At 66.3% G+C, this 55,079-nt stretch carries 56 protein-coding genes (1 of these 56 running past the window's edge); 7 read left to right on the top strand and 49 right to left on the bottom strand.

Features of this window, described 5'->3' with window-relative positions; translation table 11 throughout:
- The 3 genes from AC07XP_RS19785 to AC07XP_RS19775 form a co-directional block, all read right to left on the bottom strand.
- On the bottom strand, positions 1–1,337 hold the 5' portion of the coding sequence (locus AC07XP_RS19785; RefSeq protein WP_495265612.1) for a flippase. The gene continues 82 nt to the left of window position 1, outside the view; the window shows 1,337 of its 1,419 coding nt (coding positions 1–1,337); the start codon lies at positions 1,335–1,337; its stop codon lies beyond the left edge, outside the window.
- 106 nt (positions 1,338–1,443) lie between these two features.
- Positions 1,444–2,745, bottom strand: a complete 1,302-nt coding sequence (locus AC07XP_RS19780; RefSeq protein ID WP_495265611.1) for a nucleotide sugar dehydrogenase — start codon at positions 2,743–2,745, stop codon at positions 1,444–1,446.
- A gap of 145 nt (positions 2,746–2,890) precedes the next feature.
- A complete protein-coding gene (locus AC07XP_RS19775; protein WP_495265628.1) occupies positions 2,891–3,967 on the bottom strand; it encodes a polysaccharide biosynthesis/export family protein in 1,077 nt (358 codons plus the stop codon).
- A 756-nt stretch (positions 3,968–4,723) separates the two neighbouring features.
- Here AC07XP_RS19775 and mscL point away from each other — a divergent pair.
- Positions 4,724–5,155: a large conductance mechanosensitive channel protein MscL gene (mscL, locus tag AC07XP_RS19770; protein ID WP_062473649.1), complete on the top strand. Its 432-nt coding sequence runs from the start codon at positions 4,724–4,726 to the stop codon at positions 5,153–5,155.
- Between the two features lie 22 nt (positions 5,156–5,177).
- On the opposite strand, the gene pdxA is transcribed toward mscL, so the two are convergent.
- The 3 genes from pdxA to AC07XP_RS19755 are packed head-to-tail and all read right to left on the bottom strand — an operon-like array spanning position 5,178 to position 8,337.
- Complete coding sequence (gene pdxA / locus AC07XP_RS19765) at positions 5,178–6,218, bottom strand: 4-hydroxythreonine-4-phosphate dehydrogenase PdxA (protein ID WP_495265610.1); 1,041 nt, start codon at positions 6,216–6,218, stop codon at positions 5,178–5,180.
- A complete protein-coding gene (locus AC07XP_RS19760) occupies positions 6,215–6,988 on the bottom strand; it encodes a Nif3-like dinuclear metal center hexameric protein (protein WP_307584231.1) in 774 nt (257 codons plus the stop codon). Before AC07XP_RS19760 ends, pdxA begins: the two co-directional genes overlap by 4 nt.
- Positions 6,985–8,337, bottom strand: coding sequence for an MFS transporter (locus AC07XP_RS19755; protein WP_070059916.1), 1,353 nt, complete (start codon positions 8,335–8,337; stop codon positions 6,985–6,987). The genes AC07XP_RS19760 and AC07XP_RS19755 overlap by 4 nt, the downstream gene beginning before the upstream one ends.
- Before the next feature lie 291 nt (positions 8,338–8,628).
- On the opposite strand from AC07XP_RS19755, the gene AC07XP_RS19750 reads away from it, so the two are divergent.
- Positions 8,629–9,789, top strand: coding sequence for a S1C family serine protease (locus AC07XP_RS19750; RefSeq protein WP_307584233.1), 1,161 nt, complete (start codon positions 8,629–8,631; stop codon positions 9,787–9,789).
- A gap of 98 nt (positions 9,790–9,887) precedes the next feature.
- Here AC07XP_RS19750 and tatC read toward each other — a convergent pair whose 3' ends face one another.
- From tatC to AC07XP_RS19705, 9 genes are all read right to left on the bottom strand, one after another.
- The gene (tatC, locus tag AC07XP_RS19745; protein ID WP_495265609.1) at positions 9,888–10,703 is read right to left on the bottom strand and encodes a twin-arginine translocase subunit TatC; all 816 of its coding nucleotides are present in this window, start codon (positions 10,701–10,703) and stop codon (positions 9,888–9,890) included.
- A gap of 73 nt (positions 10,704–10,776) precedes the next feature.
- The gene (gene tatB / locus AC07XP_RS19740) at positions 10,777–11,238 is read right to left on the bottom strand and encodes a Sec-independent protein translocase protein TatB (protein WP_062471652.1); all 462 of its coding nucleotides are present in this window, start codon (positions 11,236–11,238) and stop codon (positions 10,777–10,779) included.
- A 19-nt stretch (positions 11,239–11,257) separates the two neighbouring features.
- Positions 11,258–11,506: a Sec-independent protein translocase subunit TatA gene (gene tatA / locus AC07XP_RS19735; RefSeq protein ID WP_070059921.1), complete on the bottom strand. Its 249-nt coding sequence runs from the start codon at positions 11,504–11,506 to the stop codon at positions 11,258–11,260.
- Positions 11,507–11,571: 65 nt separating this feature from the next.
- Positions 11,572–11,931, bottom strand: a complete 360-nt coding sequence (locus AC07XP_RS19730) for a histidine triad nucleotide-binding protein (RefSeq protein ID WP_070059922.1) — start codon at positions 11,929–11,931, stop codon at positions 11,572–11,574.
- Positions 11,921–12,310, bottom strand: a complete 390-nt coding sequence (locus AC07XP_RS19725) for a DUF4870 family protein (protein ID WP_056572726.1) — start codon at positions 12,308–12,310, stop codon at positions 11,921–11,923. Before AC07XP_RS19725 ends, AC07XP_RS19730 begins: the two co-directional genes overlap by 11 nt.
- 25 nt (positions 12,311–12,335) lie before the next feature.
- Positions 12,336–12,725, bottom strand: a complete 390-nt coding sequence (locus AC07XP_RS19720; RefSeq protein ID WP_095743772.1) for a phosphoribosyl-ATP diphosphatase — start codon at positions 12,723–12,725, stop codon at positions 12,336–12,338.
- Entirely contained in the window at positions 12,722–13,111 is a 390-nt protein-coding gene (gene hisI, locus AC07XP_RS19715) for a phosphoribosyl-AMP cyclohydrolase (protein ID WP_095743771.1), read from the bottom strand. The genes AC07XP_RS19720 and hisI overlap by 4 nt, the downstream gene beginning before the upstream one ends.
- 42 nt (positions 13,112–13,153) lie before the next feature.
- Complete coding sequence (gene hisF, locus AC07XP_RS19710; protein ID WP_095743770.1) at positions 13,154–13,939, bottom strand: imidazole glycerol phosphate synthase subunit HisF; 786 nt, start codon at positions 13,937–13,939, stop codon at positions 13,154–13,156.
- 22 nt (positions 13,940–13,961) lie between these two features.
- Positions 13,962–14,795 carry a D-hexose-6-phosphate mutarotase gene (locus AC07XP_RS19705; RefSeq protein WP_495265608.1) on the bottom strand — a complete coding sequence of 278 codons (834 nt, stop codon included), beginning with the start codon at positions 14,793–14,795 and terminating at the stop codon, positions 13,962–13,964.
- Between the two features lie 132 nt (positions 14,796–14,927).
- On the opposite strand from AC07XP_RS19705, the gene AC07XP_RS19700 reads away from it, so the two are divergent.
- Positions 14,928–16,235, top strand: a complete 1,308-nt coding sequence (locus tag AC07XP_RS19700) for a dicarboxylate/amino acid:cation symporter (RefSeq protein WP_070059926.1) — start codon at positions 14,928–14,930, stop codon at positions 16,233–16,235.
- A gap of 11 nt (positions 16,236–16,246) precedes the next feature.
- Entirely contained in the window at positions 16,247–17,161 is a 915-nt protein-coding gene (locus tag AC07XP_RS19695) for an amino acid ABC transporter substrate-binding protein (protein ID WP_492697831.1), read from the top strand.
- A gap of 16 nt (positions 17,162–17,177) precedes the next feature.
- Here the strand turns inward: AC07XP_RS19695 and AC07XP_RS19690 are convergent, their stop codons facing one another.
- The 13 genes from AC07XP_RS19690 to AC07XP_RS19630 all read right to left on the bottom strand — a co-directional run bounded on the left by AC07XP_RS19690 (position 17,178) and on the right by AC07XP_RS19630 (position 28,103).
- A complete protein-coding gene (locus AC07XP_RS19690) occupies positions 17,178–18,350 on the bottom strand; it encodes an AAA family ATPase (protein ID WP_495265607.1) in 1,173 nt (390 codons plus the stop codon).
- 20 nt (positions 18,351–18,370) lie between these two features.
- Positions 18,371–19,114 carry a 1-(5-phosphoribosyl)-5-[(5-phosphoribosylamino)methylideneamino]imidazole-4-carboxamide isomerase gene (hisA, locus tag AC07XP_RS19685; protein ID WP_062471681.1) on the bottom strand — a complete coding sequence of 248 codons (744 nt, stop codon included), beginning with the start codon at positions 19,112–19,114 and terminating at the stop codon, positions 18,371–18,373.
- A gap of 63 nt (positions 19,115–19,177) precedes the next feature.
- A complete protein-coding gene (hisH, locus tag AC07XP_RS19680) occupies positions 19,178–19,837 on the bottom strand; it encodes an imidazole glycerol phosphate synthase subunit HisH (protein ID WP_495265606.1) in 660 nt (219 codons plus the stop codon).
- 19 nt (positions 19,838–19,856) lie between these two features.
- On the bottom strand, positions 19,857–20,474 hold the full coding sequence (gene hisB / locus AC07XP_RS19675) for an imidazoleglycerol-phosphate dehydratase HisB (RefSeq protein WP_495265605.1): 618 nt from the start codon (positions 20,472–20,474) through the stop codon (positions 19,857–19,859).
- A complete protein-coding gene (gene hisC / locus AC07XP_RS19670; protein ID WP_495265604.1) occupies positions 20,471–21,574 on the bottom strand; it encodes a histidinol-phosphate transaminase in 1,104 nt (367 codons plus the stop codon). Before hisC ends, hisB begins: the two co-directional genes overlap by 4 nt.
- Positions 21,571–21,951, bottom strand: a complete 381-nt coding sequence (locus tag AC07XP_RS19665; RefSeq protein WP_070059929.1) for a hypothetical protein — start codon at positions 21,949–21,951, stop codon at positions 21,571–21,573. The genes hisC and AC07XP_RS19665 overlap by 4 nt, the downstream gene beginning before the upstream one ends.
- A gap of 12 nt (positions 21,952–21,963) precedes the next feature.
- The gene (locus AC07XP_RS19660; RefSeq protein ID WP_495265603.1) at positions 21,964–22,791 is read right to left on the bottom strand and encodes a hypothetical protein; all 828 of its coding nucleotides are present in this window, start codon (positions 22,789–22,791) and stop codon (positions 21,964–21,966) included.
- Between the two features lie 37 nt (positions 22,792–22,828).
- Positions 22,829–24,151 carry a histidinol dehydrogenase gene (hisD, locus tag AC07XP_RS19655; protein WP_307584240.1) on the bottom strand — a complete coding sequence of 441 codons (1,323 nt, stop codon included), beginning with the start codon at positions 24,149–24,151 and terminating at the stop codon, positions 22,829–22,831.
- An 11-nt stretch (positions 24,152–24,162) separates the two neighbouring features.
- Positions 24,163–24,804: an ATP phosphoribosyltransferase gene (gene hisG / locus AC07XP_RS19650; RefSeq protein ID WP_095949879.1), complete on the bottom strand. Its 642-nt coding sequence runs from the start codon at positions 24,802–24,804 to the stop codon at positions 24,163–24,165.
- Positions 24,801–26,090: a UDP-N-acetylglucosamine 1-carboxyvinyltransferase gene (gene murA, locus AC07XP_RS19645; protein WP_495265602.1), complete on the bottom strand. Its 1,290-nt coding sequence runs from the start codon at positions 26,088–26,090 to the stop codon at positions 24,801–24,803. Before murA ends, hisG begins: the two co-directional genes overlap by 4 nt.
- A 42-nt stretch (positions 26,091–26,132) precedes the next feature.
- On the bottom strand, positions 26,133–26,375 hold the full coding sequence (locus AC07XP_RS19640; protein ID WP_062471708.1) for a BolA family protein: 243 nt from the start codon (positions 26,373–26,375) through the stop codon (positions 26,133–26,135).
- A 19-nt stretch (positions 26,376–26,394) separates the two neighbouring features.
- Positions 26,395–27,159 carry an ABC transporter permease gene (locus tag AC07XP_RS19635; RefSeq protein ID WP_070059933.1) on the bottom strand — a complete coding sequence of 255 codons (765 nt, stop codon included), beginning with the start codon at positions 27,157–27,159 and terminating at the stop codon, positions 26,395–26,397.
- The gene (locus AC07XP_RS19630; protein WP_070059934.1) at positions 27,156–28,103 is read right to left on the bottom strand and encodes an ABC transporter ATP-binding protein; all 948 of its coding nucleotides are present in this window, start codon (positions 28,101–28,103) and stop codon (positions 27,156–27,158) included. The genes AC07XP_RS19635 and AC07XP_RS19630 overlap by 4 nt, the downstream gene beginning before the upstream one ends.
- Before the next feature lie 152 nt (positions 28,104–28,255).
- On the opposite strand from AC07XP_RS19630, the gene AC07XP_RS19625 reads away from it, so the two are divergent.
- On the top strand, positions 28,256–29,866 hold the full coding sequence (locus AC07XP_RS19625) for a serine hydrolase domain-containing protein (RefSeq protein WP_495265601.1): 1,611 nt from the start codon (positions 28,256–28,258) through the stop codon (positions 29,864–29,866).
- A 4-nt stretch (positions 29,867–29,870) separates the two neighbouring features.
- On the opposite strand, the gene AC07XP_RS19620 is transcribed toward AC07XP_RS19625, so the two are convergent.
- The 20 genes from AC07XP_RS19620 to AC07XP_RS19525 form a co-directional block, all read right to left on the bottom strand.
- Positions 29,871–30,146 carry an STAS domain-containing protein gene (locus AC07XP_RS19620; protein ID WP_062471718.1) on the bottom strand — a complete coding sequence of 92 codons (276 nt, stop codon included), beginning with the start codon at positions 30,144–30,146 and terminating at the stop codon, positions 29,871–29,873.
- Between the two features lie 12 nt (positions 30,147–30,158).
- Positions 30,159–30,821, bottom strand: coding sequence for an MlaC/ttg2D family ABC transporter substrate-binding protein (locus AC07XP_RS19615; protein WP_062471721.1), 663 nt, complete (start codon positions 30,819–30,821; stop codon positions 30,159–30,161).
- 166 nt (positions 30,822–30,987) lie between these two features.
- The gene (locus tag AC07XP_RS19610) at positions 30,988–31,737 is read right to left on the bottom strand and encodes an MlaA family lipoprotein (protein WP_070059937.1); all 750 of its coding nucleotides are present in this window, start codon (positions 31,735–31,737) and stop codon (positions 30,988–30,990) included.
- Positions 31,734–32,222, bottom strand: coding sequence for an outer membrane lipid asymmetry maintenance protein MlaD (gene mlaD, locus AC07XP_RS19605; RefSeq protein WP_062471729.1), 489 nt, complete (start codon positions 32,220–32,222; stop codon positions 31,734–31,736). Before mlaD ends, AC07XP_RS19610 begins: the two co-directional genes overlap by 4 nt.
- A gap of 41 nt (positions 32,223–32,263) precedes the next feature.
- Entirely contained in the window at positions 32,264–33,046 is a 783-nt protein-coding gene (gene mlaE, locus AC07XP_RS19600; RefSeq protein ID WP_062471733.1) for a lipid asymmetry maintenance ABC transporter permease subunit MlaE, read from the bottom strand.
- Positions 33,043–33,906, bottom strand: a complete 864-nt coding sequence (locus tag AC07XP_RS19595) for an ABC transporter ATP-binding protein (RefSeq protein WP_495265600.1) — start codon at positions 33,904–33,906, stop codon at positions 33,043–33,045. The genes mlaE and AC07XP_RS19595 overlap by 4 nt, the downstream gene beginning before the upstream one ends.
- A gap of 66 nt (positions 33,907–33,972) precedes the next feature.
- Positions 33,973–35,451, bottom strand: a complete 1,479-nt coding sequence (locus AC07XP_RS19590) for a glutamate synthase subunit beta (RefSeq protein WP_495265599.1) — start codon at positions 35,449–35,451, stop codon at positions 33,973–33,975.
- A gap of 35 nt (positions 35,452–35,486) precedes the next feature.
- The gene (locus tag AC07XP_RS19585; protein WP_095949872.1) at positions 35,487–40,232 is read right to left on the bottom strand and encodes a glutamate synthase-related protein; all 4,746 of its coding nucleotides are present in this window, start codon (positions 40,230–40,232) and stop codon (positions 35,487–35,489) included.
- A 178-nt stretch (positions 40,233–40,410) separates the two neighbouring features.
- On the bottom strand, positions 40,411–41,112 hold the full coding sequence (locus tag AC07XP_RS19580; RefSeq protein WP_070059940.1) for a transposase: 702 nt from the start codon (positions 41,110–41,112) through the stop codon (positions 40,411–40,413).
- 29 nt (positions 41,113–41,141) lie between these two features.
- Positions 41,142–42,023, bottom strand: a complete 882-nt coding sequence (locus AC07XP_RS19575; RefSeq protein ID WP_095747452.1) for a class I SAM-dependent methyltransferase — start codon at positions 42,021–42,023, stop codon at positions 41,142–41,144.
- A gap of 14 nt (positions 42,024–42,037) precedes the next feature.
- On the bottom strand, positions 42,038–42,613 hold the full coding sequence (locus AC07XP_RS19570; RefSeq protein ID WP_354347914.1) for a DUF1415 domain-containing protein: 576 nt from the start codon (positions 42,611–42,613) through the stop codon (positions 42,038–42,040).
- Positions 42,610–43,896: an MFS transporter gene (locus AC07XP_RS19565; RefSeq protein WP_495265598.1), complete on the bottom strand. Its 1,287-nt coding sequence runs from the start codon at positions 43,894–43,896 to the stop codon at positions 42,610–42,612. Before AC07XP_RS19565 ends, AC07XP_RS19570 begins: the two co-directional genes overlap by 4 nt.
- Positions 43,893–45,029: a deoxyguanosinetriphosphate triphosphohydrolase gene (locus AC07XP_RS19560; protein ID WP_495265597.1), complete on the bottom strand. Its 1,137-nt coding sequence runs from the start codon at positions 45,027–45,029 to the stop codon at positions 43,893–43,895. Before AC07XP_RS19560 ends, AC07XP_RS19565 begins: the two co-directional genes overlap by 4 nt.
- Positions 45,026–46,150, bottom strand: a complete 1,125-nt coding sequence (aroB, locus tag AC07XP_RS19555; protein ID WP_495265596.1) for a 3-dehydroquinate synthase — start codon at positions 46,148–46,150, stop codon at positions 45,026–45,028. The genes AC07XP_RS19560 and aroB overlap by 4 nt, the downstream gene beginning before the upstream one ends.
- 33 nt (positions 46,151–46,183) lie before the next feature.
- Complete coding sequence (locus AC07XP_RS19550) at positions 46,184–46,732, bottom strand: shikimate kinase (RefSeq protein ID WP_495265595.1); 549 nt, start codon at positions 46,730–46,732, stop codon at positions 46,184–46,186.
- Positions 46,733–46,755: 23 nt separating this feature from the next.
- A complete protein-coding gene (locus AC07XP_RS19545) occupies positions 46,756–48,903 on the bottom strand; it encodes a type IV pilus secretin PilQ (RefSeq protein WP_495265594.1) in 2,148 nt (715 codons plus the stop codon).
- The gene (locus AC07XP_RS19540; RefSeq protein WP_070059946.1) at positions 48,900–49,442 is read right to left on the bottom strand and encodes a pilus assembly protein PilP; all 543 of its coding nucleotides are present in this window, start codon (positions 49,440–49,442) and stop codon (positions 48,900–48,902) included. The genes AC07XP_RS19545 and AC07XP_RS19540 overlap by 4 nt, the downstream gene beginning before the upstream one ends.
- On the bottom strand, positions 49,439–50,119 hold the full coding sequence (locus AC07XP_RS19535; RefSeq protein WP_070059947.1) for a type IV pilus inner membrane component PilO: 681 nt from the start codon (positions 50,117–50,119) through the stop codon (positions 49,439–49,441). Before AC07XP_RS19535 ends, AC07XP_RS19540 begins: the two co-directional genes overlap by 4 nt.
- A gap of 6 nt (positions 50,120–50,125) precedes the next feature.
- Complete coding sequence (locus tag AC07XP_RS19530; protein ID WP_070059948.1) at positions 50,126–50,746, bottom strand: PilN domain-containing protein; 621 nt, start codon at positions 50,744–50,746, stop codon at positions 50,126–50,128.
- The gene (locus tag AC07XP_RS19525) at positions 50,743–51,822 is read right to left on the bottom strand and encodes a pilus assembly protein PilM (RefSeq protein WP_062471776.1); all 1,080 of its coding nucleotides are present in this window, start codon (positions 51,820–51,822) and stop codon (positions 50,743–50,745) included. Before AC07XP_RS19525 ends, AC07XP_RS19530 begins: the two co-directional genes overlap by 4 nt.
- A 251-nt stretch (positions 51,823–52,073) precedes the next feature.
- Between AC07XP_RS19525 and AC07XP_RS19520 the strand changes: the two genes are divergently transcribed.
- Positions 52,074–54,485, top strand: a complete 2,412-nt coding sequence (locus AC07XP_RS19520; RefSeq protein ID WP_169805026.1) for a penicillin-binding protein 1A — start codon at positions 52,074–52,076, stop codon at positions 54,483–54,485.
- A 22-nt stretch (positions 54,486–54,507) separates the two neighbouring features.
- Here the strand turns inward: AC07XP_RS19520 and cyaY are convergent, their stop codons facing one another.
- On the bottom strand, positions 54,508–54,840 hold the full coding sequence (cyaY, locus tag AC07XP_RS19515) for an iron donor protein CyaY (protein ID WP_495265593.1): 333 nt from the start codon (positions 54,838–54,840) through the stop codon (positions 54,508–54,510).
- 12 nt (positions 54,841–54,852) lie between these two features.
- Here cyaY and lptM point away from each other — a divergent pair.
- A partial coding sequence (gene lptM / locus AC07XP_RS19510; protein WP_495265592.1) for an LPS translocon maturation chaperone LptM occupies positions 54,853–55,079 on the top strand: 227 nt, incomplete at its 3' end.

The raw sequence follows: 55,079 nt of genomic DNA, 5'->3' as shown, positions 1-55,079 counted from the left end.
TCGGCAATTGTCGACTCGGGCTTGAAAATCGAATAGAGTGTCAGTCCAAGCAAAAAAGCAGATGCGGCAATTGCATTCAGTAAATTTCTTTTTTCAATGCCATGAAAAAAGAATAGCAAAATAGCATCCACGCAGCTTCGGAGAGTCCATGCGGCAGCGGCGCCAATTGCTCCAAAATGAATTGTCGCGAGGTACAAAATCAAACAATAAGGGATGACCTCTACCAAGTGGCACTTCGCTACTAAATCAGGACGCCCCGATGCTTGCAACGAAACGTATGGAATTCTTGCGAGAGAATTAAAAAACATCCCGAGCAAGATCACTTCCCCTATGCCGCTAGATTTTCTTGAGAACTCGAGGTTCATCCAGATTTTTAAAAAGGCATTGAAATTCAAAATCCCAAAAGCAAGCAATGGCAGCATTATCAAGATGAGTGCCGCGATAGCATTTTTTGCGTAGGCGTGACGATCCAAGGAATTAGCACCCGAGAGTCGTGGAAATAGTGCGGTTGTGAGACTTGTGGGGAATATGCTTACTCGGCTAGCCAAATTATATGGCACCGTATAGTACGTTACCGATTTTGCTCCAGCGATTGCACCGATTATAAATCGATCAAAAGTAGTTAATATTGGGCTAATTATCCCACTGACGGTAACCCATCCGCCAAAATTCAATAATTCTTTCGCAAGCGTTTTTTTGAATATTGGGCGCCTTGCGATTTGAAAATACTTATTGACCGAAGCTCCCAAGAGAATCAGTACAACGACCCGGCTCAGAACAGTGACCGGCATGATTACATTGAGCCTTGGAGAGATCGTGATTGCCGCGACCAATGGGAGCAACTGCAACAGAAAGCTGCCGGCAATGGAGATCTTATTGATTGCAATAAATTTTTCTCTACCCTGCAAACAGCCGATTTGAACACCCGAAATGGTCGCAATGGGGACGGCAATAGCCAACCAGGGAAGCACCCCTAAAATCTCACTCTTTAAGTCAACCGAGGTTACAAAGTAGTCACGAAAAAATACATATCCGGCCACCCAAGCAAGGGCTCCACCGATCAACCCAAAAAATCCGTTTATGGTTAGAGCTGTCCAATAGATTTCGCCTCTTTGGGAAAGATGTTGGTCGCCCGTTTTTGCGACTGCTGACGCTGTCGCCTGACTCAGGCCCAAGTCGAAAAATCCGAAGTACCCCAAAATTATCCACGCGATTGATACGACAGCAAATCGCTCTTCTCCAATCGTTTGAACGTACAGAGGCAACGTAAATAACGTGAGCAGCAAAGGAATTGCTGCCCCAATGAAATTTATGATGCTATTTTTTTTAATGCTCATCTAGCTTCGATTCGTTCGAATGCAGAAAACCACGCACTGATTTGATGAACTACTCTTTACCATTCGCACAAACTGCCTGATTTTATTTCGCCGCATCCTGATTTCTTCAAAGGCGAAAAACCGTAAAGCCTGCATCACGCGCCTCTTGCGGGTTGAAAAGACTTTTTACATCGATTAGTACTGGCAGCTCTCCCCTGCAAAATGTACGCAGCTCGTCTACTTTTGCGCTACGGTATTCGCGGTGACCAACCGCGACAACGAGAGCATCGACTGGGTTTTTTGCGTCAACATAACCAAGTTCAATGCCATATTCTCGGACAACCTCTCCTGCGTCCGCCCACTTATCAGCGACTGCAACCGAAGCGCCCCACGCTTGAAACTCGCGCACCATGTCTACGATCTTGCTATTACGAATATCGGGGCAGTTTTCCTTGAAAGTGATGCCTAGCACGCCGATGCGGCAACGCGGCACATCCATGCCGTTTTTCAGCATCAGCTTGATGGTGTTGCGAGCCACGTAGCGCGCCATGTTGTCGTTGATGCGGCGTCCCGCCAATATCACCTGCGGAAGGTAGCCGACCTGTTCCGCCTTGTGAGTGAGGTAATAGGGATCCACGCCAATGCAATGTCCCCCCACAAGGCCCGGGCGAAAGGGCAGGAAATTCCATTTGCTACCCGCGGCCTCGAGCACGTCTAGGGTGTCAATGCCCAGGCGCTCGAAAATCACGGACAGCTCATTGACCAGCGCGATGTTCAGATCTCGCTGCGTGTTCTCGATCACCTTCGCGGCCTCTGCCACCTTAATGCTGGCGGCTTTGTGTGTACCGGCGGTAATGATCTCGTTGTAGAGCGCGTCGACCACATCAGCCACCTCAGCCGTGCTGCCGCTGGTTATCTTCTTGATCTTGGTGAGGGTGTTGACCTTATCCCCTGGATTGATCCGCTCTGGGCTGTATCCGCAGAAGAAATCAACGTTGAATTTCTTGCCGCTGAATTTCTCCAGCACGGGCACGCACACTTCTTCTGTCGCACCTGGATAGACCGTCGATTCGAAGATGACGATCGCCCCTCTCGACATGACCTTGCCGACGGTTTCACTGGCCTTGACCAGCGGCGTCAGGTCGGGCCGATTCGCGTTATCGATCGGCGTAGGCACGGTCACGATGAAGACGGCACATTCACGCAAATCATCCACATGCGACGTGAATGCCAGCTGCGTTGCCGCCTTCAACTCCTCTCTAGTGCTTTCAAGCGTGTGATCGTGTCCGCTCTGTAATTCGGTGATGCGCTCTGCATTGATGTCGAAGCCGACCACTCGACGCCTCTTTCCAAATTCCACGGCGAGGGGAAGGCCCACGTAGCCGAGGCCGATGATCGCGATAGGTTGAGCTGATTGAATGACTTGCATGTTGTGTTGAAAACACTGGAGACAAAAAAATTGGCGACAGACCCAGACAAGAGCCATGCCGCCACACCGCATTCGCGGCCGTCGACTTCAAAGTAAGCTGACTCGCGCCGTGAACCTCAAGAACTCGGTTGGGCTCTTGGCAAGGCTAACGGTGCCTGATGTACATCTCGCTGGCGGTGTTAGCCACCGATGCGGAGGGCAGGATTAGACTGACCACACGGTTCCACTTGACCAGCGGGATCGGGTCGACATAGACAACGTCCTGCGGCTGCAACCGGAATTGACTCGCCAGCGCAAACGCAGCCGGGTTCTTGGCATTCAAGTGAAAAATGGCCGGCTTACCCGTTGCCCCTTGGCGGATGACATAGATTTGCCCGGGGTTGGACGTCGAGGCCATAGGGCCTCCAGCCTCTCCCAAAGCCTCGTTCAAGCTCAGCCGGCCATTGCTGCGCATGGGCAACGCCGCTGTTGCCATGATTTCCCCCATGACGAAGACCTTGGAATCCTCTCTGTGCGCCACACGGACGGTGTCGCCATTCTTCAGTGGGATGTTGTTTCCGTCATAGCCCGCTTCCCGCAGCCGAGTCATATCGATGGGGATTGATCGTCCATCCCGGACCAAGGTAATGGCAGACCGGTTGCCATCGGAAGTAATGCCGCCAGCTCGATTGATAGCTTCATTCAACGTCATAGGCACGTCGGTGAAGATTTGTGAACCAGGATTCCGCACTTCGCCTTCCACATAAGCACGGCGGCTTCTGAAAGACTGAATCCGCACCGTCACTTGTGGATCCCGGATATGCGGTGCGAGCAACTTGACAAACAACTCCGAAGCTTCGCTCTCACTCAAACCCGCAACCCGGACCCGGCCCTTGATGTACGGGAAGGATATTTCTCCGTTGGCATCAACGATGAAACCAGGCGCCACCTGAACGCCCGTAGGGTCTACCGACTGCGAAATCACAGCACCCGCATTGGGCAGCAACTCGGGGTGGTCATACACGATCACGCCCACAACGTCGCCCGACCCGATGGTGTAGCGAGCCCCCTTGCCAAACAGCGCTTGCACCTCAGGCGGCACCCCCTTCGGCGACACCTCCGCCAGCGTGCGCACCAGCGCCAGCGAGATCGGGGTGATTTCGCCTTCAGGCGCTTCATCGGGAAGGTAGCGGAACTGCGACGGCAACTCGCCGCCCGCTTCGTATGGCTCCACCGAACCCATGCCGGGCACCACGGCACAGCCCTGGAGCAACACCGCGCCGGCAAGCGCTACCCACGCGAGGGCTTTCGCATCTCTTCTCAATTCAGGTCCCTTGAAAGTCAGTCAGTCAGTCGTATCAACAACGAAGCGGCGAAAGAACGGCAATTCCCGAAGGCATGCGAGGCTCGCACATCCGCTCTCTTGTATCGCGCTTCTTTTTCAGACACTTGTGATCGCCGCCACTACGCGGCACCATTTATGTAAAAATTTGAACAGCTATAGTCGCGCTGAAACTGGCAAATTCAGGCAACAAGGGTGCAGAATTCATCGCGGGGTCACGCAAGAATCTGGCGCACCCAGGGCGAATGCGCTCTGACAGACAGAAGTCTTGAAGCTCGATTTCACGCGGCCGCTCCCCACTGCTCCCCTCTCATCGTACCAGTGCAGTGCACTGTCAATGGGGCTTTGCCTGCGTTCCAGGATGCTTCCGGAATGCCCGCACTGCGCCGTTTTGCCTTCTTTTCGAGAGCAAAACACGACGTATCCGGCCGGTTCTACCCATCCCGCGAAATTGGAAACAAGACGTTCCAAAGCGTAGTCGGCAAGGTTTAGCTACGGAGACTGGGTACCCTCCGTCCGTTCCAGGCAGGAGCCGCCAGCGGTCATGCCTCAGTTGCAGTCCAGCATCACCCGCCGCGCCGCCCGTCTTGGCCTCCCGCTTCCACAGGCATACTGGCACCCCTTTCAACAGCAGGTCTTCAGCACCCTTTCTGAATCATGAGCATCCTCAGTGAATTCAAGGAGTTTGCCGTCAAGGGCAACGTCATCGACCTCGCCGTCGGCGTGATCATCGGGGCGGCGTTCGGCAAGATCGTCGACTCGCTCGTGGCCGACATCATCATGCCGCTCGTGGGCATGGTGTTCGGGAAGCTCGACTTCTCGAACCTCTACGTGATCCTGGGCACGGTGCCGCCGGGCGTGACGAACACGCTGGCGGAGCTGAAGAAAGCCGGCGTGCCGGTGCTGGCGTATGGCAACTTCATCACGATTGCTGTCAATTTCGTGATCCTCGCCTTCATCATCTTCATCATGGTCAAGCAGATCAACAAGTTGCGCAAGACCGAAGAGGCCGCCCCGGCAGCGCCGGCCGCCACGCCGGAAGACATCACGCTGCTGCGCGAGATCCGCGACAGCCTGAAGCGCCCCTGAGCTTTTCTTTCTGGCCGCGCGCTCAGGCGCCGGCCAGCGTTCGCGCCATGCGCAGCGCCTCGACGAGGCTCGACGCATCGGCCACGCCCCGGCCCGCAATGTCGAACGCCGTGCCGTGATCCGGGCTGGTGCGCACCAGCGGCAGCCCGAGCGTCACGTTCACGCCCTTCTCCACCCCGAGGTACTTGACCGGGATCAGGCCCTGGTCGTGGTACATCGCGATCACCACGTCGAACTCGCCGCTGGACGGCACGCCGGCCTTGGCGCGCGCGCGCATGAAGACGGTGTCGGGCGCATGGGGCCCCTGGGCGTCGATGCCCTCGGCGCGTGCGGCTTCGATGGCCGGCGCGATGACGGTGCGCTCTTCCGAACCGAACAGGCCGCCCTCGCCCGCGTGCGGGTTGAGCCCGGCCACGCCGATGCGCGGCGGCCGCCCGAGGGCGTGGGTCAAGGCGCGATGGGTGATGCGCAGCGTGTCCAACACGCCGTCGAAGCGCACGGCCTCGATGGCGTCGCGCAGCGACATGTGGATGCTCACGAGCACGGTGCGCAGCTCGTCGTTGGCCAGCATCATGCGCACGGGCACATCGGCCACGGTGCGGCCCAGGTGGGCGGCGGCCTCGGCCTGCAGCAGCTCGGTGTGGCCGGGGTACGGGAAGCCGGCCGCGGCCAGCGCTTCCTTGTGCAGCGGTGCGGTGACAAGGGCCGAAATCTCGCCGCGCAACGCGGCCCGCGCGGCCCATACCACGCAGTCGCCGGCGGCGCGGCCGGCCTCTGCGCTGATCTGCCCCTGCACGATGCCGTTCGGCGGCGCGATCACCTGCAGCACCGGGATGCACCCCGGCGGCACGGTGGCCGCCTCAGCGACGCTGGCGATCTCCACGACAGGCCACGCCAGTCGCCCCGGCGCCGCGAGCGCCTGCGACGCACGGCGCAGCGTGCCGACGTCGCCGGCCACGAACGCACCGCGCACGGCGTCAGGCGCGTCGCGGAAGGCCTTGGCAATGATCTCGGGGCCGATGCCGGCCGGGTCGCCGAGCGTGATCGCGATCGGCGCCTTCATGCGGGGTTGTCGATGTCGATGAATTCGTGCTTCAGCCCGAGCTGCGCCGCCACATGGGCGGCCACGGCCTGCGCACCGTAGCGCTCGGTGGCGTGGTGGCCGCAGGCCAGGAAGGCCACGCCCAACTCGCGGGCGTAATGCGCCTGCGGCTCGGAAATCTCACCGGTGATGAAGGCGTCGGCGCCGGCCGCGATGGCGGCCTCGAAGTAGCCCTGGGCGCCGCCCGTGCACCACGCGATGTTCTTGATCGGGCGGTGGGCCGTGTCGACCAGCGTGACGGGCCGCTTCAGCACCTTCTCGGCATGGGTCGCCAGGGCTTTCGCGCTGGCGAAGTTTTCGCCGTTCTCGCGCGCGCCCAGGAAGCCCAGTTCCTGTTCGCCGAAGCGTCCTGCCGACCCCGGGTGCGCCACGAGCCCCAGCTGCAGGCCGAGTTGCGCGTTGTTGCCCAGTTCGGGGTGCGCATCGAGCGGCAGGTGGTAGGCGAAGAGGTTGACGTCGTCGCCCAGCAGCAGGCCCAGGCGCTGCTTCATCCAGCCGGTGACGCAGCCGTCCTGGCCGCGCCAGAACAGGCCGTGGTGGACGAAGATGGCATCGGCCTCGGCGTGGATCGCGGCCTCGATCAGCGCGCGGCTGGCGGTCACGCCCGAGACGATCTTGCGGACCACGGTGCGCCCTTCGACCTGCAGGCCGTTGGGTCCGTAATCCTTGAAACGCCCGGGGGCCAGCAGCAGGTCGAATGCGTGAAGCAGTTCGTGGCGTGTGGTGCTCATCGCGACATTGTCGCGCTCCCCGCGGCCGGCGCGCCATCGCGCATCGGGTGGCCGCGTGCGGCCAGGGGCCACAGGGCCAGCAGGAAACCCAGCGCCGCCAGCGCGGCGACGTAGTGCGCCGGCGCCATGGTGTCGTGCTGCAGCCAGAGCGTGAGGATCACCGGCGTCAGGCCGCCGAAGACGGCATAAGACATGTTGTAGGCGAACGAAAGCCCCGTGAAGCGCACCGGCGCCGGAAAGGCGCGCACGCCCGCGATCGGCACCGTGGCGATGGTGCCCACGAACAGACCCACCAGCCCGTAGTGCCAGAACAGCGTGGCCGGCGTGCCGGGCAGCCCGGTGTAGAACAGGTAGGCGGTGGCAAAGAGGCCGCCCCAACCGATGAGCATCACGGCGCGCGTGCCGATGCGGTCGCTGGCCCAGCCGACGATCACGCAGCCGATGGTCAGGGTCAGCGTGGCGAGTGCGTTGGCCTCGAGCGCCAGCGCCGCCGGAATGTGGTGCACCTTCTGCAGGTAGGTGGGCGTGTACAGCACCACCACCACGATGGCGGCCGACAGCACCCAGGTCTGCAGACCCACGTACACGCTCGCCAGGCGGTGCTCGCGCAGCACCGTGCGCAGCGGCAACTCGCGGGCGACCGTCTTGCGACCGGCCAGCTCCTTGAAGACCGGCGTCTCGTGCAAAAAGCGGCGCAGGTAGACCGAGAACAGCCCGAACACACCGCCCAGGATGAAGGGAATGCGCCAGGCGAAGTCGTTCACCTGCTCCGGCGAGTAGTGGCGGTTGATGGCCACGGCCACCAGCGAGCCCAGCAGGATGCCGCCGGTGATGCCCGAGGTCAGCGTGCCGATGCCGAAACCGTAGCGCTTGGCCGGCACGTGCTCGCCCACGAACACCCAGGCGCCGGGCATCTCGCCGCCGATGGCCGCGCCCTGCAGCACGCGCATGGCCAGCAGCAGCAGGGGCGCCGCCACGCCGATGCTCGCGTAGGTGGGCAAGAGGCCGATCACCAGCGTGGGCGCCGCCATCAGGAAGATCGACAGCGTGAACATGCGCTTGCGCCCCAGCAGGTCGCCGAAGTGCGCGATGACGATGCCGCCCACGGGCCGCGCGAGGTAGCCCGCCGCGAAGATGCCGAAGGTCTGCAGCTGGCGCAGCCAGTCGGGCATGTCGGCGGGGAAGAACAGCGCGCCCAGCACGGTCGCGAAGAAGACGTAGATGACGAAGTCGTAGAACTCGAGCGTGCCGCCGAGGGCGGACAGGGCCAGGGTCTTGTAGTCGCGCGCATCGAGCGTGCGCGCCGGCGCGGGCGTGGCGCCGTCCGTGTAGGTAGCTTCTGAGGTCATGGCAGCAGGGGTATCGTGGCCGCTCGCCTGCCTTGAACCGGATAGGGGCAGAGCGTGGCACGCCGACGAAGGGATCGCCTGGCCGCGTCCGCCGGGTGGGCGACGCGGAAGGCCTGAGGGGGCGATCCGGGTCGGATCGCCTGCCGATACTAAGGGTTAGCCCGTATTCACGCCCCGCAGGCCGCGCAATCTCGACCCTGCCGCGCGGTCTATGGCGCCAGGCCGGTTGAGGGACAATTGCAACCGGCGCCGTCTTTCAGCGCTTTTCCAACGCTCTTTCTTCAAGCTTTCATGAAACGCACCTGGCTGCTCTTTGCCCAAGCCGTGACCGTCCTGCTGGCGGCCTATTTCGTCGTCGCGACGCTCAAGCCCGAGTGGATCAATAAGCGCTCGACCTCGCTGGGCGGCGTGGTGTCCATCGTGGAAGCGCCCAGCGGCGCGCCGGCCGTGCCCGCCGCGGGCAGCCTGAGCGCGGCGGCCAAGAAGGCCTCGCCGGCGGTGGTGAGCATCAACACCAGCAAGGCCGCGCAGCGCCACCCGCGCAGCAACGACCCCTGGTTCCGCTTCTTCTTCGGCGACCAGGCCGACCAGCCGCAGGTGGGCCTGGGCAGCGGCGTGATCGTGAGCACCGACGGCTACATCCTCACCAACAACCACGTGGTCGAGGGCGCCGACGAAATCGAGGTCACCCTGAACGACAGCCGCCACGCGCGCGGCAAGGTGATCGGAACCGACCCCGACACCGACCTGGCCGTGCTCAAGATCGAGCTCGACAAGCTGCCGGTGATCGTGCTGGGCAACTCCGACGAACTGCTGGTGGGCGACCAGGTGCTGGCCATCGGCAACCCCTTCGGCGTGGGCCAGACCGTGACCAGCGGCATCGTCTCGGCGCTGGGGCGCAACCAGCTGGGCATCAACCAGTTCGAGAACTTCATCCAGACCGACGCGGCCATCAACCCCGGCAACTCGGGCGGCGCGTTGATCGACGTCAACGGCAACCTGCAGGGCATCAACACCGCGATCTACTCGCGCTCGGGCGGCAGCATGGGCATCGGCTTCGCCATTCCGGTGTCGATGGCCAAGATCGTGCTTGAGGGCATCGTGAAGGAAGGTCAGGTGCGCCGCGGCTGGATCGGCGTCGAGCCGAGCGACCTGTCGCCCGAACTGGCCGAGACCTTCGGCGTGAAGGCCGACGCCGGCGTGATCATCACTGGCGTGCTGCAGAACGGCCCCGCCGCCAAGGCCGGCATCCGCCCGGGCGACGTGATCACATCGGTGGGCGAGAAGAAGACCGACAGCGTGCAGGCCCTGCTGACCGCCGTCGCCGGCCTCAAGCCGGGCGACACCGCGCGCTTCGCGCTGCAGCGCGGCACCGACAAGATGGAACTGGACGTGACGCCAGGGCTGCGACCGAAGAGCCCGATCCGGCAGCAGTTGCCCAACAACGAGTAGGCGAGAAACGACAGCGGCTCCGGCCGCAGATCGGACAGCAACAAAAAAGCGGCCCTCGGGCCGCTTTTGTTTGGGGGCAGGAGCCGATCGATCCGGGATCAGGAACTGCCGGAAGACCCCGAACCCGCGCCCTCTTCTTCACCCTCGGTCGCCTTGCCCGTTCCTGCGAAGTAGCGCGCCCCGATGATCCCCACCTCGTACAGCAGGCACATCGGCACCGCCAGCGCGAGCTGCGAGACCACGTCGGGCGGCGTGAGCACCGCGGCCACCACGAAGGCGATCACGATGAAGTAGCCGCGGAACGAGCGCAGCTTCTCGATGGTGACCATCTCGAAGCGCACCAGCAGCATCACCACGATCGGCACCTGGAAGGCAACGCCGAAGGCGATGTACAGCGACAGGATGGCCTCCACGTACGAAGAGATGTCGGGCGTGGCCGCCACCGCCGCGGGCGTGAACTTCTGGATGAAGCCGAACATCTTGTCCAGCACGAACAGCTGCACGAAGGCGATACCGCCGTAGGCCAGCGCGCTGCCGAAGAAGATCAGCGGCAGCGCAAAGCGCTTTTCGTGGCTGTACAGGCCCGGCGCAACGAACATCCAGGCTTGGTACATGAGCCAGGGCAGCGCCAGCAGCACGGCCGCCATCATCAGCACCTTGAGCGGCACGAAGAACGGCGAGAACACGCCGATGGCGATCAGCTTGGCATCGGGCGGCATGTGCGCGCGGATCGGCATGGCGATGATGTCCATGAGCCCGCCCGGGCCGGGCCAGATCGCCAGCAGGATGCCCGCGACCACGAGGCCGTAGACGCAGTACAGCAGCCGGTCCCGAAGCTCGACCAGGTGCTGCACGAACGGCTGCTCGGTGCCCGCCAGCTCGTCTTCTTTGTTCTTGTTGTCGGAATCGGCCATGGGAAAGGAGAAAGCGTGGGAGAAGACACAGGCGCACGGGGCGCCCGGGAACGCCGCGGGGCGTGCGTGTGCGTCAGTTGATCTTGTGGGGGCGGAAGCGGGCGACCCGCGCCGCGCCCGACAGCGCCTTGGTCCGCACGCCGTTGCGCGCCTTGTACCAGTTCGGCGTGGCGCCCTGCTTCAGGCGCCAGTTCTTGCGGGGGTGCCTGTATTCGGGCACCGCCTGCTCGGGCTCGGCCAGTGCCGACAGGGTGTCGCCGGACGCGCCGGAAAACTGCTTCTCGAACTCGCTGGCGCCGGTGTGGATGCTGTGCTCCACGTCGCGCGCCGCGTCCTCGACCGTGGTCTTCATCTTGCGAAGCTCGTCGAGCTCCATCGAACGGTTGACTTCGGCCTTGACGTCGTTCACGTAGCGCTGCGCCTTGCCGAGCAGGGCGCCCACCGTGCGTGCAACGCGCGGCAGCTTCTCCGGCCCGATCACGATCAGCGCCACGACGCCGATGAGCGCCAGCTTCTCAATGCCGAGGTCGATCACGGATGTGTGCCTGCGGTGCTCAGGACTTCTGGCGCGCTTCGACGTCGATCGTCGACTTGTCGCTGTTGGCCGGCTGGCCGGTCACTTGCTGCGTGGGGGCCGGTGCAGCGGAGGCGTCGGGGGAGGCCGAGCCGTCCTTCATGCCGTCCTTGAAACCCTTGACGGCGCCACCGAGATCCGAACCCATGTTCCGCAGCTTCTTGGTGCCGAAGATCATGACCACGACGAGCAGCACGATCAGCCAGTGCCAGATGGAAAAAGAACCCATGGAGAACTCCTAAGAATGTGTCCGATTTTAGTCGGGGGGAATGTGACAGTTTGGCTTAACCCTGCTCAGCCGCGAAGCCAGGGGCGGGGGCCGCCCATGACGTGCACATGGAGATGGTGAACCTCCTGCCCGCCCTCGGCGCCGGTGTTCACGACGACCCGGTAGCCGCCGTCCGGATAGGGCCGGCAGCCCTGCTCCAGCGCCAGCTGGGGGGCCAGCGTCATGATCTTGCCCATGAGCGCCGAATCCTCGGGCGTGAGCTGCGCCATCGAGGCGATGTGCTTCTTCGGCACCAGCATGAAATGCACCGGCGCCCAGGGCGAGATGTCGTGGAAACCGAACAGGTCGTCGTCTTCGTAGACCTTGCGCGAGGGGATCTTGCCTTCGATGATTTTGCAGAAGACGCAGTTCGGATCAGATGACATCTTTGGGTTCCATGGGACGGCCGTCGTTCATCCGGATCATGCCCTTCACGATCCGGTAGAGGAACCACAGCGAAATCAGGCTCCAGGCGATCCAGCCCGGCACGAACAGCAGCAGCCAGAGCCACGAGGTGACGATGTACAGCAGGCCGGCCCACAGCACCGAGCGGATGCGCCAGCTGAAGTGCGAGGCCTGCCAGGTGCCGGCCGCGTCGTCGCGCTTCACGAAATCGATCAGCAGGGCGATGAGCAGCAGCAGCACGGAGGCCTGCGCGCCCGGCACGACCGCGCCGATGGCCACGATCAGGTGCAGCACGTAGCTGACCCAGCCCCAGGTCTTGAGGGAGTCGTCGGGTTCCACGTTCACGATGTCATTGGCCATGGTCGATGCCCTTTCAATCGATCATTCAGTCGTTGGAAGCTTCGCGGGCCTGCACCTTGCGCAGGGCTTTTTCCTCGATGCCGCTGGTGCCCTCGCGGCGCTCGAGCTCCGCGACAACGTCGGCTGGCGAGAAACCGTAGTGGGCCAGCGCCACCATGGTGTGGAACCACAGGTCGGCCACTTCGTTCACTATTTTCGAGCGGTCGCCGCCGTGGTCGGCGTCCTTGGCGGCCATCACGACCTCGGTGGCTTCCTCGCCGATCTTCTTGAGGAAGGCGTCGGGGCCCTTGTGCAGCAGCCGGGCGACGTAGCTTTTCTCGGGGTCGCCGCCGTTCGCGGGCAGGCGGCTCTCGAGCACCGCGGCCAGGCGGGCGAGCGCGTCGGAGGTGTTCGAATCGTTCACTGTGGCGGTCATTTGTAGATCGACTCCGGGTCTTTCAAGACCGGTTCGACCACGGTCCACTGGCCCTTTTCGTACTTGCTGAAGAAGCAGCTGTGGCGGCCGGTGTGGCAGGCAATGCCGGGCTCGTGGCCGAGCTGGGTCACCTTGAGCAGCACCACGTCGTTGTCGCAGTCGAGGCGGATCTCGTGCACGGTCTGCACGTGGCCCGACTCCTCGCCCTTGAACCACAGCTTGCTGCGCGAGCGGCTGAAATACACCGCGCGGCCCAGCTCGGCGGTCTTCTCGAGCGCCTCGCGGTTCATCCACGCGAACATGAGCACGTCGTTCGTGCCTTGTTCCTGGGCGATCACGGGCACCAACCCGTTCGCGTCCCACTTCACTTCATCGAGCCAATTCATGGGGATATTGTCGAGGATAGGAAAAGACCCTTCCGGTCCCGCTCAGGCGTCGATGCGCACGGGAATCCCGCGCTCGGCCATGCGCGCCTTGGCCTCGCCCACGGTGTGCTCGCCGTAGTGGAAGATGCTCGCGGCCAGCACCGCGTCGGCGCCGCCCTTCTGGATGCCGTCGGCCAGGTCGTCGAGGCTGCCGACGCCGCCCGAGGCGATCACCGGCACGTTGACCGCGTCGCTCACAGCGCGCGTCAGGGCCAGGTCGAAGCCGCTCTTGGTGCCGTCGCGGTCCATGCTCGTGAGCAGGATCTCGCCCGCGCCGCGGCGCGCCATCTCGGTCGCCCACTGCACCACGTCCAGGCCGGTGTTCTTGCGCCCGCCGTGGCTGTAGACGTCCCAGCCCGCGCCGCGCGTGGCGGCGTCTTCGGGGCTGCGGCGCTTGGCGTCGATGGCGACCACGATGCACTGCGAGCCGTACTTCTGGGCCGCGTCGCTGATCACCTGCGGATCGGCGATGGCGGCCGAGTTGAAGCTGGTCTTGTCGGCGCCCGCGTTGAGCAACCGGCGCACGTCGGCCACCGTGCGCACGCCGCCGCCCACGGTCAGCGGAATGAAGACCTGCGAGGCCACCGCCTCGATGATCGGCAGGATCAGGTCGCGGCCGTCGCTGGTGGCGGTGATGTCCAGGAAGGTGAGTTCGTCGGCGCCCTGCGCGTTGTAGCGCGCCGCGATCTCGACCGGGTCGCCGGCATCGCGCAGCTCGAGGAAGTTGACGCCCTTGACGACGCGGCCGCCGGTGACGTCGAGACAGGGAATGATGCGTTTGGCAAGCATGGGGTGGTGAACCAGAGAGAAATCAGAGAACGCAAAGCTGTTGCCAGCCCTGCCATTGGGCGCCGGGCGCCAGCACGACGGGTTCGTCGATGCGGGCCGCCTCGACGCACAGCATGTGGCGGAAGCCCTCTGGGGGCATGTCCGCGAGTGTCGCACCGAGCGCGGCGCCGGGGTTCCAGACCACGGTTTCGGTGCAGGTTTCGCTCTGGGTGATTTCGAGCGTGCCGTCGGGCTGCACCAGCCGCAGCGGCTGCGCCGGGGCCGTGTAGACGCTGTCGAACTCGGCGTCGAACTGCAGCGCGGCAGCGGTTTCGGTCTGGCGCACGTCGCGCACCGCGTCCCAGCGGGCGGCGCCCTGCAGGCCTTCGAGGCGCACCACGGCGATGTCGTCCACGCGCAGGTAGGTGTGCAGCGCGGCCGAGAACGGCCAGGGCGCGTCGCCGGTGTTGGCCAGGGTGAGCGTGGTGCGCAGCCGGCCGGCGGCGAGCGTGGCGTCCATCCGCGCTTCGAAGGCATGCGGCCAGAGCCGGCGGGTGGCGTCGTTGTCGCGCAGCACCAGCCGCAGCGTGTCGGGCGCGCCCGAATCCTCGCGAATCCAAGGCAGATTGCGCATGAAGCCATGCTTGGGGAGCATGCCGCGCTGGTTGAACTGGGGGCAGCACAGGGGAATGCCGCCGCGGATGGCGGTTTGGCCGTCAAAAACGGCCTTCGGACTCAGATACAGTCGCTCCCCACCGCGGGCCGGGGCCCAGGAAAGCACCTGGGCGCCATGCAGCGCCACCGTCAGCGTGCTGCCATCGGCCGCCACGGCGTGCAACGCCGGCTGGCCTCGAAACTCGATCGAGCGGATATCCATGTGAGGAATTGTAGGCAGCCGCCGCATCCTGACAGCGGGCCATTGCGTGCATCCGCCTTTCTTGGATACCCTGTGCCGGGTCGGTCCCGTGCACTCGAAAAGAACCACTCTCACACGACAAAGGGGATACGCATGAAGAAAAAGCTGCCCATGGCCGCCTGGATCCTGATCGCCATGGTGCTCGGCATCATCGTCGGTTACATGATCTTCACCAGCTTTCCCGACAAGAAGGCCGCCAAGGAGATCGCGGACTACGTCTCCATCGTCTCCGACGTCTTCCTGCGCCTGATCAAGATGCTGATCGGCCCGCTGGTGTTCTCCACGCTGGTGGTGGGCATCGCGCACATGGGCGACGCCAAGTCGGTCGGCCGTGTGTTCGGCAAGGCCATCGGCTGGTTCCTCACGGCCTCGCTGATCTCGCTGGTGATCGGCCTGGTCATGGCCAACCTGCTCAAGCCCGGCGAGAACCTGGGCCTGCCGCTGCCCGACATCGGCGCCTCGGCCAACCTGGCGACCAACAAGTTCACCTTCAAGGACTTCGTGAGTCACACGGTGCCCAAGTCGTTCGTGGAGGCGATGGCCAACAACGAGATCCTGCAGATCGTGGTGTTCTCGATGTTCTTCGGCGTGGCGCTGGCCTCGCTCGGCGACAAGGCCAAGACGCTGGTGGCCGCCATCGAGGAGCTGTCGCACGCCATGCTCAAGATCACGGGCTACGTCATGAAGCTCGCGCCGCTGGCGGTGCTGGCGGCCATGGCCGCCACCGTGGCCGTGAACGGGCTGGGCATTCTCGTCAAGTTCGCCGTGTTCATGCGCGACTTCTACCTGGGCCTGTTCGTGCTGTGGGGCGTGCTCATCATGGCCGGCCTGCTGTTCCTGGGGCCGCGCGTGTTCAAGCTGCTGGTGCTCATCAAGGAGGCGTTCCTGCTGTCGTTCGCCACCGCGAGTTCCGAAGCCGCGTACCCGAAGATCCTGCAGGCGCTCGACCGTTTCGGCGTGAAGCGCAAGATCTCCAGCTTCGTGATGCCGATGGGCTACTCGTTCAACCTCGACGGCTCAATGATGTACTGCACCTTCGCCGTGCTGTTCATCGCGCAGGCCTACGACATCCACATGCCGATCAGCACGCAGATCACCATGTTGCTGATCCTGATGCTCACCTCCAAGGGCATGGCCGGCGTGCCGCGCGCCTCGCTGGTGGTGATCGCCGCCACGCTGAACCACTTCGACATTCCCGAGGCCGGCCTGCTGCTGATCCTGGGCGTGGACACCTTCCTGGACATGGGCCGCTCGGCCACCAACGCAGTGGGCAACTCCATCGCCACGGCCGTAGTCGCCAAGTGGGAGGGCGAGCTGCTGTCCGAGAGCGATGCCGAGGCCAACGCCAAGGTGCTCGACGAGGAAGCCGCGGCCACCCTCGCCCATCCGGCGCACGCGTGAGGCGCCACGCCATGACGCGCATCGCCACGCTGCCCTCCGCCGTCGCCGCATGGCTGCTGGCGGCCGTGGCCCTGGCCTTGCCGGCCGGCCCCGCGCAGGCGCAGGAGCTCCTCACCGGCACGCTGGCCAAGGTGCGCGAGAGCGGCACCATCGCCATCGGCCACCGCGAGGCCTCGGTGCCCTTTTCGTACCTCAATGCGCGCAAGGAGCCGATCGGCTATTCCATCGAGCTGTGCCGCGCGCTCGTCACGGCCATCGAGGACACGGTCAACAAGAGCCTCACGATCAAGTGGGTGCCCGTCACCTCCGACTCGCGCATCGACGCGGTCGTCAGCGGCCAGGTCGACCTCGAGTGCGGCTCCACCACCAGCAACCTCGAGCGCCAGAAGCGCGTGGCCTTTTCGCCAACGATGTTCGTCTCGGGTACCAAGGTGCTGGTGAAGAAGGGCGCGCCGATCCAGTCGTTCCGCGACCTGGCCGGCAAGAAAGTGGCCGTGACGGCCGGCACCACCAACGAGAAGACGCTGCGCGACCTGTCGCAGAAGTTCAAGCTCAACATCGAGTTGAAGGTGGCGCGCGACCATGCCGAGTCGTTCGCACTCGTGAAAGAAGGCCAGGCCGACGCCTTCGCCACCGACGACGTGCTGCTCTACGGCCTGATCGCCCGCGACGCCGCCAAGGCGCAGTACGAGGTGGTGGGCGACTTCCTCTCCTACGACCCCTACGCGGTCATGTACCGCAAGGGCGACCCGCAGCTGAACAAGGTGGTGGTCGACACCTTCCAGGTGCTGGCGGAAGACGGCGAGATCCACCGCCAGTACAAGCGCTGGTTCATGCGCAAGCTGCCTTCGGGGGAAAGCCTCAATTTGCCGATGAGCGCGCAGCTGGAAACGATCATCCAGACGATGGCAGTGAAGGCCGAGTAGGCCCGCCTGCCCTTCTCTACCGCGCAGGCCACTCCCAGCGCGGAATCTCGCTCATGTCGAGGTTCGCGATGCGGGTCTCGCCGAAGCGCTTTTCGAGCACCACCGGCTGCAGGCCGTCGCTGTCGTCCAGGGCGGCGATCAGGCGCGCCGCATGCGACACCACGATCACCTGCGACGCCCGCGCGGCCTGCGCGATGAGGCGGCCCAGCGCCGGCAGCAGGTCGGGGTGCAGGCTGGTCTCGGGCTCGTTGAGCACCAGCAGCGCGGGCGGACGGGGCGTCAGCAGCGCCGCGATCCACAGCAGGTAGCGCAGGGTGCCGTCCGACAGCTCGGCGGCCGTCAGGGGCCGCAGCAGGCCGTGCTGGTGCATCAGCGTCTCGAAGCGGTCGCCGTTCGCCTGCACCTCGATGCGGGCGCCCGGAAAGGCGTCGTCCACGGCGCTGTCGAGCGCCTCGCCGTCGCCGATCTCGCGGACGGTCTGCAGGGCCGCGGCCAGATCGGCCCCATCGTTCGCCAGCACGGGCGTGTAGGTGCCCAGCTGCGGCTGGCGCGCGGGGGCGTCGGCGTCCGAGCGGAAGTGGTCGTAGAAGCGCCAGGAGCGCATCTGCTCGCGCAGCGTGAGCATCTCGGGCGCGTCACGCGGGTCGGCGTGCTCGGTCATCATGCTGGCGAAGGCCGGGATCGGCCGGCCGACGGCCTGCCAGCCCTTGCCGTCACGCAGGCGCAGCGCGGCGCCCTTGCGGTCGACCAGGTGCGTGGAGGGGCGCAGCAGCGGGCCGCTCCAGATCGCCTCGTGCTTGATCTGCGGGTCGTGCGAGAAGGCCGAGGACGGGATCGGCGGCGGCAGGCCGATGTCGATGGCGTAGCCGAAATCCTCGGCCTCGGCGCCGGCGAAGCCCAGCTTCAGCGCCACCGGCTCGCTGCGCGTGGTGCCCTGCACCGGCTGTTCGCCGCGCAGCATGGCCGCCGAAAAGCGCTCGGGCCCGGCCCACAGCGTGGAAGACAGCCCGCCCTCGCGCACCAGCGAGCGGATCACGCCGCCGTTGGCGATGTCGGCCAGCAGCCGCATTGCGCGGTACACGCTCGACTTGCCGCTGCCGTTGGCGCCGGTGACCACCGTGAGGCGGCCCAGCGGCACCGTCAGCTGGCGCAGCGAGCGGTAGTTGGCAATGGCGAGCGCGGAGAGCACGCGCCGCTACGGCAAAGGCGTCAGGCGCCGGCCAGCTCGTCCGCGCGCGCCTGGGCGGCGGCGAAGTCGAGGTCGCCCGAGTAGATGGCGCGGCCGCAGATCACGCCCTCGACGCCTTCGGACTCGACCGCGCAGAGCTGGTCGATGTCGGCCATGTTCGACAGGCCGCCCGAGGCGATCACGGGGATGGTCAGCGCCTGCGCGAGCTTGACGGTGGCGTCGATGTTGATGCCCGAGAGCATGCCGTCGCGGCCGATGTCGGTGTAGATGATCGATTCGACGCCGTAGTCCTCGAACTTCTTGCCCAGGTCGGCCACCTCGTGGCCCGTGAGCTTGCTCCAGCCGTCGGTGGCGACCTTGCCGTCCTTGGCGTCCAGGCCCACGATGATGTGGCCGCCGAAGGCGCTGCAGGCGTCCTTCAGGAAGCCGGGGTTCTTGACCGCGGCGGTGCCGATGATCACGTAGCGCAGGCCGTCGTCGATGTAGCGCTCGATGGTGTCCAGGTCGCGGATGCCGCCGCCCAGCTGCACCGGGATGTCGTCGCCGACTTCCTTCAGGATCGCCTTGATCGCCGCGTGGTTCTGCGGCTTGCCCGCGAAGGCGCCATTCAGATCGACCAGGTGCAGCCGACGGGCGCCGGCCTCGACCCATTTGCGGGCCATGGCGGCGGGGTCTTCGCTGAAGATGGTGGACTGGTCCATGTCGCCCTGCTTGAGGCGAACGCAGTGGCCGTCTTTGAGATCAATGGCGGGAATGAGGAGCATGGAAGTGACGCGAGTGTGCGAAAGCCGGGCTGCGAACGGTGCGGCCCGGGCGGGAATATAAGGTCAGGGATTCCAGTGGAGGAAGTTGCGATACAGCTGCAGCCCATGGTCCGCACTCTTCTCCGGGTGGAACTGGGTGGCAAAAATGTTATCGCGTGCGATGGCCGCGGTAAAGCATGCCCCGTAATTGGCCTCGCCCACGCTGTGCCGGGCATCCGCCGGACATGCGTAGAAGCTGTGCACGAAATAGAAGTAGCTCTGGTCGGGAATGCCCGCCCACACCGCGTGCGGCTGGGCCTGGCGCACCTGGTTCCAGCCCATCTGCGGCACCTTGAAGCGGCTGCCGTCGGGCTGCAGGCGGCCGGCCAGGTCGAACTTGACGACCTCGCCGGGAATGAGCCCCAGGCCGTCGGTCGGGCCTTCGTCGCTGCGCGACAGCAGCATCTGCATGCCCACGCACACGCCGAAGAGCGGCTTGCTGGCCGCGGCCTCGAGCACCGATTCGAGCAGGCCCGAGTCGCGCAGCTCGCGCATGCAGTCGGGCATGGCGCCCTGCCCCGGCAGCACCACGCGGGTGGCCTGGCGCACCACGTCCGGGTCGGAGGTGACGAACACCTCCACGCCCACCTGGTCGGCCGCATGGCGCACGGCCTGCGACACGGAGTGCAGGTTGCCCATGCCGTAGTCGACGACCGCGACGGAATTATTTGCTACAGATTTCATAGCTGTTCGCTGAGGGATTTCAGAGCGAACCCTTGGTCGAGGGAATGACGCCGACGGAGCGTGGATCGAGCTCCAGCGCGCCGCGCATGGCGCGCGCGAAGGCCTTGAACACGGTCTCGCACTGGTGGTGCGCATTCACGCCCTTCAGGTTGTCGATGTGCAGCGTGACGAAGGCGTGGTTCACGAAGCCCTGGAAGAACTCGTAGGTGAGCTGGCTGTCGAAGGTGCCGATCATCCCGCTGGTGAAGGGCACGTGCATCACGAGGCCCGGGCGGCCCGAGAAGTCGATGACGACGCGGCTCAATGCCTCGTCCAGCGGCACGTAGGCATGGCCGTAGCGGCGGATGCCCTTCTTGTCGCCGATGGCCTTGGCCACGGCCTGGCCGAGCGTGATGCCCACGTCTTCCACCGTGTGGTGGCCGTCGATGTGCAGGTCGCCCTCGCAGTCGATGTCCAGGTCGATCAGCCCGTGGCGGGCGATCTGGTCGAGCATGTGATCGAAAAAGCCGATGCCCGTGGAGAGCTTGGCCTTGCCGGTGCCGTCGAGGTTGACGCTGACCGTGATCTTCGTCTCGGCGGTGTTGCGGGTGACCGTCGCGATGCGATCGATGCTGCCCGGGGTCGTGGGGGTGGTCATAGTGAGGCTTCGAGCGCCGCCAGCATCTGCGCGTTCTCGTCGGCCGTTCCGACGGTGAGGCGCAGGCAGTTGGCGAGCAGTTCATGCATTTTAGAAACGTTCTTCACCAGCACCCCGCGGGCCTTCATGCCCTCGAAGGTACGGGTGGCATCCGGCACGCGCAGCAGGATCATGTTGGCGTCGCTGGGCCAGGTCTTCACGCCCGGCAGCCGGGCCAGCGCGGCCATGAGCTGGTCGCGCCCTTCGCGGATCTGGCGCGCCTGAGCCTCGAACACGGCCGCGTGCTCCAGCGCGAACAGCGCGGCCTCGCAGTTGAGCACGCTGATGTTGTAGGGCGGGCGCACCTTGTCGATCTCGGCGACCAGCGCGGCGGGGCCCATGAGGTAGCCCAGGCGGATGCCGGCCAGGCCGAACTTGCTCAGGGTGCGCATCAGCAGCACGTGGCGGTGGTTCGCGAGCCGGTCGATGTAGCTGCGGGCGGCAAAGGGCTGGTAGGCCTCGTCGATCACCACCAGGCCGCCCTGTGCGCCCTGGGCTCGCACGATCTTCTCGATGACGGCGTCGTCCCAGAGGTTGGCGGTCGGGTTGTTCGGGTAGGCGAGGTAGACGATGGCGGGCTTCTCGCGCGCGATGGCGGCCAGCATGGCGGCCTCGTCGAGCTCGAAATCGGCCGTCAGCGGCACGCCGACGAAGCGCAGGCCCTGCAGCTGGGCGCTCATCGCGTACATGACGAAGCCGGGCACAGGCGCCAGCACGGCGGCGCCGGGCTGGTCGCAGGCGATGCCGAGCAGCGAGATCAGTTCGTCCGAGCCGTTGCCCAGCATCAGCCCGAAGCCTTCGGGCAGGCCCGCATGGACGGCCAGCGCGCGCTGCAGGTCGGCGCCGCGGTCACCGGGGTAGCGGTTGAGCGCCAGCGCGCCCAGGCGCGCGCCCAGTTCGGCCTGCAGCGCGGGCGGCAGGCCGTAGGGGTTCTCCATCGCGTCGAGCTTGAGGAAGCCGCGCGCGTCCTGCACCGCGTAGGCGTGCATGGCGCGCACGTCGGCGCGGATGCGGTCGAGCGGCAGGCGGTTGTCGGAGGCGGAGGAATCGGAAACGGTCATCGGGTGCAGCGGTAGCTGTTGCGGAGGGCGCCGGCCATGACCAGTTGCACGGGCATGTCGGCTTCGTAGCTGTCGGCGTTGCGGCTCAGCTCGGTCTGGTAGAGCGAGCGGGCCATCGAGGGCTCGAGGCGGCGGCCCTCGATGCAGAACGGCGGCACCTGGCCGTTGCGCTGCGACGATTCGACGCCCTCGCGCAGGCCTTCGAGCACGCCGACGAGGTAGTAGCTGGCGTAGGCCTTGCCGTCCTTCTCGTTGGCTTCGAGGGTGCGCAGCTCGCGGATGCTCATGGCCTGCGCGCCGGCGCCGATCGCACCGGCCGCCAGGGCGAGCAGCAGCGCCGGCAGGCGCGGCAACAGCAGGACGGCGGCGCGTTGCATGGCCTCGCTGGCTTACTTGCGGTAGCGCGGCGGCGGTGCGTACGCGCCGTCGGCCGGAAAGGCGCTGGGCTGCGACGGCGAGGCGTCGCGGCGGGTGCGGCGCGGGGCGTTCGGCTCTTCGAGCTCGAACAGCGCGGCGCCGATCACGCCGATGTTGCGCACGTCGCCGGCCTCGGTGTTCGCGGCGTAGGCACGGCCCGGCGTGGCGAAACGGAAGGCGGCCACTTCGCTCTGGCTCTTGCGGAAGCCCTCGATGTTCAGGGTCTGCTGCGGGCGCAGCACGTAGCCGCCGTTGCGCAGGCTGCCGGGCTTGCCGTTGAGCACGTCCAGGCCGTCGACGGTGGCGATCACCTCGTAGCTGCGGTCGCTGAGGTTGCGAAAGCGCAGCGTGTAGCGCGCGCCTTCGATGCCGGCGAGGCGGAACATGTCATTGCCGCTTCGACGTGCGCGCTGCAGCGGCAGCGGGCGGTCGTTCTCGTCGAGCACCGACCACTCGATGTCACCCTGGGCCAGCTGCAGGTTCAGCCGGCGCTCGGGGTTGCTGCCCGCGTCGCGGCGCACGCTGGCCGCGTCGTTGTAGCCGATCGAGGCCACATCGTCGGGCTGGTCGGCCAGGCGCTTGGCAGCCACCGTGCGGGTCTTCGACTCGATGCCCTCGCCCCATTGCGTGCCGAGCTGCGCCGGCGCGGGTGCGGGCTTTGCCGCACTGGGCGTGGCCGCCATCGCCGTCGTCTCGGCGCGGTTCTGCGGCATCTGGGTGCAGGCGGCCAGCAAGGCGGCACCGGCAACGAGGCCGGTGGCGAAACGGAAAAATCGCGAACGATAGAGGCGTTGAATCATCTGGCGTGCTCCTCCCTGAAGCGGGGTTGTTGGAGCCTCAGATCTTACGCAGGCGCATGCGCGCGGCTTCGGCGTGCGCCTGCAGGCCCTCGCCTTCGGCCAGCGTGACGGCGATCGGGCCCAGCACCTGCGCGCCGGCCTCGCTCACCTCGATGAGGCTGGAGCGCTTCTGGAAGTCGTACACGCCCAGCGGGCTCGAGAAGCGCGCCGTGCCGCTCGTGGGCAGCACGTGGTTCGGGCCGGCGCAGTAGTCGCCCAGGCTCTCGCTGGTGAAGTTGCCCAGGAAGATCGCGCCGGCGTGGCGCAGCAGCGGTTCCCAGCGGTGCGGTTCGCTGCTGCTGACTTCCAGGTGTTCGGGCGCGATGCGGTTGCTGATCTCGCAAGCCTCTTCCATGCTCTTCGTGTGGATCAGCGCGCCGCGGCCGTTGAGCGAGGCGGCGATGATCTCGGCGCGCGGCATGGTCGGCAGCAGGCGGTCGATCTCGGCCTGCACGCGGTCGATGTAGGCGGCGTCGGGGCACAGCAGGATGCTCTGGGCCAACTCGTCGTGCTCGGCCTGGCTGAACAGGTCCATGGCCACCCAGTCGGGCGGCGTGGAGCCGTCGGCCAGCACCAGGATTTCGCTCGGGCCCGCGATCATGTCGATGCCCACGGTGCCGAACACGCGGCGCTTGGCGGCGGCCACATAGGCGTTGCCGGGGCCGGTGATCTTGTCGCAGGCCGGAATGGTGGCCGTGCCGTAGGCCAGCGCGGCCACGGCCTGCGCACCGCCGACGGTGAAGCCGCGCGTCACGCCGGCCACGTAGGCGGCGGCGAGCACGAGCTGGTTCTTCTCGCCCTTCGGCGTGGGCACGACCATGATGATCTCGCCCACGCCCGCGACGTGCGCGGGAATGGCGTTCATCAGCACGCTCGACGGGTACGCGGCCTTGCCGCCCGGCACGTAGATGCCCACGCGGTCGAGTGGCGTGACCTTCTGGCCGAGCAGCGTGCCGTCGGCGTCGCGGTAGCTCCAGCTTTCGCCGGAGGCCTTCTTCTGCGCCTCGTGGTAGCTGCGCACGCGGCGCGCGGCGGCTTCGAGCGCGTCGCGCTGCGCGGCGGGGAGGCCCTCGAACGCGGCCTTCAGCTCGGCCTGCGTGAGTTCGAGCTCGGGCAGCGTCTTCGCGTCGAGCTTGTCGAAGCGGTTCGTGTATTCCAGCACCGCCTCGTCGCCGCGCTTTTGCACGTCGGCCAGGATGTCGGCCACCACCTTCTCGATCGCCGCGTCCGCGTCCGCTGACCAATGCAGCCGCGCCTTGAATTCAGCGTCGAAGCTGGCTGAGTTCGTGGACAGTCGGGCGGGGGCTGCTTGCAGAGTCATGGGCTTGAGGTTCAGGCGGAGGGAATGGCGGACGCGAACGCGTCGATGATGCGGCGGATGGGTTCGCGCTTGAGCTTGAGCGCGGCCTGGTTGACGACCAGCCGGGCGCTGATGTCCATGATGCGCTCCACCTCGACGAGGTGATTGGCCTTGAGTGTGTTGCCGGTCGAGACCAGGTCGACGATGGCGTCGGCCAGGCCCGTGAGCGGCGCCAGTTCCATGCTGCCGTAGAGCTTGATCAGGTCGACGTGCACGCCCTTGCTGGCGAAGAAGTCGCGCGCCAGGCCCACGTACTTGGTGGCCACGCGCAGGCGCGAGCCCTGCTTCACGGCCGAGGCATAGTCGTAGTCGGCGCGCACGGCCACGCTCAGGCGGCAGGCCGCGATGCGCAGGTCCAGCGGCTGGTACAGGCCCTGGTTGCCGTGCTCGAGCAGCACGTCCAGCCCGGTCACGCCCAGGTCGGCGCCGCCGTACTGCACGTAGGTGGGCACGTCGGAGGCACGCACCAGCACCACGCGCACGTCGGGTCGGGTGGTTTCAAGAATCAGCTTGCGCGATTTCTCGGGGTCTTCGGTGACCTCGATGCCGGCGGCGGCCAGCAGGGGCATCGTCTCTTCGAAGATGCGGCCTTTGGAAAGAGCCAGGGTGATCATGCGGCGGCTCCCGTCACGCGTTCAATGTCGGCACCGAGGCCGCGCAGTTTCGATTCCATGCGGTCGTAGCCCCGGTCGAGGTGGTAGATGCGGTCGACCAGCGTCTCGCCCTCGGCCACGAGGCCGGCGATGACGAGGCTGGCGGAGGCGCGCAGGTCGGTGGCCATCACGGTGGCGCCCGAGAGCTGTTGCACGCCCTCGACCATCGCGACCTTGCCTTCGACGTGGATGCGCGCGCCCAGGCGCACCATCTCGTTCACGTGCATGAAGCGGTTCTCGAAGATGGTCTCGGTGACCATCGAGGCGCCGCGCGCGATCACGTTCAGGGCCATGAACTGGGCCTGCATGTCGGTCGGGAAGCCGGGGTATTCGGTGGTGCTGAAGCTCTGGGCCTTCAGGTGGTCGTACGCGGGGCCCTGCGAGCCGATGCGGATGCCGTCGGGCTCGGTCACGACGGTGCAGCCGGCGTCGCGCAGCTTGTCGATCACGGCGTCGAGGTGGTCGCCGCGCGCGTGGCGCAGGAAGGCCTCGCCGCCGGTGGCCGCCACGGCGCACAGGAAGGTGCCGGCCTCGATGCGGTCGGCCACCACGGCGTGTTCGCAGCCGTGCAGCTTCTCGACGCCCTGGATGCGGATGTGGCTGGTGCCGTGGCCTTCGATCTTGGCGCCCATGCGGATCAGCATCTCGGCCAGGTCGACGATCTCGGGCTCCTGCGCGGCGTTCTCGAGCAGCGTCTCGCCCTCGGCCAGCGCGGCGGCCATGAGGAAGTTCTCGGTGCCGGTGACGGTGACCATGTCGGTCAGGATGCGCGCGCCCTTCAGCCGCGTGCGGCCCTCGGGCAGGCGCGCGACCATGTAGCCGTGCTCGACCACGATTTCAGCGCCCATCGCCTGCAGGCCCTTGATGTGCTGGTCGACCGGCCGCGAGCCGATGGCGCAGCCGCCGGGCAGCGAGACCTTGGCGTGGCCGAAGCGCGCCAGCAGCGGGCCCAGCGCCAGCACCGAGGCGCGCATGGTCTTCACCAGTTCGTAGGGGGCCTCGGGGTTGCCGAGCTTGCCGGCGTTCAGGCGCACGGTGCCGTTGTCGTCGGCCTCGGCCGTCACGCCCATGTTGCGCACCAGCTTGAGCATGGTCGACACGTCCTGCAGGCGCGGCACGTTGTGCAGCACCACGGGCTGGTCGGTCAGCAGCGCCGCGCACAGCTCGGGCAGCGCGGCGTTCTTGGCGCCGGAAATGAGCACTTCGCCGCGAAGCTCACGCCCGCCGCGAATCAGAAGTTTGTCCATGAAGGATCCAGCGAAATCAGGAGGCCCGCAGGGGCCGGAAAGTCATTTGTCCACGGCGGCCCATTCGGCCGGCGTGTAGGTCTTCATCGAGAGCGCATGCACCTCGTCGGTGTGCATTTTCGCACCGAGGGTGGCGTAGACCCGCTGGTGGCGCTGGATGGCGCGCTTGCCCTCGAATTCGGCCGAGACGATGGTCGCGTACCAATGTCGGCCGTCGCCCTCGAGCGTGATGTGCTCGCACGGCAGATGGGCAGCGATGATGGCTTGGAGTTCGTCAGCGGTCATGGGGTCTTGGAAGTCGCGGTCAGCCGCGGATTTTGTAGCCGATGCGCAGGAGGTGAACAGCGATGGCGCTCACCACCAGCCAGGCGGAACCGACGATGCCGAAGCTCAGCCAGGGCGAAGCGTCGCTCACCCCGAAGAAGCCGTAGCGGAAGCCGTCGATCATGTAGAAGAAGGGGTTCAGGTGGCTCACGCTTTGCCAGAACGGCGGCAGCGAACCGATCGAATAGAACACGCCCGACAGGAAGGTCATGGGCATGATCAGGAAGTTCTGGAACACGGCCATCTGGTCGAACTTCTCGGCCCAGAGCCCGGCGATGAGGCCCAGCGTGCCCAGCATGGCCGAGCCCAGCAGCGCGAACACCAGGATCCACACCGGCGCCACGAAGCTCGGCACGGCGAAGAAGACGGTCACGGCGAACACGCCCACGCCCACCGCCAGCCCTCGGATCACCGAGGAGCCCACGTAGGCGAAGAACCAGCCCCAGTGCGACAGCGGCGTGAGCAGCACGAACACGAGGTTGCCCATGATCTTGCTCTGGATGATCGAGGACGAGCTGTTCGCGAACGCGTTCTGCAGCACGCTCATCATCACGAGGCCGGGAATCAGGAAGGCGGTGTAGCCCACGGTGCCGTAGACCGTCACGCGGCCTTCGAGCACATGGCCGAACACCATGAGGTACAGCAGCGCGGTGAGCACCGGCGCGCCGACGGTCTGAAAGCCGACCTTCCAGAAGCGCAGCGTTTCCTTGTAAAGCAGCGCGCGCCACCCAGTGACCGCCATCATCGCGACACCTCCAGCGGCGTCTGCTCGCCCGCCATCAGGTCGATGAACACGTCTTCCAGGTCGGCCTTGCGCATTTCCACGTCTTCCACCGCGACGCCGGCTTCGCGGATCGCAGCCAGCAGTTGTTCGACTTCGTGCGCGTTCTGCGCCGGCAGCTGCACGATGCGCCCGGTGATGCGCGCGTGCTGGGCGATGGCCCAGGGCAGCATGGCGTCGGTCTTGAAGCGCAGGACGTTGCTTGCGGCCGACTTCAGCAGCTCGCTGGTGCGGTCCAGGGCGATCACCTTGCCGAGCTTGAGCATCGCGATGCGGCTGCACAGCGCCTCGGCTTCTTCGAGGTAATGGGTGGTGAGCAGCACGGTGCTGCCCTGCTTGTTGAGCTTGGCCACGAACTGCCAGAGCGTCTGGCGCAGCTCGACGTCGACGCCGGCCGTGGGCTCGTCGAGCACGATGACCGGCGGCTTGTGCACCAGCGCCTGTGCCACCAGCACACGGCGCTTCATGCCGCCCGAGAGCTGGCGCATGTTGGCCGTGGCCTTGTCGGCCAGGCCCAGGCTCTGCAGCAGCTCGTCGATCCAGGCTTCGTTGTTCTTGATGCCGAAGTAGCCCGACTGGATGCGCAGCGACTCGCGCACGTTGAAGAAGGGGTCGAACACCAGCTCCTGCGGCACGATGCCGAGCTGTCGCCGGGCTTCGGCGTAGTCGCGCTGCACGTCGAAACCGTGCACGCTGATCGCGCCCGCCGTGGGCCGCGACAGGCCCGCCAGCATGCTGATGAGGGTGGTCTTGCCCGCGCCGTTGGGCCCGAGCAGGCCGAAGAACTCGCCCGGCTCGATCTGGAAGGAAACCTCGTCGACCGCACGCAGCCCCTGCTTGCCTTGGGCGCGTTGCTGACGGGAGGGAGGGTAGGTCTTGGAGACCGACTGGAATGAGATCGCGGGCATGGGAGCCCGCGATTTTACGGGCGATGGGTTTTTCGGCGCTGTTCAGGGGTGAACGCGGGGAGCCGGCCGCGCTAGGCATCGGCCCGAAGTTCACCCACAATCCCGCCGGTGCCGATTTTGCGCACCGCAACCGCCCATCGCGAGGAACGCCAATGAAGTGTTTGACCCGCAGCCCCCTCCCAACCGTTGCCGCCCTGCTCCTGGCGATGGTGCTGACTGCTTGCGGGGGAGGAGGTGGTGGCGGCGGAGGTGGTGGCGGCATCGCCCTTGTCGGCGGCGGCGCAGGCGCTGGCGCAGGGGGTGGCACCGCCCAACCTTGCACTTCATCTGCCGGTTCGGCCCAGCTGCCGGCCCGCGATGCACTCATTGCGCGCGCCAAGTGCCTGGAGCTGGACACGCCCTACGTGCCACCACCCGGCGATGTGCTGGAGCACAACACGTCCGGGTATGCCAAGGCCATGTGCTCGGCGGTCTTCATCACCGGACTCGATCCTGCAGTCGCCGCCGAAACCATCGGGTACTTCACGGGGCCGTACGAACAGCGCAAGAAGGTAGGGGCGCCGGTCGTCGACCGCACCAAGAAAGAGGTGCGGATCACGATGCCCAACGGCGGCCCGACGCTGGTGGCCCGCCACTTCGGATCCCAGGGTTGCATCACGCTGCCGCCCGGCAAGGACGACGTTTTCTTCACACCCGTCAATGTCAAGAGCGCGCTGGCCGACCCCACGACCGTGCCCTGGCCCATGGGCGATGTGCTGCCGAACGACCCGCCGCCCGCCGACGTCGACATGGCCAAGGTGAACCAGGCCCTCAGCGCCGCCTTCGAAACGACGGAGGCCTACACCGCGGCCTTCGTGGTCACGCACAAGGGGCGGCTCATCGGCGAGCGCTACATGAGCGGCATCAGCGCGACAACGCCGCTCGAATCATGGTCGATGGGCAAGAGCGTCGTGGCCACGATGATGGGCGTTCTGATCAAGCAGGGCGTGTACAAACTCGACCAGCCCGCGCCGATTCCCGAATGGCAAGGTGCCGGCGACGGCCGCCAGCAGATCCGCATTGCCGACATCCTGCGCATGTCCAGCGGGCTGCGCATCAAGGCCCCGGACGATCCGGACTTCGATCCCAACGGCACCTACCCCGATCACATCTACTACTACACGGGCCGGATCAACGCATTCAACTACGCGGCGACCCGACCGCAGCAATGGCCGCCCAACACGGTGGGCCGCTACCGCAACACCGATCCGGTGCTTGCCAACTACCTGGTCCGCCTTGGAGTCGAGAAGCGCGGCGAAGAGTACCTCTCGTTCCCGCAGCGCGCCATCTTCGACAAGATCGGCATCCGCTCCATGGTGATCGAGACCGATCCCTACGGCAACTTCCTCACGCAAGGCTACGACTTCATGTCGGCCCGCGATTGGGCCCGGCTGGCCAATCTCTACCTGCAGGACGGCGTGTGGAACGGGGAGCGCATTCTTCCCGAGGGGTTCGTCAATTTCGTGAGCACGGCCGCACCAGCCTGGGCCGCAGACCAGCGCCCCATCTACGGGGGATTCTTCTGGATCAATGGAACGGGGGCACTGGCGGCGCCGACGACGGCCTACTACATGCTCGGCGCAGGGGGCCAGTTCGTGCTCGTGATTCCGTCGCACGATCTCGTCGTCGTGCGCATCGGCCACTCCAAGGGAGAGCGATTCGCGACCTCGACCCTGAACAAGGCACTCGCGCTGCTGACCGCAGCAGTGCCACGCACGCGCTAGGGGGTCAGGGCGCGGCGGGCAGAAGGCCCGCGATGCCGTACAGCGCGGCCAGCTCGCGCAGGCGCGGCGACAGGCCCTTGACCGAGAACCCCCGGCCCAGCGCGCTGGATTCGCGCCGGCACTCGAGCAGCACCGCCAGCGCGGAGGAATCGAACTGGGCCAGCGCCGTGGCGTCGACCACGGTGGACGACGAATCGGTCTGGCCCTTGAGCCCCTGCTGCAGCATGCGCATGCAGGCAGGAGCCTCGTCGTGGGTGAGTCGGGAGGGAAGGACCAGCATGGCGTGCGCCCGTCAGCCCTTGCCGTTGCCCTTGTTGCGCGCGGCCAGCGCGGCAATCAGGCCATCGATGCCGCTCTTGTTGATTTCCTGCGCGAACTGGGTGCGGTAGGTGTCGACCAGCCACACGCCCAGCACATTCAGGTTGTAGACCTTCCAGCCGGCGCCCTGCCCCGGCGTCTTTTCGAGGCGGTAGTCCAGCTGCACCGGGTCGCCGCGGCCCTTGACCTCGGTGCGCACGAGCACGTCGGTGTCGGTGGGGGCGCCGCGGAACGGGCGGATGGTGACGGTCTGGTCACTCACCTGGTCGAGCGCGCCGGCGTAGGTGCGCACGAGCAGGGTCTTGAACTCGTCCTGCAGGCGCTTTTGCTGCTCGGGCGTGGCCTGGCGCCAGGCCGGGCCGACGGCCGAGGCGGTCATGCGCTGGAAGTTGACGTTGGGCATGATCTTGCTGTCGACCAGCAGCATGATCTTGTTGATGTCACCGGCTTTGATCGACGAGTCGGCCTTGATGGTCTCGAGCACGTCGGTCGACAGGCGCTTGACGAGCGCGTCGGGGGCTTCGTCGGCCGCGAATGCGCTCTGGTGCACGAAGGCGGTCGCGGCGCCGAACAGCAGCGCGCCGGCCAATGCCAGGCGGCCCAGGTCGCGTCGTTGCAGCAAGATCTTGTTGTTCATGGTGAGTCCCTCAGGTTGAATTGTCTTCCCTGCACGGTGCAGCCAATGGCTCCGTGCTGAGACAGGAACGGTTTCGACAGGCGCCAGGCCGACCGGGTTCCTGAAGCGGAGGTGAAGCCTTGCAACCGGATGCAAGCAGGACCACCCCGTCCGCCCTCTTTTGCCGTCACTTGCCGGCGTTGTCGTCGTCCGGCGGGTTGCCGTCGTAGACCTGGTTGCGGCGGCGCTGCAGGAAGGCATCGCGCGTGAACGAGTACTTGTCGAGCGCGGCTTCGTCGAGCAGGCGGGTGGCCCCCAGGTAGCGCGAACGGGTGTCCACGACACGCAGGCCCGCCAGCGAATTACGCCAGGCGATGTCGTGGATATGGCCCTGCGCATCGCCGTACATGTCGAGCGGCCGGGCGATCGTGTCGCGCAGCGTGGAAGGGCCGAGCAGCGGCAACACGACGTACGGACCGGCGCCCACGCCCCAGTAGCCCAGCGTCTGGCCGAAGTCTTCCTCGTGGCGCGGCAGGCGCGCCTCGGAGGCAACGTCGAGCAGGCCGCCCAGGCCGAAGAAGGTGTTGACGTTCAGCCGCATGAAGGTCTCGGCGCTGTTCTGCAGCTTGAGCTGGGCCACGTTGTTGGCCAGGCTCCAGATGTCACCGAGGTTGCTGAAGAAGTTGGTCACGCCCTGGCGCACCAGCGAGGGCACCACGTTCTGGTAGGCAGTGGCCACGGGCTCCAGCACGGCTTCGTCGACGGTGTCGTTGAAGCGCGTCATGCCGCGGTTGTACGGCTCGAAGGGGTCGGTCGGGCTTGCGCCGGATCCGGTGGCGCATCCGGCCACGAGGGCGAAACCGACGGTGGCGGTGGCCCAACGGGCGGAGCTAGCTACACTTTTAATAGCAGTCGACGAAAAAAGTCGTGTGGTCATTTCTTGTTGGCTGTTCCCGGCGCCGTATTCCCCTCGGCGGCCTTGCTGTACAGGAACTGGCTGATCAGGTTCTCCAGCACCACGGCCGATTGGGTCGCGGTGATGGTGTCGCCGGCTTGCAGGTTCTTTTCCTCGGCGCCCGCCTCGATGCCGATGTACTGCTCGCCGAGCAGGCCACTGGTCAGGATCTTGAGCGAGCTGTCCTTGGGAAAACTGTAACGGTTTTGCAGCGCCAGCGTCACATCGGCCTGAAAGGCCTTGTCGTTGAACGCGATGGATTCCACACGACCGACCACCACGCCAGCGCTCTTGACCGCGGTCTGGGGCTTGAGCCCGCCGATGTTGTCGAAACGCGCGGTGACCGTGTAGGTCTTCTGGAAGTTCAGGCTCAACAGGTTGGCCGACTGCAGCGCCAGGAACAGCAAGGCGGCGCCGCCGATCAGCACGAACAGGCCGACCCAGATGTCGTTGGTGGAACGTTGCATGGTTTGCACTCTCTGTCTAGAACGATGGGGCCGGGGCCCCTTTAGATACTGAACATCATGGCGGTGAGCAAGAAATCGAGCCCCAAGACCGCCAGCGACGCCATCACCACGGTCCGCGTGGTGGCGCGCGACACGCCCTCGGGCGTCGGCTGGGCCTCGAAGCCCTGCAGCAGCGCGACGAAGGTCACGGTGAAACCGAACACGATGCTCTTGATGACGCCGTTGCCGACGTCGCGCCAGACATCGACGCCGCCCTGCATCTGGCCCCAGAACGCGCCCGGGTCGACGCCCAGCATGAGCACGCCCACGACATAGCCGCCCATGATGCCGACCGCGCTGAACACGGCCGCCAGCAGCGGCATGGTGATGACGCCGGCCCAGAAGCGCGGCGCGAGGATGCGCTGCACCGGATCGACCGCCATCATTTCCATGGCGCTCAACTGCTCGTTGGCTTTCATGAGGCCGATCTCGGCCGTCAGCGAGGTGCCGGCCCGGCCGGTGAACAGCAGGGCCGCCACCACGGGACCGAGTTCGCGCACCAGGCTCAGCGCCACCAGCAGGCCGAGCGCCTCGGACGAGCCGTAGCGCTGCAGCGCGTAGTACATCTGCAGCCCGAGCACGAAGCCCACGAACAGGCCCGACACGCCGATGATGGCGAGCGAGTAGTTGCCCAGGAAATGGATCTGGTCGCGCACCAGCCCGAAGCGCCGCATGATCTGCGCGCCCGGGCCGAGCAGGCGCAGGAACAGCTTGGCCGCATGGCCCATGTCGGCCAGTTGGCTGCGCACGGCAAAGCCGACGTCGGCGGGCTTCCACCAGGTCATGAACGCCCTCCTTCCCTGTTCCCGAAATCGTCTTCGATACTGACGCCCGGATAGTGGAAGTGCACCGGCCCGTCAGGCAGCGCATTGACGAACTGATGCACCAGCGGATCGACGCTCTCGCGCACCTCGTCGGGCCGCCCCTGCGCGGCGATGCCGCCGTTGGCCAGGATGATCACGTGGTCCGCGATGCGGAAGGTTTCCTCGAGGTCGTGCGACACGATGATGCTGGTGAGGCCGAGCGCGTCGTTGAGCTGGCGGATCAGCCGCGCGGCCGTGCCCAGCGAGATCGGGTCGAGCCCCGCGAAGGGTTCGTCGTACATCACGAGGTCGGGGTCAAGCGCGATCGCGCGCGCCAGTGCCACGCGCCGCGCCATGCCGCCCGACACCTCGCTGGGCATCAGGTCGCGCGCACCGCGCAGGCCGACGGCGTCGAGCTTCATGAGCACGATGTCGCGCACCAGCGCTTCCGACAGCTGCGTGTGCTCGCGCAATGGGAACGCCACGTTGTCGAACACGCTGATGTCGGTGAACAGCGCGCCGAACTGGAACAGCATGCCCATGCGACGCCGCGCCGCATACAGCGTCGAAACATCGAAGCGGCCGACGTCCTTGCCATCGAACAGCACCTCGCCGCGTTGCGCACGTTGCTGGCCGCCGATCAGGCGCAGCACGGTGGTCTTGCCACCACCCGACGCCCCCATCAGTGCCGTCACCTTGCCTCGCGGCACGGAAAACGACACGCCGTCGAGGATCGCGCGCGCGCCGTAGCCGAACGAGACATCGCGGAATTCGACGAAGGAGGAAGACGGTGGTGTGGCTGGGTCCATCACAATAAAAAAGCCGGGCGCCTTCTCAGGCATCCCGGCATGCGGTTTCCGCGGATGATAACGGGGCCGCGAACGGCGCCGCTTCAAATGAAACAAAAATCAGCGCGGTAAGTCGCTGAATCCCATCAAAAATTCGTCGACCGAACGCGCCGCTTGACGGCCCTCGCGAATTGCCCACACCACCAGCGATTGGCCGCGGCGAATGTCACCTGCGGCGAACACCTTGGGCACATTGGTGGCGTAGCCGCCGATGAAGTCGACCGTGGCGCGCGCGTTGCCGCGGGCGTCCTTCTCGACACCGAAGGCGTCGAGCACGGTGGCCACGGGGCTGATGAAGCCCATGGCCAGCAGCACCAGGTCGGCCTTGAGGATCTGCTCGCTGCCGGCCACTTCCTGCATCTTGCCGTCCTTCCACTCGACGCGCACGGTCTTCAGGCCGGTGACCTTGCCCTTCTCGCCGATGAATTCCTTGGTCGAGATGGCGAACTCGCGCTCGCAACCTTCTTCGTGGCTGGAGCTGGTGCGCAACTTGATCGGCCAGTAGGGCCAGGTCAGCGGACGGTTCTCTTCTTCCGGCGGCTGCGGCATCAGTTCGAACTGCGTGACGCTCACGGCGCCGTGGCGGTTGCTGGTGCCCACGCAGTCGGAGCCGGTGTCGCCGCCGCCGATGACGATGACGTGCTTGCCTTCGGCGCGCAGCTGGCCCTTGACCTTGTCGCCTGCGTTGACGCGGTTCTGCTGCGGCAGGAACTCCATCGCGAAGTGGATGCCGTCGAGATCGCGGCCGGGCACCGGCAGGTCGCGCGACTGCTCGGCGCCGCCGGTGAGCACCACGGCGTCGAAGTCTTTCTGCAGCTGCTCGGGCGTGACGGTTTCCTTGGCCAGGTTGGTCACCTTGGAGCCCTTGCCCAGCGGGTCTTTCGCAGCACCGACCATCACGCCGGTGCGGAAGGTCACGCCTTCGGCCTTCATCTGCTCGACGCGGCGGTCGATGTGCGACTTCTCCATCTTGAAGTCGGGAATGCCGTAGCGCAGCAGGCCGCCGACGCGGTCGTTCTTCTCGAACAGCGTGACATCGTGGCCGGCGCGCGCCAATTGCTGCGCGGCGGCCATGCCGGCCGGGCCGGAGCCCACCACGGCGACCTTCTTGCCGGTCTTGTGCTTGGCGACGCGCGGCGCCACCCAGCCTTCGTCCCAGGCGCGGTCGATGATCGCGTGTTCCAGCGACTTGATGCCGACCGCGTCGTCGTTCACGTTGAGCACGCAGGCCGCCTCGCAGGGCGCGGGGCAGATGCGGCCGGTGAACTCGGGGAAGTTGTTGGTCGAGTCGAGCACCGCGAAGGCGTTCTGCCAATCGTCGCGGTACACGAGGTCGTTGAAGTCCGGAATGATGTTGTTGACCGGGCAGCCGCTGTTACAGAACGGCGTGCCGCAGTCCATGCAACGTGCGCCCTGCACCTTGGCCTGGTCGGTGTTCAGGCCGACGACGAATTCCTTGTAGTGCTTGACGCGCTCTTCGACAGGCTTGTAGCCCTCTTCGATGCGCTCATGCTCCATGAAGCCGGTGATTTTTCCCATCGTGCTTTCCTCTGTTCTTCGTATCTATGGCGCGCTCAGACGGCGGCCGTGGCGGGCGCGGCCAGTGCGTGCGGCTCGAGGCCGACGTGGGCGTTGTTGCCGCTGCTGGCCAGCTCGACCTGGCGGTCGTGCAATTCGGCCAGGGCGCGCTTGTACTCGTTCGGGAACACCTTGACGAACTTGGTGCGCGACTCGGCCCAGTTGTCGAGCAGCTCGCGCGCGCGCTTGCTGCCCGTCCAGCGGTGGTGCTCTTCGAGCAGCTTCTTGAGCTGCGCTTCGTCGGTCTCGCCGCCGTGCCAGATCTTGCGATGCACGCTGGCGGTCTGCTCGGCCGAGGTGAGCACCTTGTCGAGCGACACCATCGAGAGGTTGCAGCGCGAGGCGAACTGGCCGTCTTCGTCATAGACGAAGGCGACGCCGCCGCTCATGCCGGCCGCGAAGTTGCGGCCCGTCTTGCCGAGCACGGCCACCGTGCCGCCAGTCATGTATTCGCAACCGTGGTCGCCGGTGCCTTCGATGACCGCCGTGGCGCCCGACAGGCGCACCGCGAAACGCTCGCCGGCCACGCCGCACAGGTAGGCCTCGCCGGTGGTCGCGCCGTACAGCGCGGTGTTGCCGACGATGGTGTTGCGCGCGGCTTCACCGCGGAAGTCGAGGCTGGGGCGCACCACCACGCGGCCGCCCGAAAGGCCCTTGCCGGTGTAGTCGTTGGCGTCGCCGATCAGGTACAGCGTGATGCCGCGTGCCAGGAAGGCGCCGAACGACTGGCCGCCCGTGCCTTCGAGCTGGATGCGGATCGAGTCGTCGGGCAGGCCCTGCGGATGCACCTTGGTCAGCGCGCCCGAGAGCATCGCGCCCACCGAGCGGTTGACGTTGCGTGCCACCTCGATGAACTGCACCTTCTCGCCCTTGTCGATGGCGGGACGCGACTTCTCGATGAGCTTCACGTCCAGGGCGCGCTCGAGGCCGTGGTCCTGGTTCTCGACATGGAAGCGCGGCACGTCGGCCGGCACGGTCGGCAGCGCGAACAGGCGGCTGAAATCGAGGCCCGATGCCTTCCAGTGCTCGATGCCCTTGCGCATGTCGAGCAGGTCGGCGCGGCCGATCAGGTCGTCGAACTTGCGGATGCCCAGCTGGGCCATGATCTGGCGCACTTCTTCCGCGACGAAGAAGAAGTAGTTGACGACGTGCTCGGGCTTGCCCGAGAACTTCTTGCGCAGCACCGGGTCTTGCGTGGCCACGCCCACCGGGCAGGTGTTCAGGTGGCACTTGCGCATCATGATGCAGCCCTCGACCACCAGCGGCGCGGTGGCGAAGCCGAATTCGTCGGCGCCCAGCAACGCGCCGATGGCGACGTCGCGGCCAGTCTTCATCTGGCCGTCGGCCTGCACGCGGATGCGGCTGCGCAGGCGGTTGAGCACCAGCGTCTGCTGCGTCTCGGCCAGGCCGATTTCCCACGGGCTGCCCGCATGCTTGATCGACGACCAGGGCGAAGCGCCCGTGCCGCCGTCATGGCCGGCGATCACGACGTGGTCGCTCTTGCACTTGGCCACGCCTGCAGCGATGGTGCCGACGCCGATTTCGCTCACCAGCTTCACGCTGATGCTGGCGTGCGGCGCGGTGTTCTTCAGGTCGTGAATGAGCTGTGCGAGGTCTTCGATCGAGTAGATGTCGTGGTGCGGCGGCGGCGAGATGAGGCCCACGCCCGGCACGGCATAGCGCTGCTTGCCGATGTACTCGGTGACCTTGCCGCCGGGCAGCTGACCGCCCTCGCCCGGCTTGGCACCTTGCGCCATCTTGATCTGGATCTGGTCGGCCGAATGCAGGTACTCGGCCGTGACGCCGAAGCGGCCCGACGCGACCTGCTTGATGCGCGAACGCAGCGAGTCGCCGTCGTTCAGCGGCAGGTCGACCTCGACGTTGGCCGCGCCGATCACGCTCTTGAGCGTGTCGCCCTGCTTGATCGGGATGCCCTTGAGTTCGTTGCGGTAACGCGCGGGGTCTTCACCGCCTTCGCCCGTGTTGCTCTTGCCGCCGATGCGGTTCATGGCAATGGCGAGCGTGGCGTGCGCCTCGGTGCTGATCGAGCCCAGCGACATCGCGCCGGTGGCGAAGCGCTTGACGATCTCGGCGGCGGCTTCGACCTCGTCCACCGGGATGGCCTTGGCCGGATCGATCTTGAACTCGAACAGGCCGCGCAGCGTGAGATGGCGGCGGTTCTGGTCGTTGATGAGCTGCGCGTATTCCTTGTACGTGTTCCAGTTGTTGGAGCGCGTGCTGTGCTGCAGCTTGGCGATGGCGTCGGGCGTCCACATGTGCTCTTCGCCGCGGGTGCGCCAGGCGTATTCGCCGCCGGCGTCCAGCATGTGGGCGAGCACGGGGTCGTCGCCGAAGGCGGCCTTGTGCATGCGGATGGCTTCTTCGGCGATCTCGAAGACGCCGATGCCTTCCACGCGGCTGGCCGTGCCGGTGAAGTACTTGTTCACCGTCTCGGTGTTCAGGCCGATGGCTTCGAACAGCTGGGCGCCGCAGTAGCTCATGTAGGTGCTGACACCCATCTTCGACATGATCTTCGACAGGCCCTTGCCGATGGCCTTGACGTAGTTGTAGACCGCCTTGTCGGCGCTCAGGTCGCCCGGCAGGTCGGCGTGCATGGCCGCCAGCGTTTCCATGGCGAGGTACGGGTGCACGGCTTCGGCGCCGTAGCCGGCAAGCACGCCGAAGTGATGCACTTCGCGCGCCGAACCGGTCTCGACCACGAGGCCGGCGGTGGTGCGCAGGCCCTCGCGCACGAGGTACTGGTGCACGGCCGACAGCGCCAGCACGGCGGGGATCGCCACTTGCGTCGGGCCCACGCCGCGGTCGCTCACGATCAGGATGTTGTGGCCGCCCTTGATGGCGTCGACCGCTTCGGCACACAGCGAAGCCAGCTTGGCTTCGACGCCTTCATCGCCCCAGCCCAGCGGGTAGGTGATGTCCAGCACGTAGCTCTTGAACTTGCCTTGCGTGTAGCGGCCGATGTCGCGCAGCTTCGCCATGTCGGCGAAGTCGAGGATGGGCTGGCTCACTTCGAGCCGCATCGGCGGGTTGACCTGGTTGATGTCCAGCAGGTTCGGCTTGGGGCCGATGAAGGACACGAGCGACATCACGATCGCTTCGCGGATCGGGTCGATCGGCGGGTTCGTGACCTGCGCGAACAGCTGCTTGAAGTAGTTGTACAGCGGCTTGTTCTTGCTGGAGAGCACGGCCAGCGGGCTGTCGTTGCCCATGGAGCCGATGCCCTCTTCACCGGCCTGCGCCATCGGGCTCATCAGGAACTTGATGTCTTCCTGGGTGTAGCCGAAGGCCTGCTGGCGGTCGAGCAGCGCGACCTGGCTCACGGGGATCGCGGCGGGCTCGGCCTTGACGCTGTCGAGCTTGATGCGCAGGTTCTCGATCCACTGCTTGTAGGGCTTGCTGTTGGCGAGGGTGGCCTTGACCTCCTCGTCGTCGATCATGCGGCCCTGCTCCAGGTCGATCAGGAACATCTTGCCGGGCTGCAGGCGCCACTTGCGAACGATCTTCTGCTCGGGCACGGGCAGCACGCCCGACTCGGAGGCCATGATGACCAGGTCGTCGTCGGTCACGCAGTAGCGCGAGGGACGCAGGCCGTTGCGGTCGAGCGTGGCGCCGATCTGGCGGCCGTCGGTGAAGACGATGGAGGCCGGGCCGTCCCACGGCTCGAGCATGGCGGCGTGGTACTCATAGAACGCGCGGCGGCGCGTGTCCATGGTGGCGTGCTGTTCCCAGGGCTCGGGAATCATCATCATCACGGCCTGGCTGATGGGGTAGCCGGCCATCGTCAGCAGCTCGAGGCAGTTGTCGAAGGTGGCGGTGTCGGACTGGCCGGCGAAGCTGATCGGGTAGAGCTTCTGCAGGTCGGCGCCCAGCACGGGCGACGACATCACGCCTTCGCGCGCCTTCATCCAGTTGTAGTTGCCCTTGACCGTGTTGATTTCGCCGTTGTGAGCGACATAGCGGTACGGGTGGGCCAGCGGCCACTCGGGGAAGGTGTTGGTCGAGAAGCGCTGGTGCACCAGGCCCAGGGCCGAGACGCAGCGCTTGTCCTGCAGGTCGAGGTAGTAGGTACCGACCTGGTCGGCCAGCAGCAGGCCCTTGTAGACCACGGTGCGGCTGGACATGCTCGGAACGTAGTATTCCTTGCTGTGCTTGAGCTTCAGGCGCTGGATGTTGGCGCTGGCGGTCTTGCGGATCACGTACAGCTTGCGCTCCAGCGCGTCCTGCACGATCACGTCGTTGCCGCGGCCGATGAAGATCTGGCGCAGCAGCGGTTCCTTTTCGCGCACGGTGGGCGACATGGGCATGTCGCGGTTGACCGGCACGTCGCGCCAGCCCAGCAGCACCTGGCCTTCGGCCTTGATGGCGCGTTCCATTTCCTGCTCGCAGGCTTCGCGCGAGGCGTGTTCCTTCGGCAGGAAGATCATGCCGACGCCGTATTCGCCGGGCGGGGGCAGCGTGACGCCCTGCTTGGCCATTTCTTCGCGGTACAGCAGGTCGGGCAGCTGGATCAGGATGCCCGCGCCGTCGCCCATCAGCTTGTCGGCGCCGACAGCGCCGCGGTGGTCGAGGTTCTCGAGGATCTTCAGGCCCTGCAGCACGATGGCGTGGCTCTTCTCGCCCTTGATATGGGCGACGAAGCCGACGCCGCAGGCATCGTGCTCATCGGCACCGGAATACAGACCGTGTTCTTGGAGGTGTTGAATCTCGGCAGCCGTCGTCATGGCGCGCTCCTTCAGTTTTCGCAGGGAAAGGGAGCATATTGCGATGCACAAAGAATGCCAAACACTTTAATAGGGGTCAGATCCCCATTAAATCTTGAGTTTTCTTGTCAGAATTAAATTAGGGACATATTAAAAACAGCAGCACGATGCCCAACAAGGGCGCGGCTTTCGGCCGCTTTCAGTCCGGATCTTTGGCGGGCGCAGGCGGCCGGCCGGCCTTGGCCTTGATCACGCGGCGCTCGGTGGACTTCTGCAACGTATCCAGAAAACCGTCGTCGCCGGCCGCCCAGCCGCGCAAGGTGGCCTCGGTCAGGGCCTGCTGATCGGCCGCGCGAACCCCGCCACGCACCAGTTCGGCATACGCCGCCTCCCGCGCGAAGGGCGTGTTGCCGAGTTCCCAGTACAGCGGATGCGGTGTCAGCAGCCGGTCCTGCCGCAGGCCGGCGTAGTGGCCGTGGCTGGACCACGGGAAGTCGCGCGCCTCGGCGACCATGCCGGCGCGCACCGGGTTCAGGTCGATGTAGGCCATGCAGGTCAGCAGGTAGCGCTCGGTCTGGATCAGGGTCGATCTGTAGCGTCCTTCCCACAAGGTGCCGCTGCGGCCGTGGCGGTCGTTGAAGTAGCGCACGTAGCTGCGCCCGACCGACTGCATGAACTGCGGCAGGCCCGTGGCACTGTCCGGCGTGGCCAGCAGGTGAAAGTGGTTGTCCATCAGCACGTAGGCGTGCAGCGCGATGCCGAAGCGCGCGGCGTTCTCGGCCAGCAGGCCGAGCAGCTTCTCGTGGTCGGCACGGTCCACGAAGATCGGCTGGCGGTTGTTGCCGCGCTGGATCACGTGGTGCGGCATGCCAGCCAGCGTGAGACGGGGGAGACGGGCCATGGTGACGATGGACGACGCCGTCCGAATACTCAGTCCGTCAGGCGGAAGCGCGTATCGCCCAGCGTGTCGAGCCCGAACTGCGCCAGCAGCTCGCGCAGCCGCGTCGCCGCACTCGCCTTGCGCTGGCCGGTGTAGCGCGCCAGGATCAGCTCGTTCTTCATGCTGTGCTCCCAGCCGACCAGCTCGGTCACGGTGACGCTGTAGCCGTTGGCTTCCAGGTACAGGCAGCGCAGCACGTTGGTGAGCTGGCTGCCGATCTCGCGCGTGTGCAGCGGATGGCGCCACAGCTCGGCCAGCGGCGTGCGCGACAGGGCCAGCGCCTTGGTCTCGCGCAGGCAGGCCGCCACTTCGGCCTGGCAGCAGGGCACGAGCACCATGCAGCGCGCCTTCTTGGCCAGGCCGAAGGCGATGGCGTCGTCGGTGGCGGTGTCGCAGGCGTGCAGCGCGGTGACCACATCGATCTGCGCCGGCAGCTCGCTCGCCTGCGCCGACTCGGCCACAGTGAGGTTCAGGAACGACATGCGCCCGAAGCCCAGCTGCTGCGCCAGCGCGCGGGAGCGCTCGACCAGTTCGCTGCGCGTCTCGATGCCGTAGACATGACCGCCCTGCCGCGCGCGGAAGAACAGGTCGTAGATGATGAAGCCGAGGTACGACTTGCCCGCCCCGTGGTCGGCCAGCGTTGCCTCGGCGCCCTCGCCCGGCAGCTCGCGCAGCAGCTGCTCGATGAACTGGAACAGGTGGTAGACCTGCTTGAGCTTGCGCCGCGAATCCTGGTTGAGCCGGCCTTCGCGCGTGAGGATGTGCAGTTCCTTGAGGAGCTCGACAGACTGGCCCGGCCGCAGGACTTCGGCCAGCTCGGCCTCGGCCTTCGCAGCCTTGTTGGTGGGGTGGGCTTTCGCGGGACGGGGCATGGTGTTCTTGTTGTTCATGGCGTGGCGCTTCCCGGGCCGACATCGAGCGCGGTCCAGCCGTCGGGGCCCAGGGCTTCAAGCGTCTCGATGTTGCGCTCGAAGATCGCCTCGGCCTCGGGAAAGGCCTCGACCGCGCGGTCCACGCTGTCTTCGCGCAGCAGGTGCAGCGTGGGGTACGGCGCGCGGTTGGTGGCGTTGGTGATGTCGTCGGCCTCGGTGCCGGCGAACTGGAAATGCGGATGGAAGCTGGCGAGCTGCAGCACGCCGTCGAAGCCCGCGCGGGCGAGCTTGCGCTCGGCGCGTTCGGTGAAATCGTTGAAGTCGAGAAAGTCCGCCAGCGCGTGGGGGACGATCAGCAAGGTGGTGTCGCGCACCTCGGCATCGAGCGCCACGAGCGCGCGGGCCTCGGCCAGCAGCGCATCGATGAGGCGGCCTTCGTGGGTGTCGAGGTAGGTGAGGTAGTGGATCTGGCCCTTCACATGCACCGCCTTGGCGAAGGGGCACAGGTTGAGGCCGATCACGGCGCGCTCGAGCCAGCGCCGGGTGTCGGCTTCGGCCTGCGCGGCGTCGATGACCGTCGGGTCGCTCATGCCGTGGCCTCCGTCAGTCGGCGGATGCGCCCGAGGCGCGCGGCGACCGCCATGCCGGCGAGCGAACAGGCCAGCGTGGCGGTCCAGGTCCAGTGCCAGCCACCGACGCGGTGCGCCAGCCAGGCCACCGCCGGCGGCGCCAGGAACTGGCCGAGCGACGACGCCTGCTGCATCAGGCCGACGGTGGTCGAGACGGTGCTCGGCCCCGGCGCCAGCCGCACGCCCAACAGGAACAGCGTCGCCGGCACCATGCCGCCGCCGAGCGAAAAAGCGCAGATCGCGGCATAGCGCAGCGCGGGCGGCAGGCCCAGCGCCTCGGCGCCGGCGCCCTGCCCCACCTGCGCGAAGGCGGCGACACCGCCCAGCGCCATGGTCAGGAAACCCCACTGCAGCAGGCGCTCGGGCGCCACGCCGCGCTGCAGCCAGCGGCCGCCCATGAGGTTGCCGACGATGTTCATCGCCGCGGCCAGCGCGGTCAGCACTGCGCTCCAGGCGGCCGGCACTTTCGCGTCGGCATAGATCGCGGGCAGGAAACCGATCACGGCCATCCACTGCGACGAGTACACGGCGAAGGTCAGCGCGACCAGCCACGGCGCACGCGCGCCGACCGTCTCGCGCAGCCGCGACGCCCAGCCGGACGATGCGGGCTGCAGGCTCGCGCCGGCCGTGCGGGGCCGGTCGCGCGGCACCGCCAGCCACACCCAGAGTGCCGCTCCCGCCGACACCAGCGACAGTGTCCACCACCAGTCGGCCCATCCGCCCCACCCGATCAGGGCCGGGCCGATAAGCAGCGCCAGCGCCACGCCGAGCGGCATGTAGGCGCCCCACAAGCCCAGCGCGGCCTTGTCGGCGCCCGCCGGCGTCAGTGCGCGGATGAGTCCCGGGCCAGGCATCACCGCCATCAGGAAGCCGATGCCTTCGGCCGCACGCAGCACGAACAGCCACAGCACCGCGTGAGACCCGCCCAGCAGACCGGCACCGACGGCGCCCCCGAGCAGGCTGGCCGTCGTCAGCACCGCCAGCCCGACCAGCATGCTGCGCCGCAGGCCGATGGAGTCTGCGGCGAGCCCAGCCAGCAAGCCGAGCGTCATGCTCGCGACCTGGACCAGCGACAGCAGGAAACCCGCCTCGACCAGGTCGATGCCCAGCGACGCCTGCAGCGCCGGCACGGCGGGCGGCAGCTTGCCCAGGTGCAGCGCGGCACTGACACCGCCCAGCACGACGGCGAAGGCCGCGGCCGGCACGCGGGCCGACGCGCTGTTCGAGCGCACGGCCGCCGTCATGCGATGCCCCGGCGGCCGGTCAGCCGTTCGTGCTCGCGCATGGCGAAGCGGTCGGTCATGCCGGCGATGTAGTCGGCCACGGCGCGATGGCGGTCGCGGCGTTCCGCGAACGACGCGGGCATCTCGGTGCCGCGCGCCAGGTAGGCGTCGAACAGCCCGCGCACGACCTCGCTCGCCTGGTCGGTGGTCTGCGTGACCTGCGGGTGGCGATAGAGATTGCGGAACAGGAACTGCTTGAGCGCCTCCGACTGCGCCTGCATGACGCCGCTGAAGGCCACCAGCGGCGGCGCTTGGCGCACGGCGTCGGCATCGACGGGGCCCAGCGCCTCGATGGCCGCGCGCGTCGTGTCGATCACGTCGTAGACCTGCGCGCTGAGCATGCGGCGGATGGTTTCATAGAGCACGCGCCGGCCTTGGCCCTGCAGGTGCGGATGCTCGGCCAGCGCTTCGCGGCGGTAGCGTTCGAACAGTTCGACGTCGGCCAACTGCTCGACGCTGATCAGGCCCGAGCGCACGCCGTCGTCGATGTCGTGCGCGTTGTAGGCGATGGCATCGGCCAGGTTGCACAGCTGTGCCTCCAGCCCCGGCTGCGTGCGGTCGAGAAAGCGACGGGCCACGCCCTGCGGCTCGGCCGCCTCGATGCGCTCGGCGTTGGCACGCGAGCAATGCTTGAGGATGCCTTCGCGGGTCTCGAAGCTGAGGTTCAGGCCGTCGTACTGCGGGTAGCGGTGCTCCAGCGCATCGACCACGCGCAGGCTCTGCAGGTTGTGCTCGAAACCGCCGTGCTCGGCCATGCAGGCGTTGAGCGCGTCCTGGCCCGCGTGGCCGAAGGGCGTGTGGCCCAGGTCATGGGCCAGCGCGATCGCCTCGACCAGGTCTTCGTTGAGCCGCAGCGCGCGCGCGATGGAGCGGCCCAGCTGCGCGACTTCGAGCGAATGCGTGAGCCGCGTGCGGAACAGGTCGCCCTCGTGGTTGAGGAACACCTGGGTCTTGTAGACCAACCGGCGGAAGGCGGTGGAATGGACGATGCGGTCGCGGTCGCGCTGGAAGGCGTCGCGCGTGGGCGCGGGCGGTTCCGCGTGGCGCCGTCCACGCGAGCGCGCCGGATGGCAGGCGTACGCCGCAAGGCTCATGCCACGCAGCACTGCGCGAGCACGTCGCGCACCATCGCGTCGGGCGCGCTGCGCACGACGGCGGAGCCGGGTCGGTCGATCACCACGAAGCGGATCTCGCCGGCTTCCGACTTCTTGTCGACGCGCATCAGCTCGAGGTAACGCTCGGCGCCCAGCGCCGGCCCCACGGTGGGAAGACCGGCGCGCTCGATCAGGCGGGTCAGTCGTTCGACGAAGGCCGCGTCGACGCCGCCGAGCCGCTGCGACAGCTGCGCCGCCATGACCATGCCGCAGCCGACGGCTTCGCCGTGCAGCCACTCGCCGTAGCCCAGGCCCGACTCGATGGCATGTCCGAAGGTGTGGCCGAAATTGAGGATGGCACGCAGGCCGGTCTCGCGCTCGTCCTGGCCGACCACCAGCGCCTTGATCTCGCAGCTGCGCTTCACGGCATGGGCCAGCGCGGCCGGGTCGCGCGCCACCAGCGCCTCGATGTTCGCTTCGATCCAGTCGAAGAAAGCCATGTCGTAGATCGGGCCGTACTTGATGACCTCGGCCAGGCCGGCGCTGAGCTCGCGCGGGGGCAGCGTCTGCAGCGTGTCCAGGTCGCACAGCACGAGCTGCGGCTGGTAGAACGCGCCGATCATGTTCTTGCCCAGCGGGTGGTTGATGGCCGTCTTGCCACCCACCGAGGAATCGACCTGCGCCAGCAGCGTGGTCGGCACCTGCACGAAAGGCACGCCGCGCATGTAGCTGGCGGCCGCGAAGCCGGTCATGTCGCCCACCACCCCGCCACCGAGCGCGAACAGCACCGTCTTGCGGTCGCTGCCGTGACCCAGCAGGGCGTCGAAGATCAGGTTGAGCGTCTCGAGGTTCTTGTACGCCTCGCCGTCGGGCAACTCGAGCAGGTGGACCGTGCGAAAGCGCTCGGCCAGCACGGTCCGCAAGGCCTGCGCGTAGAGCGGTGCCACGGTGGTGTTGCTGACGATCAGCGCGCTGGCGGCTGCGGGAACGACACCGAAGCTGGCAGGGTCTTCCAGCAGGCCACCGCCGATCAGGATCGGGTAGCTGCGCTCGCCGAGCTGGATCTCGACGCGTTCGGGCTTTGGCGGGGCGGAAAGTGCGGGCGAAACAGACAGGGACATGGCCGCGAGTTTAGGCGCTCGGGCCTGCCGGGGTCAGTCCGAGGGCTCTTCCGGATGGGCGCCGGGTTCGACCACCCCGGCCAGCTCGAGCTGCATCACGATGAGGTTGACCAGCACCGCGATCGACGGCCGGCCGGTGTCGACCACGTCATGGGCCGTTTCCCGGTAGAACGGGTCGCGTGCATCGTGCAACTCGCGCAGCCTGCCGAGCGGGTCGGCCACCTGCAGGAGCGGGCGCTTGACGTCGTGGCGCAGGCGCCGGAACAGGTCTTCGGGCGAGGAACGCAGGTAGATGACGTGGAAATGGCCGCGCAGCTGCTGGCGGTTGGCCTCGCGCAGCACGGCGCCGCCACCGGTCGCCAGCACGCCGTGGGGGTGGGCGGCCAGGTCGGCGATGACCGCCTGCTCGATGTCGCGGAAGGCGGCTTCGCCCTCGCGATCGAAGAAATCACGGATCGTGCAGCCGATGCGCTGCTCGACCACGTGATCGGTGTCTATGAAGGGAGTGTTCAGCCGAGCGCCCAGCCGCCGGCCCACTGCGGACTTTCCGGCGCCGGGCAACCCGACAAGTGCGACCGCCACGCGGTGGCTGCTACGCCTGCGCGTCAGCGCGCGGCGTTGCGGTCGGTAATCATCTTCGGGGTGATAAAGACGAGCATTTCGGTCTTGTTGGCAACGCGTTCGCGCTTGCGGAACAATGCCCCCATGTAGGGGATTTCACCCAGCACCGGCACGCGCGATTCGTCATTGGTTTCGGTGAGCTCGAAGATACCACCGATGACCACCGTGCCGCCGTTCTCGACCAGCACCTCGGTCTGCACGTGCTTGGTGTTGATGGCCGGGCCCGCCGAGGTGTTGACGCCGCGGGCGTCCTTGCTCACGTCCAGCGTCAGGATGATGTTGCCTTCGGGCGTGATCTGCGGCGTGACTTCGAGCTTGAGCACCGCCTTGCGGAACGAGATCGACGTGGCGCCGCTGGAGGTGGCCTGCTGGTAGGGGATTTCCTCACCCTGCTCGATCAGCGCCTTGGTCTGGTCGGCCGTGATGACGCGGGGGCTCGAGACCAGCTTGCCCTTGCCATCGGCTTCAAGCGCCGAGATTTCGAGGTTCAGCATGCGCGACAAGCTCGAGTTGAACAGCGAGATTGCGAAGGTGCCGGCCGAGTTGCCGGTGCCGCCGGCATCGCCTGCGGGCAGGTTGATGAAGTTGGAGTTGGTCCAGGTGGCTGCTGCGGCGCCGACGCCACCGGTGGTGGTGGTGGGCATGACGCCGAAGGTGCCGTATGCCGGATTGCCGTTGGCCGACGCGACGCGTTCGCGGGAGATGCCGCCGCCCATCCGCACGCCGAGCGACTTGCCGAAGGTGTCCGAGGCTTCCACGATCCGCGCTTCGATCAGCACCTGGCGGACGGGAATGTCCAGCTTCTGGATCAGGTCGGTGACCTGCGCCAGACGCGAGGGAATGTCGGACACGAACAGCTGGTTGGTCCGCGATTCGGCGATCACGCTGCCGCGGGGGCTCAGGATGCGCGAGGTCGCGCCGCCGCCACCACCACCGCCGCCACCCGCCGATGCACCAGTCCCCGTCAGGCCCTGTGCAATCGCAATGGCCTTCGTGTAGTTCAGCTGGAACGACTGCGTGCGCAGCGGCTCCAGGTTCTCGATCGCCGCCTTGGCTTCGAACTCGAGCTTTTCCTTGGCGTTGATCTCGTCCTTGGGCGCGATCCACAGCACGCTGCCGTTCTTGCGCATGCCCAGGTTCTTCGCCTGCATGATGATGTCGAGCGCCTGGTCCCAGGGCACATCCTTCAGCCGCAGTGTCAGTGCGCCGCTGACCGAGTCCGAGGTCACGATGTTGAAGTTCGTGAAGTCGGCGATCACCTGCAGCAGCGAGCGGATCTCGATGTTCTGGAAGTTGAGCGACAGTTTCTCGCCGTTGTAGCCGACGCCTTGCGTGAGCTTGCTCGGGTCGACCTTGCGTGCGCGGACCTCCACCACGAACTGGTTCTCGCTCTGGTAAGCGCTGTGCTCCCAGTCGCCCTTGGCATCGATCGTCATGCGCACCCGGTCGCCCGACTGCTGCGAAGTGATCAGCTGCACCGGCGTGCCGAAGTCGGCCACGTCGAGGCGGCGGCGCAGGCCTTCGGGCAGCGTCGACTTGGTGAACTCCACCACCAGGCTCTTGCCCTGCTGCTTCACATCGACGCCGACCTGGTTGTTCGGCAGGTCGACCAGCACGCGACCGGTGTTATCAGCGCCCAGGCGGAAATCGACATCGCGCAGCGGCAGCGTGTCGCGATTGCGGTTCTCGGCGAAAGTGGTCGCCGCGGAAGCGACGAGTGCGGTGCCAGCCACCGGCTCGAGCACCACCAGCAGCGACTTGCCCTGGATCTCGGCCTTGTAGGCCGTGGCCTGCTTCAGGTTCAGCACGACCCGGCTGCGATCGCCGGCCTGCACCACATTGACAGATCGCAGGTTGCCCTGGTTCACCTCGATGGCCGAACGCCCGATGGCGTTCGTCACGCCCGGGAAGTCCAGCGCGATGCGCGCCGGCGTCTGCACCGAGAACCCGGCGGGCACGGCGGTGAGCGGCTGCGCCAGGTCGATGCGGATCACTTCCGCGCCCGACTGGGTCGAGCTCGTCACCGACTCGATCGCGTTTTGCGCATGGGCGACGGCCAGGGCACCGAAAGCCAGCAGACCCAGCCCGGCGGCGCGCAGCCACTGTGCCATCGTTGATTTTTTATGGTTCATTTCGCACTCTCTTGCAACTGCAGCGTGGCTACGCGTTCGATCCATTCGCCCGCGGCGTCCTGCACGATCTCGCGCAGGGCAACTTCGGTTTCGTTGATACGGGTGATGCGCCCGTAGTTGAGCCCCAAGTACTCGCCGACGCGCACCTTGTAGAGCAGCTTGTCCACACGCACGAGCGCCACCGGCTGGCCGTTGCGGTTCATGCTGCCGACCATCGCCATCGTGTCGAGCGGGAACGCTTCGAGGGCTTCCTTGCGGCGCGCCAGTTCCGGCGCGATCAGCTCGGAGGTGCTCGGCTGGTTCGACTCCCGGCGCAGCGCCTGGGTCAGCTTCAGCATGTTGAAGGGCTCGAACGACGACGCCTCGGTGTAGGCCTGCGGCGTGAACTTCTTGGGTTCGGAGATCGGCGGCACCGAGGGCTTGATCTGGGCGCGCTGCTCGACCATCCAGCGCTGCAGGTCTTCCTGGTCGGAATCGCCGCAGGCGCTCAGGCCCAGCGTGGCCAGTGCCAGCCACAGGACTTTGGCGACCGGCTTCATTTCTTCGCCTTCGGCGCCGTGGCGCGTTTCTGGGCGGCCCGCTCGTCTTCGTCGAGGTAGCGGTAGGTGCGCGCGGTGGCGTCCATCGTCAGCACGTCCTTGTCCTTCTGCGGTGTGACGGTCACGTTGTTGAGCGTCACGATGCGCGACAGGCTGGCCACGTCGGCCGCGAAGGCACCCATGTCGTGGTAGCGGCCCGTGACGCGCACGGCGATCGGCAGCTCTGCGTAATAGTCCTTGACCGACACCTGGCCCGGACGGAACAGTTCGAACTGCAGGCTGCGGCCGAGGCCGGCCTGGTTGATGTCCGAGAGCAGTGCGTCCATTTCCGCCTTGCTGGGCAGTTGCTTCTCGAGCAGGATCACGTACTGCTGCACCTGCTCGCGCTGCTTCTTCAGCAGGTCGAGGTTGGCGGCTTGCGCCACTTTCTTCTGGTAGTCGGTCCGGAGCGTGACTTCCTTGGCGCGCTCGGCTTCGAGCTCGTCATTGGAGTTCGTGAGCCAGACAAACCACAGGCCCGCCAGCACCAGCGCGGACACGGCCAGGCACAGCGCGTAGCGCGGCACCGCCGGCCACATGGAAGGATCGTTCGGATTCAGTCCGCGGAACTGGTCGCCGAAGTTCCGCAGTGCGGTGGCGACGTCGACTTTGGGGAGGGATCGGTTGCTGATGGCCATGATCGATTACCCCTTCGCCTGCGCCTTGGCGGCCAGGGCCTTCTCGGCCTCCGCCTTCTGCGCATCGGTGGGCCGCTTGAGGCCGATGCGCATCGTGAAGTTCGCCACGCGGCGCTGGTCGCGCTGGCTCAGGTTCACGTTGGCCGAGGTGATTTCGACCAGCTCGGGCTTCACCAGCCAGGGGCTGTTGTTGCCGAGGTTGCGCAGCAGTTCCGACACGCGCTCGTTCGACTGCGCCATGCCTTGCAGGGTCACGGTCTGGTTCTCCTGCTTCATGCTGGTGAGGTAGACGCCGTCGGGCAGTTGCCGGACGAGTTCGTTGAGCAGGTGCACGGGCAGGTTGCGGTCGCCTTGCAGGTCTTCCACGGCCAGCTGGCGCGCGCGCAAGGCTGCGATTTCTTCCTGCAGTGTCGAGATTTCCTTGATCTCGACTTCGAGCTTCTTGATCTCGGCCTGAAGGAAACCGTTCTTCGATTGCTGCGCCGAAATCTGGGCCTCGAACCACAGGTAACCGAGGCCGGCGATCAGGGCGCCCAGCAGCGCGGCACCACCCAGGGTGCCGTAGAAAGCCTCGCGGCGGCGCTTGCGCGCGGCTTCGCGGTGCGGAAGCAGATTGATCAGGATCACTGCAGGAACCTCCGCATGGCCAGGCCGCAGGAGGTCAGATAGGAAGGCGCCTCACGGCGGACCTTCTTCTCGCGAATGCTGGGGCCGAAGTCCATGCCGTCGAACGGATTCACGAGCGAGCAGGCGAAAGAGGTCTGGCGGGTCACGGCATTGGTCAGCCCCGGCAGCGACGACGATCCGCCCGCCAGCAGCACGTAATCGACGCGGTTGTGCGGCGTGCTGGTGAAGAAGAACTGCAGCGCCCGCGCAATTTCCTGCGCGATGCTCTCGACAAAGGGCTTGAGCACGCCCGAGCCGTAGTCGTCGGGCAGGTCGCCGCTGCGCTTCTTGGCTTCGGCTTCCTCGGCGGAAAAACCGTACTGGCGCACGATCAGCTGGCTCAATTGAGCGCCGCCGAAGGCCTGGTCGCGGTCGTACAGCACCTCCTGGTTGCGCAGCACCTGCATGCTGGTCGTGAAGGCACCGACTTCGAACAGCGCCACGATGGCGTCCACGCCCTTGCCCGGCAGTTGCTCGATCAGGCGCGCGGTTGCGAGGCGCGAGGCATACGACTCGACGTCGAGGATCATGGCCTTCAGGCCCGCGGCTTCCGCCAGGCCCTCGCGGTCCTGCACCTTCTCCTTGCGGGAGGCGGCGATCAGCACTTCCACGTCGCCGACGGAGGTCGTGCTCGGCCCCGTTACGCAGAAGTCGAGGCTCACTTCATCGAGCGAGAACGGGATGTACTGGTTGGCTTCGGATTCGACCTGGATCTCGAGCTCCTGCTCGCTCATGCCGCCCGGGAGAATGATCTTCTTGGTGATGACCGCCGAGGGCGGCAGCGCCAGCGCCACGTTGCGGGTCTTGGTGCCGCTCTTGCGCACGACACGGCGCACGGCTTCGGCGACTTCGTCGAATTTCTCGACGTTGCCGTCGGTGATCCAGCCGCGTTCGAGCGGTTCGATGGCGCAGCGCTCCAGGACCAGCTTGCCGCTGGCCTCACGGCCGAGCTCCACCAGCTTCACGCTGGACGAACTGACGTCCAGTCCCAGCAGGGGGGCGTTCTGACGACGAAACAATGATCCAAGAGCAGCCAAGTTAGGTCCCTCTCCCCCTGTTATTTGTAACCAATGGAAAAATATGCGTTCGGTTGCATGCTAGCAGCAGGCACAGCGCCCACCAAGCGTGCAGAAAGCCCGGAACCGACAACCGTTGTCAAAACGTGACGTCAAAGCCGCATTCTGTAACTTTCTGCTTAGCCCCTGGAGAGGGAATGCGCGAGGTAACAAAGATCCGGAGGCGCCGAGGGGGCGGCTTTTTATAATGTCCGGTGACTCTCCGGGCCCCCATGCAAGAAACTTCCAGCCCGAAAGGGCGCGCCAAGACTCCTCCACCCGAACGCCCCTTCTGGCTGAAATGGCTGTTGCGTTTCGTGTTCTGGGGGGCGGGCATCGCTGCGGCGGGCCTGCTTTCCATCCTGTGCGTGGTGGCCGTGGCCCTGGCAGTGGCCTATCCCAACCTGCCGGACATCTCGGAACTCTCCGACTACCGACCCAAGCTGCCGCTGCGCGTGTTCTCCGCCGAAGGCACGCAGATCGGCGAGTTCGGGGAAGAGCGGCGCAACCTCACCCCCATCGCCGCGATCCCCAAGGTCGTGAAGGACGCTGTCCTCGCCGCCGAAGACGCCCGCTTCTATGACCACGGCGGCGTCGACTACAAGGGTCTGGTCCGCGCCGGCCTCGCCAACCTGAACCGCGTGAAGAGCCAAGGCGCCTCCACCATCACGATGCAGGTGGCCCGCAACGTCTACCTGAGTTCCGAGAAGACGCTGACCCGCAAGATCTACGAGGTGCTGCTGACCTTCAAGCTGGAGCACCTGCTCACGAAGGACCAGATCTTCGAGATCTACCTGAACCAGATCTACCTGGGCAACCGCGCCTACGGCTTCGCGGCCGCTTCCGAGGCCTACTTCGGCAAGCCGCTGTCCGAGATGACGATCGCCCAGGCCGCCATGCTGGCCGGCCTGCCGAAGGCACCCGGCGCCAACAACCCGGTCAACAACCCGCAGCGCGCACGCGGGCGCCAGTTCTACGTGATCGACCGCATGCAGGAGGCCGGCTTCATCACCGCCGAGCAGGCGGCCGAGGCCAAGAAGGAAGAGCTGCACCTGCGCGACGCCGCCGACCCGAACCGCCTGCACGCCGAGTACGTGGCGGAAACCGTGCGCCAGCTGATGTACGCCCAGTACGGCGACAGCACCTACACGCGCGGCCTCAAGGTCTACACCTCGCTGGTCGCCGCCGACCAGGCCGCGGCCTACAAGGCCCTGCGCAAGGGCATCATGGATTACGAGCGCCGTCAGGTGTACCGCGGCCCGGAGAAGTTCATCGACCTGCCGAACGACCCCAAGGAGCTCGACGAAGCGGTGGACGACGTGCTGAACGACCACCCCGACAACGGCGACGTGATGGCGGCCGTGGTGCTCAAGGCCACGCCCAAGGAAATCCAGGCCATCCGCGCCAACGGCGACGCCGTGCAGATCACGGGCGACGGCCTCAAGCCCGCGCAGTCCGGCCTGTCGGACAAGGCACCGCCCAACATCAAGATCCGCCGCGGCGCCGTGATTCGTGTCGCCAAGACGCCCAAGAACACCTGGGAAATCACCCAGCTGCCCGAGGTGGAAGGCGCGTTCGTGGCCATGGACCCGCGCGACGGCGCCATCAAGGCACTGGTCGGCGGTTTCGACTTCGGCAAGAACAAGTTCAACCACGTCACGCAAGCGTGGCGCCAGCCGGGCTCGAGCTTCAAGCCCTTCATCTACTCGGCGGCGCTCGAAAAGGGCTTCACCCCCGCCACCGTCATCAACGACGGCCCGCTGTTCTTCGACGCCGGCACCACCGGCGGCCAGCCCTGGGAGCCCAAGAACTACGGCGGCGGCTTCGACGGTCCGATGTCGATGCGCACGGCGCTGATGAAGTCGCGCAACCTCGTGTCGATCCGCATCCTGCAATCCATCGGCACGCGCTACGCGCAAGACTGGATCACCAACTTCGGCTTCGACAAGGACAAGCACCCCGCCTACCTCCCGATGGCGCTCGGTGCCGGTGCCGTCACGCCGATGCAGATGGCGGTGGGCTATTCGGTGTTCGCCAACGGCGGCTACCGCGTGAATCCGTACCTCGTGACCCGCGTCACCGACCACAAGGACCGCGTGCTGGTCGACGTCCAGCCGCCACTGCTCAACGAAGCGTCGCGCGCCATCCCGCAGCGCAACGCCTTCATCATGGACACGCTGCTGCAGTCCATCACGCGCGCCGGCACGGCCGCGAAGGCGCAGGCGATGCTCAAGCGCCCCGACCTCTACGGCAAGACCGGCACCACCAACGACTCGCTCGACGCCTGGTTCGCGGGCTTCCAGCCCACCATGACGGCGATCTCGTGGATCGGCTACGACACGCCGCGCAACCTGGGCGACCGCGAAACCGGCGGTGGCCTGAGCCTGCCGATCTGGATCAACTACATGGAAACCGCCCTCAAGGGCGTGCCCGTGACCGACCTGTCGACCACGCCGCCTTCAGGCATCGTGAGCGTCGGCGGCGAGTGGTACTACGACGACTACGCGCCGGGCCGCGGCGTGTCGAGCCTGGGCGTGGAATCCTCCGCGCCGGTGGCCCCGGCCGAAGCCCTGAGCGGCCCGGCGATCAGCGCGCCTGCGCCACCCGAGGAACGCAACCGCATCCTCGACCTGTTCAGGAACTGATCGAGAAAGACAGAGCGGCGGCTCAGGCCGCCGCGAAGACCAGCGGCTGCCCCGCCTGCAGGGTCGCCTCGCGCGACAGGTTGCCGAAGAATTCTTCCCCGGTCTTGGTGTCCACCCACATCCGGCCGTCGTGCCGGTAGTGGTAGCCGCCGGAGCGTGCCGCCAGCCAGATTTCCTGCAGCGGCTTCTGCAGGTTCACGATCAGCTGGCTGCCGTTGCGAAACGACATCGTGATCATCCCGCCGACCCGCTGGTTGTCGATGTCGGCGTCGGTCGCGTCGTTGATGCGGTCGCAGCCCTGCTCGATGGCAGCAAGCGCCGCCTCGGCGCGGTCCATGTACTCGGTGTCGGTCATTACAATTTCAGCATGTTGAATGTTCGCCAAATTCTAGTGAGCGCTCGCGCCCGCACCGCGCTCATGGTCTGCCTTGCCGCCAGCGCGGCCGGCCTTGCGGCGTGCGGACAGCGCGGCGCGCTCTATCTGCCGACCGATCCGGCGGCCGCCCAGCGCGCCACCTTGCCCCAATTGCTCACCCCCGGCGGCTCCAAAGCCTCCGACAACGAAGCGGCCCCCAAGCCCGCCGCAGCCAGCAG

It is taken from the genome of Variovorax sp. GW531-E2, from assembly GCF_059423125.1.
Note: the sequence above shows the minus strand (reverse complement) of the source record. Positions and strands in the feature narration are given on the sequence as shown.

What these genes read in the sequence shown, in the direction of transcription:
- AC07XP_RS19780 (WP_495265611.1), bottom strand. Translation starts at nt 2,745, where the DNA reads ATGCAAGTCATTCAATCAGCTCAACCTATCGCGATCATCGGCCTCGGC.
- AC07XP_RS19775 (WP_495265628.1), bottom strand. Translation starts at nt 3,967, where the DNA reads ATGGGTTCGGTGGAGCCATACGAAGCGGGCGGCGAGTTGCCGTCGCAG.
- mscL (WP_062473649.1), top strand. Translation starts at nt 4,724, where the DNA reads ATGAGCATCCTCAGTGAATTCAAGGAGTTTGCCGTCAAGGGCAACGTC.
- pdxA (WP_495265610.1), bottom strand. Translation starts at nt 6,218, where the DNA reads ATGAAGGCGCCGATCGCGATCACGCTCGGCGACCCGGCCGGCATCGGC.
- AC07XP_RS19760 (WP_307584231.1), bottom strand. Translation starts at nt 6,988, where the DNA reads ATGAGCACCACACGCCACGAACTGCTTCACGCATTCGACCTGCTGCTG.
- AC07XP_RS19755 (WP_070059916.1), bottom strand. Translation starts at nt 8,337, where the DNA reads ATGACCTCAGAAGCTACCTACACGGACGGCGCCACGCCCGCGCCGGCG.
- AC07XP_RS19750 (WP_307584233.1), top strand. Translation starts at nt 8,629, where the DNA reads ATGAAACGCACCTGGCTGCTCTTTGCCCAAGCCGTGACCGTCCTGCTG.
- tatC (WP_495265609.1), bottom strand. Translation starts at nt 10,703, where the DNA reads ATGGCCGATTCCGACAACAAGAACAAAGAAGACGAGCTGGCGGGCACC.
- tatA (WP_070059921.1), bottom strand. Translation starts at nt 11,506, where the DNA reads ATGGGTTCTTTTTCCATCTGGCACTGGCTGATCGTGCTGCTCGTCGTG.
- AC07XP_RS19730 (WP_070059922.1), bottom strand. Translation starts at nt 11,931, where the DNA reads ATGTCATCTGATCCGAACTGCGTCTTCTGCAAAATCATCGAAGGCAAG.
- AC07XP_RS19725 (WP_056572726.1), bottom strand. Translation starts at nt 12,310, where the DNA reads ATGGCCAATGACATCGTGAACGTGGAACCCGACGACTCCCTCAAGACC.
- AC07XP_RS19720 (WP_095743772.1), bottom strand. Translation starts at nt 12,725, where the DNA reads ATGACCGCCACAGTGAACGATTCGAACACCTCCGACGCGCTCGCCCGC.
- hisI (WP_095743771.1), bottom strand. Translation starts at nt 13,111, where the DNA reads ATGAATTGGCTCGATGAAGTGAAGTGGGACGCGAACGGGTTGGTGCCC.
- hisF (WP_095743770.1), bottom strand. Translation starts at nt 13,939, where the DNA reads ATGCTTGCCAAACGCATCATTCCCTGTCTCGACGTCACCGGCGGCCGC.
- AC07XP_RS19705 (WP_495265608.1), bottom strand. Translation starts at nt 14,795, where the DNA reads ATGGATATCCGCTCGATCGAGTTTCGAGGCCAGCCGGCGTTGCACGCC.
- AC07XP_RS19700 (WP_070059926.1), top strand. Translation starts at nt 14,928, where the DNA reads ATGAAGAAAAAGCTGCCCATGGCCGCCTGGATCCTGATCGCCATGGTG.
- AC07XP_RS19695 (WP_492697831.1), top strand. Translation starts at nt 16,247, where the DNA reads ATGACGCGCATCGCCACGCTGCCCTCCGCCGTCGCCGCATGGCTGCTG.
- hisA (WP_062471681.1), bottom strand. Translation starts at nt 19,114, where the DNA reads ATGCTCCTCATTCCCGCCATTGATCTCAAAGACGGCCACTGCGTTCGC.
- hisH (WP_495265606.1), bottom strand. Translation starts at nt 19,837, where the DNA reads ATGAAATCTGTAGCAAATAATTCCGTCGCGGTCGTCGACTACGGCATG.
- hisB (WP_495265605.1), bottom strand. Translation starts at nt 20,474, where the DNA reads ATGACCACCCCCACGACCCCGGGCAGCATCGATCGCATCGCGACGGTC.
- hisC (WP_495265604.1), bottom strand. Translation starts at nt 21,574, where the DNA reads ATGACCGTTTCCGATTCCTCCGCCTCCGACAACCGCCTGCCGCTCGAC.
- AC07XP_RS19665 (WP_070059929.1), bottom strand. Translation starts at nt 21,951, where the DNA reads ATGCAACGCGCCGCCGTCCTGCTGTTGCCGCGCCTGCCGGCGCTGCTG.
- AC07XP_RS19660 (WP_495265603.1), bottom strand. Translation starts at nt 22,791, where the DNA reads ATGATTCAACGCCTCTATCGTTCGCGATTTTTCCGTTTCGCCACCGGC.
- hisD (WP_307584240.1), bottom strand. Translation starts at nt 24,151, where the DNA reads ATGACTCTGCAAGCAGCCCCCGCCCGACTGTCCACGAACTCAGCCAGC.
- hisG (WP_095949879.1), bottom strand. Translation starts at nt 24,804, where the DNA reads ATGATCACCCTGGCTCTTTCCAAAGGCCGCATCTTCGAAGAGACGATG.
- murA (WP_495265602.1), bottom strand. Translation starts at nt 26,090, where the DNA reads ATGGACAAACTTCTGATTCGCGGCGGGCGTGAGCTTCGCGGCGAAGTG.
- AC07XP_RS19640 (WP_062471708.1), bottom strand. Translation starts at nt 26,375, where the DNA reads ATGACCGCTGACGAACTCCAAGCCATCATCGCTGCCCATCTGCCGTGC.
- AC07XP_RS19635 (WP_070059933.1), bottom strand. Translation starts at nt 27,159, where the DNA reads ATGATGGCGGTCACTGGGTGGCGCGCGCTGCTTTACAAGGAAACGCTG.
- AC07XP_RS19630 (WP_070059934.1), bottom strand. Translation starts at nt 28,103, where the DNA reads ATGCCCGCGATCTCATTCCAGTCGGTCTCCAAGACCTACCCTCCCTCC.
- AC07XP_RS19625 (WP_495265601.1), top strand. Translation starts at nt 28,256, where the DNA reads ATGAAGTGTTTGACCCGCAGCCCCCTCCCAACCGTTGCCGCCCTGCTC.
- AC07XP_RS19620 (WP_062471718.1), bottom strand. Translation starts at nt 30,146, where the DNA reads ATGCTGGTCCTTCCCTCCCGACTCACCCACGACGAGGCTCCTGCCTGC.
- AC07XP_RS19615 (WP_062471721.1), bottom strand. Translation starts at nt 30,821, where the DNA reads ATGAACAACAAGATCTTGCTGCAACGACGCGACCTGGGCCGCCTGGCA.
- AC07XP_RS19610 (WP_070059937.1), bottom strand. Translation starts at nt 31,737, where the DNA reads ATGACCACACGACTTTTTTCGTCGACTGCTATTAAAAGTGTAGCTAGC.
- mlaD (WP_062471729.1), bottom strand. Translation starts at nt 32,222, where the DNA reads ATGCAACGTTCCACCAACGACATCTGGGTCGGCCTGTTCGTGCTGATC.
- mlaE (WP_062471733.1), bottom strand. Translation starts at nt 33,046, where the DNA reads ATGACCTGGTGGAAGCCCGCCGACGTCGGCTTTGCCGTGCGCAGCCAA.
- AC07XP_RS19595 (WP_495265600.1), bottom strand. Translation starts at nt 33,906, where the DNA reads ATGCCTGAGAAGGCGCCCGGCTTTTTTATTGTGATGGACCCAGCCACA.
- AC07XP_RS19590 (WP_495265599.1), bottom strand. Translation starts at nt 35,451, where the DNA reads ATGGGAAAAATCACCGGCTTCATGGAGCATGAGCGCATCGAAGAGGGC.
- AC07XP_RS19585 (WP_095949872.1), bottom strand. Translation starts at nt 40,232, where the DNA reads ATGACGACGGCTGCCGAGATTCAACACCTCCAAGAACACGGTCTGTAT.
- AC07XP_RS19580 (WP_070059940.1), bottom strand. Translation starts at nt 41,112, where the DNA reads ATGGCCCGTCTCCCCCGTCTCACGCTGGCTGGCATGCCGCACCACGTG.
- AC07XP_RS19575 (WP_095747452.1), bottom strand. Translation starts at nt 42,023, where the DNA reads ATGCCCCGTCCCGCGAAAGCCCACCCCACCAACAAGGCTGCGAAGGCC.
- AC07XP_RS19570 (WP_354347914.1), bottom strand. Translation starts at nt 42,613, where the DNA reads ATGAGCGACCCGACGGTCATCGACGCCGCGCAGGCCGAAGCCGACACC.
- AC07XP_RS19565 (WP_495265598.1), bottom strand. Translation starts at nt 43,896, where the DNA reads ATGACGGCGGCCGTGCGCTCGAACAGCGCGTCGGCCCGCGTGCCGGCC.
- AC07XP_RS19560 (WP_495265597.1), bottom strand. Translation starts at nt 45,029, where the DNA reads ATGAGCCTTGCGGCGTACGCCTGCCATCCGGCGCGCTCGCGTGGACGG.
- aroB (WP_495265596.1), bottom strand. Translation starts at nt 46,150, where the DNA reads ATGTCCCTGTCTGTTTCGCCCGCACTTTCCGCCCCGCCAAAGCCCGAA.
- AC07XP_RS19545 (WP_495265594.1), bottom strand. Translation starts at nt 48,903, where the DNA reads ATGAACCATAAAAAATCAACGATGGCACAGTGGCTGCGCGCCGCCGGG.
- AC07XP_RS19540 (WP_070059946.1), bottom strand. Translation starts at nt 49,442, where the DNA reads ATGAAGCCGGTCGCCAAAGTCCTGTGGCTGGCACTGGCCACGCTGGGC.
- AC07XP_RS19535 (WP_070059947.1), bottom strand. Translation starts at nt 50,119, where the DNA reads ATGGCCATCAGCAACCGATCCCTCCCCAAAGTCGACGTCGCCACCGCA.
- AC07XP_RS19520 (WP_169805026.1), top strand. Translation starts at nt 52,074, where the DNA reads ATGCAAGAAACTTCCAGCCCGAAAGGGCGCGCCAAGACTCCTCCACCC.
- cyaY (WP_495265593.1), bottom strand. Translation starts at nt 54,840, where the DNA reads ATGACCGACACCGAGTACATGGACCGCGCCGAGGCGGCGCTTGCTGCC.